General features: G+C 67.3%; 59 protein-coding genes and 4 tRNA genes (2 of these 63 only partly in view). 40 read left to right on the plus strand and 23 right to left on the minus strand.

Features of this window, described 5'->3' with window-relative positions; all coding sequences use genetic code 11:
- The 6 genes from JW805_05600 to JW805_05625 all read left to right on the plus strand — a co-directional run.
- Positions 1 to 258, plus strand: partial view of a hypothetical protein gene (locus JW805_05600; protein ID MBN2971492.1) — the final stretch only. Its footprint begins 840 nt before the window's first position; only the last 258 of its 1,098 coding nucleotides appear in the window; the start codon falls outside the window, past its left edge; it ends in the stop codon at positions 256 to 258.
- Positions 258 to 893, plus strand: coding sequence for a CoA transferase subunit B (locus tag JW805_05605; protein MBN2971493.1), 636 nt, complete (start codon positions 258 to 260; stop codon positions 891 to 893). The genes JW805_05600 and JW805_05605 overlap by 1 nt, the downstream gene beginning before the upstream one ends.
- A 68-nt stretch (positions 894 to 961) precedes the next feature.
- Complete coding sequence (locus tag JW805_05610) at positions 962 to 1,600, plus strand: glutathione S-transferase (protein ID MBN2971494.1); 639 nt, start codon at positions 962 to 964, stop codon at positions 1,598 to 1,600.
- 562 nt (positions 1,601 to 2,162) lie between these two features.
- Positions 2,163 to 3,605 carry a 3-isopropylmalate dehydratase large subunit gene (gene leuC / locus JW805_05615; protein MBN2971495.1) on the plus strand — a complete coding sequence of 481 codons (1,443 nt, stop codon included), beginning with the start codon at positions 2,163 to 2,165 and terminating at the stop codon, positions 3,603 to 3,605.
- On the plus strand, positions 3,598 to 4,212 hold the full coding sequence (leuD, locus tag JW805_05620) for a 3-isopropylmalate dehydratase small subunit (GenBank protein MBN2971496.1): 615 nt from the start codon (positions 3,598 to 3,600) through the stop codon (positions 4,210 to 4,212). Before leuC ends, leuD begins: the two co-directional genes overlap by 8 nt.
- Positions 4,193 to 5,194: an NADPH:quinone oxidoreductase family protein gene (locus tag JW805_05625; protein ID MBN2971497.1), complete on the plus strand. Its 1,002-nt coding sequence runs from the start codon at positions 4,193 to 4,195 to the stop codon at positions 5,192 to 5,194. The genes leuD and JW805_05625 overlap by 20 nt, the downstream gene beginning before the upstream one ends.
- A 233-nt stretch (positions 5,195 to 5,427) precedes the next feature.
- Here the strand turns inward: JW805_05625 and JW805_05630 are convergent, their stop codons facing one another.
- A complete protein-coding gene (locus tag JW805_05630; protein MBN2971498.1) occupies positions 5,428 to 5,805 on the minus strand; it encodes a hypothetical protein in 378 nt (125 codons plus the stop codon).
- Between the two features lie 121 nt (positions 5,806 to 5,926).
- Between JW805_05630 and JW805_05635 the strand changes: the two genes are divergently transcribed.
- The 11 genes from JW805_05635 (at position 5,927) to JW805_05685 (ending at position 14,703) form a co-directional block, all read left to right on the plus strand.
- Complete coding sequence (locus tag JW805_05635) at positions 5,927 to 6,253, plus strand: DUF1476 domain-containing protein (GenBank protein ID MBN2971499.1); 327 nt, start codon at positions 5,927 to 5,929, stop codon at positions 6,251 to 6,253.
- Between the two features lie 4 nt (positions 6,254 to 6,257).
- Positions 6,258 to 6,494: a BolA family transcriptional regulator gene (locus JW805_05640; protein MBN2971500.1), complete on the plus strand. Its 237-nt coding sequence runs from the start codon at positions 6,258 to 6,260 to the stop codon at positions 6,492 to 6,494.
- Positions 6,495 to 6,499: 5 nt separating this feature from the next.
- Entirely contained in the window at positions 6,500 to 6,832 is a 333-nt protein-coding gene (grxD, locus tag JW805_05645) for a Grx4 family monothiol glutaredoxin (protein ID MBN2971501.1), read from the plus strand.
- Positions 6,833 to 7,454: 622 nt separating this feature from the next.
- Positions 7,455 to 7,787, plus strand: a complete 333-nt coding sequence (locus tag JW805_05650) for a BlaI/MecI/CopY family transcriptional regulator (protein MBN2971502.1) — start codon at positions 7,455 to 7,457, stop codon at positions 7,785 to 7,787.
- Positions 7,784 to 9,448: a hypothetical protein gene (locus JW805_05655; GenBank protein ID MBN2971503.1), complete on the plus strand. Its 1,665-nt coding sequence runs from the start codon at positions 7,784 to 7,786 to the stop codon at positions 9,446 to 9,448. Before JW805_05650 ends, JW805_05655 begins: the two co-directional genes overlap by 4 nt.
- 385 nt (positions 9,449 to 9,833) lie before the next feature.
- Positions 9,834 to 10,685 carry an MBL fold metallo-hydrolase gene (locus tag JW805_05660; protein ID MBN2971504.1) on the plus strand — a complete coding sequence of 284 codons (852 nt, stop codon included), beginning with the start codon at positions 9,834 to 9,836 and terminating at the stop codon, positions 10,683 to 10,685.
- Positions 10,670 to 11,380 carry a DUF4230 domain-containing protein gene (locus tag JW805_05665; protein ID MBN2971505.1) on the plus strand — a complete coding sequence of 237 codons (711 nt, stop codon included), beginning with the start codon at positions 10,670 to 10,672 and terminating at the stop codon, positions 11,378 to 11,380. The genes JW805_05660 and JW805_05665 overlap by 16 nt, the downstream gene beginning before the upstream one ends.
- Positions 11,381 to 11,448: 68 nt before the next feature.
- Complete coding sequence (nadA, locus tag JW805_05670) at positions 11,449 to 12,456, plus strand: quinolinate synthase NadA (GenBank protein ID MBN2971506.1); 1,008 nt, start codon at positions 11,449 to 11,451, stop codon at positions 12,454 to 12,456.
- Positions 12,457 to 12,614: 158 nt separating this feature from the next.
- Positions 12,615 to 13,454, plus strand: coding sequence for a carboxylating nicotinate-nucleotide diphosphorylase (gene nadC, locus JW805_05675; GenBank protein MBN2971507.1), 840 nt, complete (start codon positions 12,615 to 12,617; stop codon positions 13,452 to 13,454).
- A gap of 110 nt (positions 13,455 to 13,564) precedes the next feature.
- The gene (locus JW805_05680) at positions 13,565 to 13,993 is read left to right on the plus strand and encodes a hypothetical protein (protein MBN2971508.1); all 429 of its coding nucleotides are present in this window, start codon (positions 13,565 to 13,567) and stop codon (positions 13,991 to 13,993) included.
- Positions 13,990 to 14,703 carry a hypothetical protein gene (locus JW805_05685; protein ID MBN2971509.1) on the plus strand — a complete coding sequence of 238 codons (714 nt, stop codon included), beginning with the start codon at positions 13,990 to 13,992 and terminating at the stop codon, positions 14,701 to 14,703. The genes JW805_05680 and JW805_05685 overlap by 4 nt, the downstream gene beginning before the upstream one ends.
- 40 nt (positions 14,704 to 14,743) lie before the next feature.
- Here the strand turns inward: JW805_05685 and JW805_05690 are convergent, their stop codons facing one another.
- The 9 genes from JW805_05690 to aroA all read right to left on the minus strand — a co-directional run bounded on the left by JW805_05690 (position 14,744) and on the right by aroA (position 22,059).
- Entirely contained in the window at positions 14,744 to 15,157 is a 414-nt protein-coding gene (locus tag JW805_05690) for a DUF4112 domain-containing protein (protein ID MBN2971510.1), read from the minus strand.
- Between the two features lie 5 nt (positions 15,158 to 15,162).
- The gene (locus JW805_05695) at positions 15,163 to 16,473 is read right to left on the minus strand and encodes a hypothetical protein (GenBank protein MBN2971511.1); all 1,311 of its coding nucleotides are present in this window, start codon (positions 16,471 to 16,473) and stop codon (positions 15,163 to 15,165) included.
- 140 nt (positions 16,474 to 16,613) lie between these two features.
- A tRNA-Leu gene (locus JW805_05700) sits at positions 16,614 to 16,700 on the minus strand.
- 248 nt (positions 16,701 to 16,948) lie between these two features.
- Positions 16,949 to 17,227 carry an integration host factor subunit beta gene (locus tag JW805_05705; GenBank protein MBN2971512.1) on the minus strand — a complete coding sequence of 93 codons (279 nt, stop codon included), beginning with the start codon at positions 17,225 to 17,227 and terminating at the stop codon, positions 16,949 to 16,951.
- A gap of 155 nt (positions 17,228 to 17,382) precedes the next feature.
- The gene (gene rpsA / locus JW805_05710) at positions 17,383 to 19,089 is read right to left on the minus strand and encodes a 30S ribosomal protein S1 (GenBank protein ID MBN2971513.1); all 1,707 of its coding nucleotides are present in this window, start codon (positions 19,087 to 19,089) and stop codon (positions 17,383 to 17,385) included.
- Between the two features lie 256 nt (positions 19,090 to 19,345).
- Entirely contained in the window at positions 19,346 to 19,768 is a 423-nt protein-coding gene (locus JW805_05715; protein MBN2971514.1) for a type II toxin-antitoxin system VapC family toxin, read from the minus strand.
- Positions 19,768 to 20,019 carry a type II toxin-antitoxin system Phd/YefM family antitoxin gene (locus JW805_05720; GenBank protein MBN2971515.1) on the minus strand — a complete coding sequence of 84 codons (252 nt, stop codon included), beginning with the start codon at positions 20,017 to 20,019 and terminating at the stop codon, positions 19,768 to 19,770. Before JW805_05720 ends, JW805_05715 begins: the two co-directional genes overlap by 1 nt.
- Before the next feature lie 70 nt (positions 20,020 to 20,089).
- Positions 20,090 to 20,722, minus strand: a complete 633-nt coding sequence (locus JW805_05725; protein MBN2971516.1) for a (d)CMP kinase — start codon at positions 20,720 to 20,722, stop codon at positions 20,090 to 20,092.
- Positions 20,719 to 22,059: a 3-phosphoshikimate 1-carboxyvinyltransferase gene (gene aroA, locus JW805_05730; protein ID MBN2971517.1), complete on the minus strand. Its 1,341-nt coding sequence runs from the start codon at positions 22,057 to 22,059 to the stop codon at positions 20,719 to 20,721. Before aroA ends, JW805_05725 begins: the two co-directional genes overlap by 4 nt.
- 105 nt (positions 22,060 to 22,164) lie before the next feature.
- On the opposite strand from aroA, the gene JW805_05735 reads away from it, so the two are divergent.
- The 3 genes from JW805_05735 (at position 22,165) to JW805_05745 (ending at position 25,035) form a co-directional block, all read left to right on the plus strand.
- Positions 22,165 to 22,485, plus strand: a complete 321-nt coding sequence (locus JW805_05735) for a TIGR02300 family protein (GenBank protein MBN2971518.1) — start codon at positions 22,165 to 22,167, stop codon at positions 22,483 to 22,485.
- Between the two features lie 98 nt (positions 22,486 to 22,583).
- Positions 22,584 to 22,659, plus strand: a tRNA-Ala gene (locus tag JW805_05740).
- Positions 22,660 to 22,815: 156 nt separating this feature from the next.
- Positions 22,816 to 25,035: a TonB-dependent receptor gene (locus JW805_05745; protein ID MBN2971519.1), complete on the plus strand. Its 2,220-nt coding sequence runs from the start codon at positions 22,816 to 22,818 to the stop codon at positions 25,033 to 25,035.
- 7 nt (positions 25,036 to 25,042) lie between these two features.
- Here JW805_05745 and JW805_05750 read toward each other — a convergent pair.
- The 4 genes from JW805_05750 to JW805_05765 form a co-directional block, all read right to left on the minus strand.
- Positions 25,043 to 25,118 (minus strand) — tRNA-Thr (locus tag JW805_05750).
- A gap of 19 nt (positions 25,119 to 25,137) precedes the next feature.
- Positions 25,138 to 26,034: a hypothetical protein gene (locus JW805_05755; protein MBN2971520.1), complete on the minus strand. Its 897-nt coding sequence runs from the start codon at positions 26,032 to 26,034 to the stop codon at positions 25,138 to 25,140.
- A gap of 58 nt (positions 26,035 to 26,092) precedes the next feature.
- Positions 26,093 to 26,437 carry an MmcQ/YjbR family DNA-binding protein gene (locus tag JW805_05760; protein ID MBN2971521.1) on the minus strand — a complete coding sequence of 115 codons (345 nt, stop codon included), beginning with the start codon at positions 26,435 to 26,437 and terminating at the stop codon, positions 26,093 to 26,095.
- Entirely contained in the window at positions 26,434 to 27,750 is a 1,317-nt protein-coding gene (locus JW805_05765; protein MBN2971522.1) for a replication-associated recombination protein A, read from the minus strand. The genes JW805_05760 and JW805_05765 overlap by 4 nt, the downstream gene beginning before the upstream one ends.
- Before the next feature lie 355 nt (positions 27,751 to 28,105).
- Here JW805_05765 and JW805_05770 point away from each other — a divergent pair, with 355 nt between their 5' ends.
- Together JW805_05770 and JW805_05775 are read left to right on the plus strand one after the other, a co-directional pair.
- On the plus strand, positions 28,106 to 28,558 hold the full coding sequence (locus JW805_05770) for a PadR family transcriptional regulator (protein MBN2971523.1): 453 nt from the start codon (positions 28,106 to 28,108) through the stop codon (positions 28,556 to 28,558).
- Positions 28,555 to 28,872 carry a DUF2218 domain-containing protein gene (locus JW805_05775; protein MBN2971524.1) on the plus strand — a complete coding sequence of 106 codons (318 nt, stop codon included), beginning with the start codon at positions 28,555 to 28,557 and terminating at the stop codon, positions 28,870 to 28,872. Before JW805_05770 ends, JW805_05775 begins: the two co-directional genes overlap by 4 nt.
- A gap of 56 nt (positions 28,873 to 28,928) precedes the next feature.
- Here the strand turns inward: JW805_05775 and JW805_05780 are convergent, their stop codons facing one another.
- A complete protein-coding gene (locus tag JW805_05780) occupies positions 28,929 to 30,110 on the minus strand; it encodes a glycosyltransferase family 1 protein (GenBank protein MBN2971525.1) in 1,182 nt (393 codons plus the stop codon).
- 95 nt (positions 30,111 to 30,205) lie between these two features.
- Here JW805_05780 and radA point away from each other — a divergent pair, with 95 nt between their 5' ends.
- The 5 genes from radA (at position 30,206) to JW805_05805 (ending at position 35,026) form a co-directional block, all read left to right on the plus strand.
- On the plus strand, positions 30,206 to 31,579 hold the full coding sequence (gene radA, locus JW805_05785) for a DNA repair protein RadA (protein MBN2971526.1): 1,374 nt from the start codon (positions 30,206 to 30,208) through the stop codon (positions 31,577 to 31,579).
- 35 nt (positions 31,580 to 31,614) lie between these two features.
- Positions 31,615 to 32,178 (plus strand): CvpA family protein, encoded by a 564-nt coding sequence (locus JW805_05790; protein MBN2971527.1) that lies wholly within the window; start codon positions 31,615 to 31,617, stop codon positions 32,176 to 32,178.
- Positions 32,179 to 32,430: 252 nt separating this feature from the next.
- Positions 32,431 to 32,877, plus strand: a complete 447-nt coding sequence (locus JW805_05795) for an iron-sulfur cluster assembly scaffold protein (GenBank protein MBN2971528.1) — start codon at positions 32,431 to 32,433, stop codon at positions 32,875 to 32,877.
- Entirely contained in the window at positions 32,874 to 34,700 is a 1,827-nt protein-coding gene (locus tag JW805_05800; GenBank protein MBN2971529.1) for a cation:proton antiporter, read from the plus strand. The genes JW805_05795 and JW805_05800 overlap by 4 nt, the downstream gene beginning before the upstream one ends.
- Entirely contained in the window at positions 34,697 to 35,026 is a 330-nt protein-coding gene (locus JW805_05805) for a DUF423 domain-containing protein (protein ID MBN2971530.1), read from the plus strand. Before JW805_05800 ends, JW805_05805 begins: the two co-directional genes overlap by 4 nt.
- A 39-nt stretch (positions 35,027 to 35,065) precedes the next feature.
- Here JW805_05805 and JW805_05810 read toward each other — a convergent pair whose 3' ends face one another.
- The 3 genes from JW805_05810 to JW805_05820 are packed head-to-tail and all read right to left on the minus strand — an operon-like array spanning position 35,066 to position 36,826.
- On the minus strand, positions 35,066 to 35,206 hold the full coding sequence (locus JW805_05810; GenBank protein MBN2971531.1) for a DUF2256 domain-containing protein: 141 nt from the start codon (positions 35,204 to 35,206) through the stop codon (positions 35,066 to 35,068).
- Positions 35,190 to 36,290, minus strand: coding sequence for a 3-dehydroquinate synthase (locus tag JW805_05815; protein MBN2971532.1), 1,101 nt, complete (start codon positions 36,288 to 36,290; stop codon positions 35,190 to 35,192). Before JW805_05815 ends, JW805_05810 begins: the two co-directional genes overlap by 17 nt.
- Positions 36,287 to 36,826 carry a shikimate kinase gene (locus JW805_05820; GenBank protein ID MBN2971533.1) on the minus strand — a complete coding sequence of 180 codons (540 nt, stop codon included), beginning with the start codon at positions 36,824 to 36,826 and terminating at the stop codon, positions 36,287 to 36,289. Before JW805_05820 ends, JW805_05815 begins: the two co-directional genes overlap by 4 nt.
- A 200-nt stretch (positions 36,827 to 37,026) precedes the next feature.
- Here JW805_05820 and JW805_05825 point away from each other — a divergent pair, with 200 nt between their 5' ends.
- The 3 genes from JW805_05825 to JW805_05835 all read left to right on the plus strand — a co-directional run bounded on the left by JW805_05825 (position 37,027) and on the right by JW805_05835 (position 40,803).
- Positions 37,027 to 38,805, plus strand: a complete 1,779-nt coding sequence (locus JW805_05825; GenBank protein MBN2971534.1) for a hypothetical protein — start codon at positions 37,027 to 37,029, stop codon at positions 38,803 to 38,805.
- A gap of 131 nt (positions 38,806 to 38,936) precedes the next feature.
- Positions 38,937 to 39,845 carry a tyrosine recombinase gene (locus JW805_05830; protein ID MBN2971535.1) on the plus strand — a complete coding sequence of 303 codons (909 nt, stop codon included), beginning with the start codon at positions 38,937 to 38,939 and terminating at the stop codon, positions 39,843 to 39,845.
- Positions 39,846 to 39,855: 10 nt separating this feature from the next.
- Positions 39,856 to 40,803: an acetyl-CoA carboxylase carboxyltransferase subunit alpha gene (locus JW805_05835; GenBank protein ID MBN2971536.1), complete on the plus strand. Its 948-nt coding sequence runs from the start codon at positions 39,856 to 39,858 to the stop codon at positions 40,801 to 40,803.
- 107 nt (positions 40,804 to 40,910) lie between these two features.
- On the opposite strand, the gene JW805_05840 is transcribed toward JW805_05835, so the two are convergent.
- A complete protein-coding gene (locus tag JW805_05840; protein ID MBN2971537.1) occupies positions 40,911 to 41,075 on the minus strand; it encodes a Flp family type IVb pilin in 165 nt (54 codons plus the stop codon).
- Positions 41,076 to 41,188: 113 nt separating this feature from the next.
- Positions 41,189 to 41,392, minus strand: a complete 204-nt coding sequence (locus tag JW805_05845) for a Flp family type IVb pilin (GenBank protein MBN2971538.1) — start codon at positions 41,390 to 41,392, stop codon at positions 41,189 to 41,191.
- A gap of 31 nt (positions 41,393 to 41,423) precedes the next feature.
- Here JW805_05845 and JW805_05850 point away from each other — a divergent pair, with 31 nt between their 5' ends.
- The gene (locus JW805_05850) at positions 41,424 to 41,846 is read left to right on the plus strand and encodes a (deoxy)nucleoside triphosphate pyrophosphohydrolase (GenBank protein ID MBN2971539.1); all 423 of its coding nucleotides are present in this window, start codon (positions 41,424 to 41,426) and stop codon (positions 41,844 to 41,846) included.
- On the opposite strand, the gene JW805_05855 is transcribed toward JW805_05850, so the two are convergent.
- A complete protein-coding gene (locus JW805_05855) occupies positions 41,817 to 42,653 on the minus strand; it encodes a methyltransferase domain-containing protein (protein ID MBN2971540.1) in 837 nt (278 codons plus the stop codon). The two genes, JW805_05850 and JW805_05855, sit on opposite strands and share 30 nt — an antisense overlap.
- A gap of 43 nt (positions 42,654 to 42,696) precedes the next feature.
- On the opposite strand from JW805_05855, the gene JW805_05860 reads away from it, so the two are divergent.
- Genes JW805_05860 through JW805_05875 form a run of 4 tightly spaced genes read left to right on the plus strand, consistent with a single transcriptional unit; the run spans position 42,697 to position 44,953 of the window.
- A complete protein-coding gene (locus JW805_05860; protein ID MBN2971541.1) occupies positions 42,697 to 43,410 on the plus strand; it encodes a ComF family protein in 714 nt (237 codons plus the stop codon).
- Between the two features lie 39 nt (positions 43,411 to 43,449).
- Positions 43,450 to 43,707, plus strand: a complete 258-nt coding sequence (gene grxC, locus JW805_05865) for a glutaredoxin 3 (protein ID MBN2971542.1) — start codon at positions 43,450 to 43,452, stop codon at positions 43,705 to 43,707.
- Positions 43,704 to 44,528: a carbon-nitrogen hydrolase family protein gene (locus JW805_05870; protein ID MBN2971543.1), complete on the plus strand. Its 825-nt coding sequence runs from the start codon at positions 43,704 to 43,706 to the stop codon at positions 44,526 to 44,528. The genes grxC and JW805_05870 overlap by 4 nt, the downstream gene beginning before the upstream one ends.
- Positions 44,525 to 44,953 carry a DUF1178 family protein gene (locus tag JW805_05875; protein MBN2971544.1) on the plus strand — a complete coding sequence of 143 codons (429 nt, stop codon included), beginning with the start codon at positions 44,525 to 44,527 and terminating at the stop codon, positions 44,951 to 44,953. The genes JW805_05870 and JW805_05875 overlap by 4 nt, the downstream gene beginning before the upstream one ends.
- A 221-nt stretch (positions 44,954 to 45,174) precedes the next feature.
- On the opposite strand, the gene JW805_05880 is transcribed toward JW805_05875, so the two are convergent.
- Positions 45,175 to 45,251 (minus strand) — tRNA-Arg (locus tag JW805_05880).
- 89 nt (positions 45,252 to 45,340) lie between these two features.
- Complete coding sequence (locus JW805_05885; GenBank protein MBN2971545.1) at positions 45,341 to 46,135, minus strand: SapC family protein; 795 nt, start codon at positions 46,133 to 46,135, stop codon at positions 45,341 to 45,343.
- 351 nt (positions 46,136 to 46,486) lie between these two features.
- On the opposite strand from JW805_05885, the gene JW805_05890 reads away from it, so the two are divergent.
- The 5 genes in view from JW805_05890 to JW805_05910 are tightly spaced (at most 25 nt apart) and all read left to right on the plus strand, a layout consistent with a single transcriptional unit that may run on beyond the window.
- Positions 46,487 to 48,130: a TolC family protein gene (locus JW805_05890; GenBank protein MBN2971546.1), complete on the plus strand. Its 1,644-nt coding sequence runs from the start codon at positions 46,487 to 46,489 to the stop codon at positions 48,128 to 48,130.
- A gap of 3 nt (positions 48,131 to 48,133) precedes the next feature.
- Entirely contained in the window at positions 48,134 to 49,891 is a 1,758-nt protein-coding gene (locus JW805_05895) for a type I secretion system permease/ATPase (protein ID MBN2971547.1), read from the plus strand.
- A gap of 25 nt (positions 49,892 to 49,916) precedes the next feature.
- Positions 49,917 to 51,242 carry an HlyD family type I secretion periplasmic adaptor subunit gene (locus JW805_05900; protein MBN2971548.1) on the plus strand — a complete coding sequence of 442 codons (1,326 nt, stop codon included), beginning with the start codon at positions 49,917 to 49,919 and terminating at the stop codon, positions 51,240 to 51,242.
- Between the two features lie 2 nt (positions 51,243 to 51,244).
- Positions 51,245 to 52,564 (plus strand): TolC family protein, encoded by a 1,320-nt coding sequence (locus JW805_05905; GenBank protein ID MBN2971549.1) that lies wholly within the window; start codon positions 51,245 to 51,247, stop codon positions 52,562 to 52,564.
- Positions 52,561 to 54,406, plus strand: partial view of an ATP-binding cassette domain-containing protein gene (locus JW805_05910; protein ID MBN2971550.1) — the 5' portion only. It continues 290 nt past the right edge of the window; only the first 1,846 of its 2,136 coding nucleotides appear in the window; it begins with the start codon at positions 52,561 to 52,563; the stop codon falls past the right edge of the window. The genes JW805_05905 and JW805_05910 overlap by 4 nt, the downstream gene beginning before the upstream one ends.

The raw sequence follows: 54,406 nt of genomic DNA on the forward strand, positions 1-54,406 counted from the left end.
TGGGCGATCGCCAGCGGCTATTGCGTCATCGCGATGGTCGGTGACCAATTGGGTGACTTCAGCGACCTGTTCAACGACCCGACGCTGTCGCCGTCCACCCGCCGCGCGCTTGCCGCATCGCCGGCGATCGCCGGCCTGTGGGGCAACGGCTGGTTCGTGCTGCCCAACCCCGTCTACGGCAGCGCGCTGAAAGGTGGGTTCGACGATATCTTTCCGGTAGATACGCGCTGGAGCGATCCGGCGGAGGAGAAGAAATAATGCCCTGGGACCGCAACCAGATGGCGGCACGCGCCGCGAAGGAATTGCGCGACGGTTTCTACGTCAACCTCGGCATCGGCATTCCAACGCTGGTCGCCAACAACATACCCGAAGGCATGACCGTCACGCTGCAGAGCGAGAACGGCATGCTGGGGATCGGCCCCTTTCCCTATGAGGGCGAGGAAGATCCCGACCTGATCAACGCCGGCAAGCAGACGATCAGCGAACTGCCGTCCTCGGTCTATTTCAGCTCGGCCGACAGCTTCGCGATGATCCGCGGCGGGCATATCGACCTGACCGTGCTGGGCGCGATGGAGGTTGCCGAGAACGGCGACATTGCCAACTGGATGATCCCGGGCAAGATGATCAAGGGCATGGGCGGCGCGATGGACCTTGTCGCCGGGGTCAAGAAGATCATCGTCGTGATGGAACACACGTCGAAGAACGGCGACCCGAAATTCATCCCGGCCTGCACCTTGCCGCTGACGGGCAAGAACGTCGTCGACATGATCGTGACCGATCTGGCCGTGTTCCAGCGTCCCGATCACGACAGCCCGTTCAAGCTGATCGAACTGGCGCCGGGCGTGACCGCGGACGAAGTCGCGGCGAAGACGACGGCGACGTACGAAGCGTGAGCGACGGCTACACCCTGATCACGGCCAACCGGAATTATTCCAGTTGGTCGCTCAGGCCGTGGGTGTTGATGACGGCGCTGGGCATCCCCTTCGCCGATCGGATCGAGCCGTTTCAACGGCTCGACAACTACGACGCGTTCCGGGCGTTTTCGCCGACCGGCCAGGTTCCGGTGCTGATCCACGGGGATCGCACGATCTGGGATTCGCTCGGCATCGTCATGTATCTGGCCGATCGGCATGACGGCGTATGGCCGGCCGATCCCGATGCCCGCGCCTGGGCGATGTGCGCGGTGGCGGAAATGCACGGCGGCTTCGGCGCGCTGCGGAACGAGCGGACGATGACCGTCGGGCAGCGCGTCACACCGCAGGGTGGGTCGCCGGCACTGGCGAAGGATGTGGCGCGGCTTTCGGCGCTCTGGGCGGAGGGGATCGAGCGCTTCGGCGGACCGTGGCTGGCCGGCACGGCGTTCAGCGCGGTCGATGCATTCTACGCACCGGTCGCGTTCCGCGTGCGAACCTATGGCATCGACGTCGGGCCGACCGGCGCTCGCTGGGTAGAGGCGATGCTTGCCCATCCGGCGATGCGGACGTGGGAGCAGGCCGCGCTGGCCGAGACATTCCGCGAGGAAGGGCACGAGGCCGAAGTCGCCGCTGTGGGCCTGGTGACCGAGGACCACCGTGCGGTCGCTGTCTCTCCCGAAAGCTAGGGCGCGGAGCTAAGCGCGTCGATTGCGGCCGCGCCGATAACGCCCGCGTAATTATGTCACAGAACACCAGCGCCTCCGCGAATCCAGCAGGGGGGGGCGCCCCCCTGCGGCATTGAGCGTTCGAAGGCCGGGCCGCGTCGATCGACACGGTCGAGATTTGACCTTCCAGCCCCCCGCGTGACCAAGCGGGACGTTCGTGGAGGAAGACGGGCGTCATACATCTTACGGTGTGTTGGACGACGCTGCCGCGGAAGCAGGGCAATCCGAAACGCGTATGCCCTTGATCGTCATCCCCTCCCTAGCCGGGATCGGGCTGCCTTCCGGTCGCGCCATCACGGCGCGGGATACGGTGCTTTCGAGGGTGACCTGCGGATCGGCGGGTTCGGGGACGGGGAGGAGGCGGATGCACGGACACGCAGGCTCCCCGACCGTGGAATGCCCGATCAAGCGCCGACCGAAAGTCGAGGTTTGTCGGGCACAGTAATTTCGATCAGGATCGCGCGGACACAAAGTTGCGCGCGGACTTGCATCCGCACATCTTTCGGCTAACCCCGCGACCATCATGGCCAGCCGACCGCTCACGCTCTACGAAAAAATCTGGGCCGACCACGTCGTCGAACGTCGCGACGACGGGACGTGCCTCATCTACATCGACCGTCACCTCGTCCATGAAGTGACGAGCCCGCAGGCGTTTGCCGGGCTGAAGGCCGCTGGGCGCCGGGTGCGCCGCATCGACCTGACGTTGGCCGTGCCTGATCACAATCTGCCGACCAGCCCGCGGGTCGATGCGGCGGGGAAGCCGCTGCCGATCGCCGACCCGGAAAGCGCGAACCAACTCGCCGCGCTCAGGGCGAACGTCGCCGAGTTCGGCGTGCCCTATATCGACGCGCTCGCGGCCGAACAGGGCATCGTCCATGTCGTCGGGCCGGAGCAGGGCTTCACGCTGCCGGGTACGACTCTGGTCTGCGGCGACAGCCATACCTCGGCCCATGGCGCGCTGGGGTCGCTGGCGTTCGGCATCGGCACGTCGGAGGTCGAGCATGTGCTCGCCACGCAGACGCTGTTGCTCAAGCAATCCAAGACCATGGAAATTCGTGTCGACGGCTCGCTCGGCTTCGGGGTCAGCCCGAAGGACGTGGTGCTGGCGATCATCGGCAGGATCGGGGCGGCGGGCGGCACCGGCTATGTCGTCGAATATACCGGCGAGGTCATCCGCGCGATGTCGATCGAGGGTCGCCTGACCGTCAGCAACATGTCGATCGAGGGCGGTGCGCGTGCGGGTCTGATCGCGCCCGACGATACGACCTTCGCCTATCTCAGGGGCCGCCCGATGGCGCCGAGCGGCGAGACATGGGACAAGGCCGTCGCCTATTGGCGCACGCTGCCGAGCGATCCGGCCGCGGTGTACGACGCCGTCGTCAAGCTCGACGCGACCGATATCGCGCCGTCGCTGACCTGGGGGACGAGCCCCGAGGACGTGGTGCCGATCACTGGTATCGTCCCCGATCCCGACAGCTTCGCCGACCCGTCGAAGCGCGTCGCCGCCCGCAAGTCGCTCGATTACATGGGGCTGGAGCCGGGCACGCGGATGCAGGACGTCGCCGTGCAGAACGTCTTCATCGGTAGCTGCACCAACAGCCGAATCGAGGATCTGCGCGCCGCTGCCGCGGTCGCCAGCGGACGGCATGTCGCGGACGGCGTGCGCGCGATGGTCGTGCCGGGATCGGGCCTGGTGAAGCGTCAGGCCGAGCGGGAGGGGCTCGACCGCATCTTCACCGAAGCGGGCTTTGAATGGCGCGAACCCGGCTGTTCGATGTGCCTGGCGATGAATCCCGACAAGGTGCCGCCGGGCGAGCGCTGTGCGTCGACCAGCAACCGCAACTTTGTCGGCCGCCAGGGGCCGGGGGCACGGACGCATCTGCTGAGCCCGGCGATGGCCGCTGCGGCGGCGGTGACCGGGCGCCTGGCCGACGTCCGCGACCTGATGGGGGCGTCCAATGGCTGATCCGATCACGCAGGTGTCGGGCCGCGCCTATCCTTGGGGCGCCAAGAACATCGACACCGACATCATCATCCCCGCGCACTGGCTGAAGACCACGACGCGCGAGGGCCTGGGAAAGGGGGCCTTCGAAACCGTCCGCGCCGTCGAGGGCAATATCTTCGACGACCCGCGCTATGCGGGCGCACCGGTGCTGATTGCGGGCGACAATTTCGGTTGCGGGTCGAGCCGCGAGCATGCCGCCTGGGCGCTGGCCGATCTGGGGGTCAAGGCGGTCATCGCGCCGTCCTTCTCCGACATCTTCTCGGGCAACGCGTTCAAGAACGGGATCGTCCCCGTCGTCCTGCCGCAGGCGGCGGTCGATCGGCTGGTGGAGGCGGCGCAGGACGGCGAAGTCACCGTCGATTTGGAGACGATGACGGTCACCACCAGCTACCAGGATCGCTTCGGCTTCACGCTCGATGCGTTTCGCCGCGATTGCCTGATGCAGGGGCTGGACGAGATCGGTCTGACGCTGGCACAAGATACCGCGATTTCGAAATTCGAATCCGCGGACGCAGAGCATCGCCCGTGGATCAGCGGGAGAGGCCTAGATGCGAGCGTTGCTGTCTGAAGCTGTCGGCGGACCCGAAACACTGAAACTGTCGGATCTGCCCGAACCGGCCGTCGGCGCAGGCCAGGTCGTGGTCGCGGTGAAGGCCTGCGCGATCAACTATCCCGACGTCCTGATCATCGAGGACAAGTACCAGTTCAAGCCGCAGCGGCCGTTCGCGCCGGGCGGTGAGATCGCGGGCGTCATCGAAAGCGTCGGTGAGGGCGTGACCGGCTGGGCGGCGGGCGACCGGGTGGTGGCGGTAATCGGGCACGGAGGTCTGAGCGAAAAGGTCGCGGTGCCGGCGGGCGCGCTCTATCGCCTGCCCGAGGGGCGCGACTTCGCCGAGGGCGCGGCGCTGCTGCTGACCTATGCGACGACGATCCACGCGCTGCTCGACCGTGGACGGTTGCAGGCCGGGCAGTCGCTGCTGGTGCTGGGCGCGGCCGGCGGCGTCGGGCTGGCCGCGATCGAGCTCGGTAAGGCGTATGGCGCGCGCGTCGTCGCGGCGGTGTCGTCGGAGGAAAAGGCTGAGGCGGCGCGGGCGGCGGGTGCGGACGAGACGATCGTCTATGGCCGCGCGCCGTTCGACAAGGACCAGTCGAAGGCGCTGGCCGAGCAGTTCAAGGCGGCCGGCGGGCGCGGCGGTTTCGACGTGATCTACGATCCGGTCGGCGGCGACTATGCCGAGCCGGCGCTGCGGTCGATCGCGTGGGAAGGGCGGTATCTGGTCGTCGGCTTCCCCGCCGGCATTCCGAAGCTGCCGCTCAACCTGACGCTGCTAAAGAGCTGCGATGTCTGCGGCGTGTTCTGGGGCGCGTTCGCCGCGCGCGATCCGCAGGCGAACGCCGCGCATGTCGCGACGCTGTTCGACCTGTGGGAAAGCGGCAAGATCGCCCCGCGGGTGACCGAGCGGTTCGCCTTTGCAGACGGCGGGCAGGCAATCGCTAAGATGGCGGCGCGTGGGGCGATCGGGAAGCTGGTGGTCGAGGTGGCGGGCTGACCACCGGCTGATGTGCTCCGGTGCAGGCCGGAGCGCTGGCCGGCGTCAGCCCTTCGACCGTCACGGCTCCGGCCTGCGCCGGAGCACCGTGACGGGTTACTGCGGTCTGCCTATCCGTCTCCGTTCGACCTGAAGCCTGTCGATGGGCCGTAGTTCGCTACGCTAGCCCTGCGTGGGCGGCTCGAAGGACGGTGCTTCGACAAGCTCGGCACGAACGGCGTGCGGTGCAGACCTTATTTTGTTGGAGCCGCAGGTGCCGCCGGCGCACCGCGCATCTGGCGGATTCCCTCGGCGATCTGGGTGCGCGCCTGGGCCATGCCCTGGTCGAGCTGCTGACGACCCATTGCCTGCTGGTCGGCCGGCAGCGTCTTCAACATCTCCTCGACGGCGCCGCGCAGCGCGGTTTCCTCGGTCTTGCAGGCGGTCAGCACGCTCTCGGCACCCTGTTCGGGGGTCATCGTCGCGGGCACGGTGGAAATCTTCGGGCCGATGCAGCCGGAGAACGCCTGCGCGCTTGCCTGGATGGCCGCAGCCCCGGCCGGTGCTGCAGGCGGCGTGGCGGGCGTGGTCGCCTGAGCGAGGACGAGGGCGAGAATCGATGCAACGGCCATGAGAGACTCTTTCAAGTGGAGCCGCACGTCTATCAGCGCCGACGCAGGCTGTCATTGGGGAAGACGTTGCGCTCCCCCCGCTGCCGCCCTATCTCGAACCCGACATAGCAAGGGGCCCTGCATGACCACTTTCGACGACCGTGAGCGCGCATTCGAGGCGAAATTCGCCCGTGACGAGGAAATGGCGTTCCGCGTCACCGCCCGCCGCAACCGGCTGGTCGGGCAGTGGGCGGCGGAAAAGATGGGCCTGACCCCCGAAGAAACCGACGCTTATGCCAGAGCGGTCGTTCAGGCCGATTTCGAGGAAGCGGGCGACGAGGATGTCATACGCAAGGTCGTCGGCGACCTGACCGCCGCCGGGATCGACGACGCAGACGAGGCCGCGGTCCGCAGCGCGCTCGAAGACGCGCTGGTCGAGGCACGCCGGCAACTGCTGGGGTCGATCTGATCCCATGCCGATGGCCGCAGAGGATATCGAGACACTGATCCGCGCCGGGATTCCCGACGCGACGGTCGAGATCACCGATCTGGCCGGCGACGGCGATCATTATGCCGCCCGCGTGACGGCGGAGAGTTTCCGGGGCAAGTCCCGGCTTCAGCAACAGCGCGCCGTGTATGCCGCGCTTGGCGAGCGGATGGGGGGCGTGCTCCACGCGCTCCAGCTGACCACCGCCGTTCCCCAGGAGTAAGTGTGATGACCGACCAGACCCAGGCCCGTATCGGCGATCTCGTGAACGGATCCGACGTTCTGCTGTTCATGAAGGGCAGCCCGTTGTTCCCGCAGTGTGGTTTCTCCAGCCGTGCGGTCGCGATTCTCCAGCATCTGGGCGTCGAGTTCGATTCGGTCGATGTGCTGCAGGACCAGGAGGTCCGCCAGGGCATCAAGCAGTTCAGCGACTGGCCGACAATCCCGCAGCTGTATGTGAAGGGCGAATTCGTCGGTGGCTCGGACATCATGATGGAGATGTACGAATCAGGCGAGCTGAAGGGCTTGCTGGAGGAAAAGGGCGTCGCGCACGCTTCGTGAGCCTTCGCTCGGTTGGTGATTTGGCGGGCTCGGCGTCCTTGGGGTGCCGAGCCCGTCGTCGTTTTCGACCCGGCATATCCCCCGCTCGTGCTGAGCGTGACGAAGCACCGTACCACATGCAGCGAGGGCATTTCGGGGGTATCGCAGAACAGTGCTTCGACGGGCTTAGCCCGAACAGGGGAGGGGTTGTGCCCCGGCGCCGACGTTGATTCGGTCAGACCGCTCAAGACACGCTCGATGCGGGCGCCCTCGCCAGCGCACAGTCAGAAATCGGGAAGGAGCCGGGTGCGGGCGGGTCGTCGTGGTGGAGACCGTGGGGGAAGATGACGACCCGCCCTGCTAAAGCGTCGAACGCTCGGCTGTCCCAAGCGATGCAGGCCGCATGCCAGAGCGGCGTGGTCACGCCATTCCGCGGCATGCGATGGTTTCGACGCGTTAACCAGGCTGCACATCTGTAAGCCACGCCGACACTTCGTCGGCCAGCGCGTTCGTTTCGCTACAGCAATCATTCATCCTCTGTTCAGCCCCTTGACTACAGACGTAATCGAGTTGATTACATACGTAGTCGGTTGAGGAGCGACAGGTCGTGACAGAACGTATCAGCGATGCCGAACATGCGGTGATGGAAGTGCTGTGGGACGAATCGCCCCTCAGCGCCCAGGACGTGGCCGAACGCGTCGCGCCCGATCGCGGATGGAGCGCGAACACGGTCAAGACGCTGCTCGGCCGGCTTCTCGCGAAGAACGTCGTCAGTCACGAAGAGGATGGCCGACGCTACCTCTATCGCCCCGCCGTCGAGCGTGACGTCTATGTCACCGGCGAGTCGCGCCGGCTGATGGATCGGCTGTTCGGCGGCAAGCTGACCCCGCTGGTCGCGCATCTGGCCGACCAGGACGAACTGACCGCGCAAGACATCGCGGAGATCGAAGCCCTGTTGAAGGAGCTGAAAGCATGATCGTCTGGGCTGTAGAAACGCTGGTCGCCACGACGCTCCTGATGGTGCTCGTGCTGATCATCCGCACCCCCGTCCGCCGCAGCTTCGGCCCCGGCGTCGCCTATGCGCTGTGGGCGATTCCCGTCCTGCGCATGATTCTGCCGCCGCTGCCGGAAGCCTGGCGCGGCAGCGCGCTACCGACGATGCCGATGCCCGAGGATATCACCGTCTATCTCGGCGCTCCGGTCGCCACCTTGCCTGCGGAGCCGGCAAGCGGGATCGGTTGGCCGGTCGTTCTGCTGGGCCTGTGGATCGCCGGCGCGCTGGGCTTTGCGCTGTATCATCTGATCGCCCACAGCCGTTTCTGCGCCCGCGTCCAGCGGACCGCGCGACGCAGCGAGATCGTCGCCGCGGGTAACGTCCGCGTGATCGAAACCGATGCCGCCGCCGGGCCGCTCGCGTTCGGTGTGTTGCGCAAGTTCGTCGCCTTCCCGCGCGATTTCACCGAGCGCTACGATCCGCTGGAACGCGACCTGGCACTGGCGCACGAGCTTGGCCACCATGCCCGCGGCGACCTGATCGCCAATTGGGTCGCGCTCGCGATGCTGGCGCTCCACTGGTTCAATCCGATCGCCTGGCGGGCATTTCGTGCCTTCCGTGCCGATCAGGAAATGGCCTGCGATGCCCTCGTGCTGGCCGGTCGCGCCCGCGAACTGCGCGCCGCCTATGGCCGCGCCATCGTCAAGTCGGCGCATGGCGGAGCGGTATCGGCCGCCTGCCACCTGCACACGATCAACGAACTCAAAGGGAGGTTGAAGATGTTGACCAAGCACGAAAAAATCACCGCGCGCAAGCGGTTGGCCGGGGGCAGCGCGATCGGCGCGATCCTGCTGGCAGGCATGGCGATGACCGCGTCGGGCACCCATGCAACCGAAACGGTGCGCACGAAGGTGGAGGACGCGACCGGCGTCGATCTGGCGAGCATCGAACTGCCGCCGTTGCCCGCGCTGCCGACTGCGCCCACGGCGCAGGATCTGCCCCCGGTCCCCGAGGCCCCGCCCGCACCTCCGGCACCGCCGGCCGGCGCCAACAAGAAGCGCGTCCATATCGTGACCCGGGACAAGGACGGTACCGTCCGCGAATATACCGGGGACAGCGAAGACTCGCTCGTCATGATCCAGCGCGACGGCAAGACCGGCACCTTCACGACCAAGGACGGCAAGACGCTGGCACTGAACGTGCCGCGTCCGCCACGTCCGCCGCTGACGCCCGAAATGGCCGAGCGTCTGGACCGCGTCCGCATCGACATGAAGGACATGCCGCAGATCAGCTCGCGCAAGTGCGACGACAGCGATGCGCCGGGATCGACCGTCATCAACCGCAAGGACGGTGACAAGAAGATCACGATCATCTGCACCAATCGCATCGAACGCATGGCGATGAATGCCCAGCGGGACGCGATGAAGGCGCAGCGCGAAGCGATGGTCGCGCATGGCATCGCGATGCGTGAGCATGGCAACGCGCTGTTCATCGAGCGCCGCGCCACCGCCTCCGCGCTCGACGGCCTGCGCTCGGCGCGCCGCAGCATCGACGGCAACGCGGCGATGTCGGCCGAAGCAAAGGCCAGCGCGCTGAAGGGCATCGACGAAGCGATCCGCGAGCTCGAAGCCAAGAAGGACTGACCGCGGGAGACCGCCGCCGTCGGGCCGGACCAGGCCCCTGGTCAGGACACGCAGCTTGGGAGGGCTGTTTCCCGACGGTAGCGACGCGGACAGGACGGGACCGGTGTGCCGCATGCGCCGGTCCCGTTTTTCGTGTCTGAAGAATTTGTTCAGAGAAGGCGCGAAGGCGCGAAGAGAATAAGGCGAGGTGTAGCGCTGCCGCGCGAAGGTGTCCCGCCCCGGGCGCCGCAGGCTCCTCAAGTCGCTGATTATACGGCGCCTCGCGCCAAACAGAGCCGATCCTCCGCCCCTCTGCGTGGAAAAATTCTTCCCTTCGCGCCTTCGCGCCTTCTCCGAATCACTCTTCCTTCTTGTCCGACCTCAACCGAACCGCCATCTGGCCTTTATGACCGCCGTGCCCGATGAGCTCGAACCCGGCATCCTGCGCCTGACTGCCAATAATCCGTCGGCCTTCACCAAGGATGGCACCCAGAGCTATGTCGTCGGCACGAGCGATGTCGCGGTGATCGATCCGGGCCCGGCCGGGGACGACGCGCATCTGAGCGCGCTGTTGGCCGCGATCGGTGACCGGCCGTTGCGCGCGATTCTGGTCACGCACACCCACCGCGACCACAGCCCGCTGGCCCGCGACCTGAAGGCGGCGACGGGCGCGCCGATCGTCGGCTGCGCGCCGCTTGCGCTCGCCGATGACGGACAGCCGCGCGCCGATGCCTCGTTCGATCACGATTATGCCCCCGATCGCGTGCTGACAGATGGCGAGGGCGTGTCCGGCGATGGCTGGACGCTCCAGGCGATCGCGACGCCCGGCCACACCTCGAACCACCTGTGTTTCGCGATGCCCGCGACGAAGGCGCTGTTCAGCGGCGACCATGTCATGGGTTGGTCGACGAGCATCGTCTCGCCGCCCGATGGCGATATGGGCGATTACATGGCCAGCCTCGAGAAATTGCTGACGCGCGACGACCGCGTTTACTACCCTGGCCACGGCGACCCCGTGTCCAATCCGCAGCGGCTGGTCCGCGGCATGATGGGTCATCGCAAGAGCCGCGAAGGCGCCATCCTGCGGTTATTGGGGCGCGGCGACAGCGACACGCCGGCGATGGTGCAGGCGATGTATGCGGGGATCGACAAGCGGCTGCATCCGGCCGCCGAACGATCGGTGCTGGCGCATCTGTTCGACCTGCGTCGCCGCGGGCTGGTCAGCGGCGAGGAAGGGGGCCTGTGGGCGATCGTCTGAACCCGAAACAGCTGATCGGCGCGGCGGTCGCGCTGTCTTTGCTGATCGTCGCGGCCTTCGTGGGCAAGGCGCTCTACGATCGCGTGTCGGACAGCTATGTCGTCGAGCGCCGGGACGACGGTAGCGCGGTGACCAGAGTGGTGCGGGCGACCTTCTCCCGGGCGTCGAGCCTGAAGGTGGGCTCGCTCAGCGGTAACGTGCAGGCGACGGCGTCCGACACGCGGCTGGGCGGCATGCTGACGAGTGACCGGGTGGTGAAGGCGCCGTTTGCGGTCGATTACTTCGTCGACGTCTCGCGACTGCGCGACCGCGATTACCGCTACGATCCCGATACGCGCACGCTGGTGATCGACGCGCCTGACGTGACGGTCGGCGCGGTCAATGTCGACGAGGCGCGACGGACGCTCAGCGAAACGCGTGGCGTGTTCGTGACGCGCGACGCGATGGACACGTTGTCGCAGCGCGCGTCGGCATCGGCACAGGCGTCGGCCGAGGCGGAAGCGAAGAAGCCAGAACGGATCGCTCAGGCCCGTGACAATGCCCGCCGGGCGCTGGCGGAGTTGCTGACGGGGCCGCTGGAAGCTGCCGGCGTGACCGATCCGCGGATCCTGGTGACCTTCCCGTATGAGCGGCGGAGCCGAGAGGACTGGGATCGGACGAAGACGGTCGAGCAGGTGCTGGGAAACCGCCAGTAACCTGCTGGTGCGCAAGCACGGCGCCTTAGCCCTTGATCCCCGCCCCCCGTGCGTCCATCTGCGCCGGCATGGACGCACGTAACGGCATCGGCGGCTCGCTCACGGGCCTGGACCTCCGCGCGGAGATCGATCGGCTGCGCAAGGAGCGCAACGCGGTCATCCTGGCGCATTATTACCAGAAGCCCGAAATCCAGGATATCGCGGACTTCGTCGGCGACAGCCTGGACCTCAGCCGCAAGGCAGCGGCCACCGATGCCGACGTCATCGCCTTCTGCGGCGTGAAGTTCATGGCCGACACCGCCAAGATCCTGTCGCCGGACAAGATCGTCGTGCTGCCCGACCTGGCCGCCGGGTGCAGCCTGGAGGACAGCTGTCCGCCGGACCGCTTCGCCGCCTTCCGCGCCGGACACCCCGATCATATCGCGCTGACGTACATCAACTGTTCGACCGAGGTGAAGGCGCTCTCCGACGTCATCGTCACCTCGTCGTCGGCGGAGAAGATCCTGGCCCAGATCCCGGCCGACCAGAAGATCATCTTCGGGCCCGACAAGCATCTGGGCGGGTACCTCAAGCGCAAGACCGGACGCGACATGCTGCTGTGGCCGGGGGTGTGCATCGTGCACGAGGCGTTCAGCGAGACCGAGCTGCTGAAGCTCAAGGCCCAGCACCCGGATGCGCCGGTCGCCGCGCATCCGGAATGCCCGCCGCATGTGCTCGACCATGCCGATTACGTCGGGTCGACCAGCGGTATCCTGGAGTTCGCCAAGACCTTCCCCGGGACCACGCTGATCGTCGCGACCGAACCGCATATCATCCACCAGATGGAAAAGGCGGTGCCGGAGAAGACCTTCATCGGCGCGCCGGGTGCCGACGGCAACTGCAACTGCAATATCTGCCCGTACATGGCGCTGAACACGATGGAGAAGCTCTACATCGCGCTACGCGACCTGGAGCCGCGGATCGAGATCGAGGAAGGCCTGCGGCTGCGCGCGAAGAAGAGTCTGGACGCGATGCTGGAGATGGCTGGCGCGACGGTCGGGCAGGGCGACCTGGGACCGGCAGTGAAGGGCGACTGAGCCTCACTTATCGTCATCCCCGCGGAGGGGCACCCCGCAGAGTATCACTTTGCGGGGACCCGGAAGGCGGGGATCGTTTCTGGCTGACCTCTCGATTTCAGCCGCACGTTCAGCGACTATTGATCCCCGCCTGCGCGGGGATGACGGTGGAGAGTTTGATGATCCCCGACTTCGACCTCGACGCCTTTGTCGCTGCCACGCTTGCCGAGGACCTGGGTCCCGCCGGCGACATCACCTCCGCCGCGGTGATTCCGGAGGGCGCGCGCTTCGAGGGCGTGATGGACAGCCGCGATGCGATCACCGTCGCTGGGCTGGAGATTGCGGAAGCCTTTTTCCGCACGCTCGACCCCGATGTGCAGATCGAGCGGCTGGTCGAGGACGGCGCCCGTGTCGCGGGCGGCACCGATCTGCTGCGCCTGTCGGGCAGCGCGCGCGCGATGCTGACGGCCGAGCGGTCGGCGCTCAACACGGTGCAGCATCTGTCGGGCATCGCGACGCTGACCCGGGCCTATGTCGACAGAATCGCTGGCACCGGCGCGACCCTGCTCGACACGCGCAAGACGATCCCTGGCCTGCGCGTTCTTGAGAAGTATGCGACCCGCATGGGCGGCGCGACCAATCACCGCATGGGGCTGTGGGACGCCGCGATGATCAAGGACAATCACGTCGCGGTCGCCGGATCGATCGAGGCCGCCGTCGGTCGCGCGGTCGCAGCGGGTATCGCGCAAATCATCGTGGAGGTCGACCGCGTCGACCAGATCGAACCGGCAATCGCGGCCGGCGCGACGCATCTGCTGCTCGACAATATGGACGTCCCGACGCTGCGGGGCGCGGTGACGCTGGTCCGCGGGCGCGTTCCGACCGAGGCATCAGGCGGTGTGCGGCTCGACACGATCCGCGCGATCGCCGAGACCGGCGTGACCTTCGTCAGTGTCGGCCGGCTCACCCAATCGGCGCCGGCGGCGGACATCGGTCTGGACTTCACCAGCGTCGCCTAAAATCCGTATGCGGTCGGGACGGGGATGCTGATCGTGCACAGACCCTAAAGCGGATTGCGGCGGGCAGGCGATCCGCTAGGTTGGCCGGCGTTGTGGGGAAGGGGACCAGAATGATCCGGCCGAAATCGATCGAGCTGTTCGAACGCTGTTACCTGGGCGGCTGGGCCGTCGGGTTGATCAACACCGTCATCCGGTGGTCGGATATGCAAAGCGATCCGCGGATCGTCGAGGCTACACAGGCCGTCGGCACGGGGCCTTTGCTGGCGGTCAGCGCGATCGGCCTGCTGATCCCGTTGATCTTGTGGTTCTTCATCGCCCGTAAGGGCAGCGTCATCGCCAAGTGGATCCTGGTCGTCATCACCGCGATCGGCGTCGTCAGCCTCGCGTTCTCGCTGGCGCGGGGCGCGCTGCCAACCAGCGTCGGGGGCCTTCTTGGGCTCGTCGGCATCACGCTGAACATCGTGGCGGCGACCTTGCTGTTCCGCCCCGATGCCAAATTGTGGTTCGGCGAAAGCCTGCCGCAGGATCCGGTCGCATGATGCTGCGCGCCGCTCTCGCCATCGCAGCCGTCGTCGCTCCGGCTGCGGCGTCCGCGCAGGCCTATGTCTGTCGCATTCCCGACCGCGTCGAGGCGCCGCGCCCCGACCTGCCGTCCCCGCAGCAGCCCCGACGGGTGCTGCCGATCGGCGGCTATACGCTGGCGATGACCTGGGCGCCGCAATATTGTCGCGACAACGGGGATCGTGCGTCGTCGTCCTTCCAGTGCGGTAGTGGCAACCGGTTCGGCTTCACGCTTCACGGGCTTTGGCCGGATGGGGAGGGCAAGGAGTGGCCGCAATATTGCACCACCTCTCCGATCCTCGATTCGACCGAAATCCGCCGCAACCTGTGCGCGACGCCGTCGCCGCAGCTGCTGCAACATGAATATGCCAAACATGGCACCTGTATGGGCATTCCGCCGCGCGAGTATTTTCGTCGCGCGACCGCACTCTACGGCAAGCTGCGCTATCCTGACATGACCGCGCTGTCCCGCCGTCCAGGCCTGACCGCCGGCCAGCTGGCGACCGCGATCGCGCGCGTGAACCGCGGGATGACCGCCGGAATGATGCGGATCACCGCCACGCGGCAGGGCTGGCTCGACGAGGTCTGGATCTGCCTAGACAAGCGATTCGCCTATGCGACCTGCCCGGCGCATCAGGGCGGGCTGAAGCCGTCGCAGCGGGTCAGGATCTGGCGCGGCGCGCGCTGACGTACACGTCCTCCCCTTGCCGGGGAGGATGTACCGGCGACTACCCCTGCAGCGTCGCGCCGCCGGGATGATGCTTGTCGAGATGCCTGCGGATGATCCGCAGGTTGCGCGTGTTCGATCGGAAGAAGAAATCGGCCGCGTCGCCGACGATCGGTAGCGCGCCCAGCACGGTGTCGAACCCGACATTCGCCGCCATTCGCGTCAGCTGCCATTTCGACAGGCCCAGGTTGCGCGCCTCCCACACGATCCACGCCCCCATGGCGGTCGCGACCAGGTCACCCGCGACAGGGACCAGGCCAAGGATGGCGTCGAGCCCGACCGCGCGGTTGATGCCCGGCACGACGAAGCTGCGCTCAAGGAGTCGCTCCATCGCTTCGATCCGCGCGCGGACCGACGCAATGTCGGTGCCGAACGAAAGGCGGGGCGAAGCGGTCATCGGGATCGGTCGGGCCATGCCCTTCACTTGGGATCGCTGCGCAACCGGTTCAACGGGTGGAAGGCACGCGCATTGGGCGTCCACTGCCGCAACCGTGTCGCCACGAGCGACCAGCGCAACGGCCGGGCAATCGGGATGTAGGCAACGTCGGCGGTCAGCGCTGAATCGGCCTGGGCCAGCATCTGCGCCCGCGTGGCGACGTCGGGCGCCAGGCGGATGTCGGCGATCAGGCGCGCGATCGGCAGGGCACAGGGCTGGCAGGCGGCGCGCAGATACCAGCGGGCGCTATCGTAAGGCGCGACCCTATCCAGCAGGCGCAGATGAGCGGTCTCGTCGTCGAGCGGCACGCGTTCGGTGCCGATGCCCAGCTGGGCAAGAGCGGCTGCAATCTGGCCGTAGAGCAGTGTCGCGCCCGGTCCGGTCGGCAGGGCGACACGCAGGATCAGCGGATCGGCGTTCGTCCGGCGATAGGTGACGACCCGTGCCTGCGCCATCGCCAGCCGCTCGCTGTCGGGAACGCTCGACCAGTCGGGCTGGGCCGGCGGCGAGGCCGAATCGAGCGCGTCGGGCAGGATCGTGTCGGTGGGCGCCCAGGCGTCGGAAAACGCCGCCGTCACCAGCGCGCGGTCGATCGCCAGGGCGATGGCCGAGCGATTGTCGCGAGTCGCCAGAAATCCATCGCGTCGCGCCACGAGCAGGCCGAACAAGCCGGCCGGCGCATCGAGCCGCACATTCGCAGCAGGAACATCGCTCAGCCCGACCAGCGGCCAGTCGAGAAACCCGCCGCCTTCGACCAGATCGGATCGACGCGCGGCGAAACGCAGGATGGCGACGCTGGCACGTTCGGCGCGCAGGCGGACGAGGTCCTGCGGCTTTGGCGTCTCGGGGCGGTCGTCGTCTCCGTCCGCCGGATCGGCGATCGGCCGCAACAGCACGCTCGAGGCCGACGCTTCGGCAATACGAAACGGCCCGCTTCCCTCTCCGCCGTCGGGGGCGGTGATACCGAGTTCGGGCTGGGCGAACAGTTTCAGCAGGTCGGGGCGGGGGCGCGACAGCCGCACCTCGATGACCTGTGGCGTCATCGAGACGATCTCGTCGATCGCCGTGAGGTAGGGAAGCAGCGTGTTGCGCGACCCCGAACCCAGCGCGCGTCTCAGCTGGCGTACGACATCTGCGGCGACGACGGGACGGCCATTGCTCCAGAGCGCGTCGCGCAGGCGGAAGATGATGCTGCGGCCGTCGTCGATGACGATCCAGCGTTCGGCCAGGCCCGGCTCGATTCCGCCCGCGGCGTCGAACCGGACCAATCCCTGAGCGACCGAATCGCGCAGCACTCGCGCGCCCGCCGGCATCGGCCCGCGTCGCGGGTCGGCGGTCAGCTGGGCGGGGCCGATGACGCTGACGTCGACCGGAATATCGTCGGGCCGCTTTTCGCAACCCGCCAGGGCCAGCGTGGCGGCCAGCCCTGCCGTGATGGTGCGGACGGCGGGACTCGAACCCGCACACCCAGATGGGCGAGGGATTTTAAGTCCCGTGCGTCTACCAATTTCGCCACGTCCGCGCGCTGATCGAGCAAGGAACAAGCGCAGCTTGTTCCAGACTCGATCGAGCCGGCCGGCAGGCGACAGCCTATCCGACGTCATGCGATTTACTCGCATGACGGCTCTCTGCGCTAGGGGTTTCATCGCAAGCGTCTTGGCTTAAATTTCCGCCGCGGCAAAGCCGCGTCGTGACGTCGGACGTCGCTAGTCGCGACGCCGGCCGGTGCTCGGCGAGTCGGCACGTAACTTCGTTACCTGCCGCCGCCTCTCACACATTCAGCCTTGCCCGCATTTCCTTGCCCGGCTTGAAATACGGCACGCGCTTCGCGCTCACGTCGACCGATTCGCCGGTGCGGGGGTTGCGTCCCGTTCGGGCGTCGCGGGCTCGGGTGGAGAAGGCGCCGAAGCCGCGCAATTCCACGCGGCCGTCCTCGATCAGCCGCGATACGATCTGCTCGAAGAAGACCTCGACGATCTTTTCGATGTCGCGGGTCGTAAGATCGGGATGATCCCGCGCAAGCAACTGGACAAGTTCTGACCGGATCATTCCGCCCCCCAAGAGCGTCCCCGTACGACGAAAGCCACGATCGGCTCGCCTTGCGTAAACCCTCTTACGCGCTGGTTATGATCCTCATCAATCCTCAGGTGCAAAAAAAGGGCGGTGGATTTCTCCACCGCCCCGTTTTGATCCAATGACTTGGATTACTTGGTCTCGGCGTTGCGGGCCTTCAGCGCCTCGCCGAGGATGTCGCCGAGCGACGCGCCCGAATCGGACGAGCCATACTGGGCCACTGCCTGCTTCTCTTCGGCGATCTGCATCGCCTTGACCGAGAAGGTCGGCTTCTTCGACCGGTCGAAGCCGGTGACCATCGCGTCGAACTTCTGGCCGACCTGGAAACGCTCCGGACGCTGTTCGTCGCGGTCGCGGCCGAGGTCGGTGCGCTTGATGAAGCCGGTCGCACCATCGTCGCCCGCCTGGACTTCGAGGCCCGCGTCACGGACTTCAAGGACGGTCACGGTGACGATCGCGTTCTTGTTCAGCTTGTCGCCGGCGCCGGCCGAAACCGGACCACCACGCTCGAGCTGCTTCATGCCGAGCGAGATACGCTCCTTGTCCGGCTCGATCGCGAGGACGACGGCCTGAACCGTCTCGCCCTTGCGGTGCAGGTTGAGCGCGTCCTCACCCGAGATGCCCCAGGCGATGTCCGACATGTGGACCATGCCGTCGACGTCGTTGTCCAGACCGATGAACAGGCCGAATTCGGTGGCGTTCTTGACTTCGCCCTCGACGGTCGAACCGACCGGGTGCGCTGCCTCGAAGGCTTCCCACGGGTTGTTCTGCGCCTGCTTCAGGCCGAGCGAGATGCGACGCTTCTCGGCATCGACTTCCAGGACGACGACTTCGACTTCCTGGCTGGTCGACACGATCTTGCCCGGGTGGACGTTCTTCTTGGTCCAGGACATTTCCGAAACGTGGACTAGGCCTTCGATGCCCGGCTCCAGCTCGACGAACGCACCGTATTCGGTGATGTTCGTGACGCGGCCCGACAGCTTTGCGCCGACCGGATACTTCTGGCTCGCACCATCCCACGGATCGCTCTCGAGCTGCTTCATGCCGAGCGAGATACGCTGCGTGTCCTTGTTGATGCGGATGATCTGCACCTTCACGGTGTCGCCGATGTTCAGCACCTCGTTCGGGTGGCCGACACGCTTGTACGACAGGTCGGTGACGTGCAGCAGGCCGTCGATGCCGCCCAGGTCGACGAACGCGCCGTAATCGGTGATGTTCTTGACGACGCCGTCGATGATCTGGCCTTCATGCAGCGACTGGATCAGGCCCGAACGCTGCTCGGCGCGGGTTTCTTCCAGCACCGCGCGACGCGACACGACGATGTTGCCGCGCTTGCGGTCCATCTTCAGGATCTGGAACGGCTGCGGGATGTCCATCAGCGGGGTGACGTCGCGGACCGGGCGGATGTCGACCTGCGAACCGGGGAGGAACGCCACGGCGCCGGCGAGGTCGACGGTGAAGCCACCCTTCACGCGGCCGAAGATCACGCCTTCGACGCGGTTCCCTTGAGCGAATTCGCCTTCCAGCTTGTCCCAGGCGGCTTCGCGGCGCGCGCGGTCGCGCGACAGCATCGCTTCGCCGTTCGCGTTCTCGACGCGGTCGACATAGACATGGACTTCGTCACCGACCTTGAGCTCGGCCTTCTGGCCCGGGGCTGCGAACTCGCGCAGCGGCACGCGGCCTTCGCTCTTCAGGCCGACGTCGATGACGGCCAGGTCGTTTTCGATCGCGGTGACGGTACCGACGACGACACGGCCTTCGAAGCTGTCGGCGGCGCCGAACGTCTCGTCGAGCAGCGCGGCGAAATCGTCGCGGGTGGGATTGGCGGCAGTTGCCATATAGGGGTTAGTCCTCAGTCGTTTTTCCGGCCGGCCGGTTGTCTCCGGCGGTCTTCTAGCCGATCCGCCGCGGCGACCGTGTGTCGGACGCGGCATCCAGGCGGGCGGCAGGGAAGCGCGGGGGACAGCTCAACGCGAGGATGCGAAAAGGGCGCATCGGCCGAAACCGGCGCCGTCCTCCGCGAGCCATGACGCTCGACGGACCGCGCGCCCTTAGCGGGAGAGGGGGGATTTGGCAAGGTGCGAGTCCGGCGGGTCAGGCGGTATCCCAGGGATTGAGAAGGGCGACCCCGGTCGCCTCGAAATCCTGTACGTTGCGGGTCACGACCGTCAGATTATGGACGAGGCCCGTCGCGGCGATCCAACCGTCGCGTTCGCTCACCGGGTCGGGGACGTGCAGCGAAGCGCAGGCCGTCGCGGTCACGTCATCCAGCGGCAGGATGCGGCCGGCAAAGCCCGGTCGGACAACGGTGTCGAGCCATCTGCGCAGGACAGCGCCTTGCCGGGCATCACGTCGCTCGGCCCTCACGACGCCACGTTCGAGTTCGAACACCGACATCGCCGATAGGAACGTCGTGGCGGGATCGGCCGCCTTCAGCCATGCGACCACACCCGGTGCTGCGCGACCGGAGCCGATCTTTCGACTTTCGGAAATGACGTTGGTATCGATCAGGAACATCAGTCGAGATCGACCGTCCGACCTGTCACCTGCGACTTCGGCGGATCGAATTCGAAATCATGATCGCCATCGGTGGCCAGGACATCGAACAGCGATTTGCCCCGGCCGGCGAGACGTTCGTAATCCTTGATCGCGAGCACGACGAGCGAAGGCTTGTTCCGGTCGGTTATGAACACAGGTCCCGCCTGCGCCGCGCGCTTTATGCTAGCAGGATCGCGGTTGAAATCCCTGCTGGAAAACACGATCGACATGACGGTTCCGCCTGCATGTAGTTACATACAGACATTTAGGGCGCGGTGACCGCCTGTCAATGCAGCGACGTCACAACCGATGCCGCGCCACCGCGGCGTCGACGATCGCCACCGCGCGCTGGATCGATGCTTCGATCGACAGGAAGCTGGTGTCGAGCACCACCGCATCCTCCGCCGCCTTCAGTGGGGCCTGGCTGCGCGAGCTGTCGCGTTCGTCGCGGGCGCGGATGTCAGCGAGCACGCGGTCGAGGCTCGCGTTCGACCCACGGCTGCGCAGCTCGGCGTGGCGGCGCTGGGCGCGGATCATCGGGGTCGCCTTCACGAACAGCTTGGCGATGGCGTTGGGCGCAATGACCGTGCCGATGTCGCGGCCGTCGAGGACGGCGCCGCCGGGCTGTGCGGCGAAGCGCTTCTGGCGTTGCAGAAGTGCGGCGCGGACGAGCGGATGGGCGGAGACGACGGAAGCGGTCTTGCCGATCAGATCGTCCTTCAGCCGGTCGTCGGCGAGGAGCGCGTCGTCAAAGTCGCAGCTGGCGACGGCGTCAGCCTCGACTTCGGGGTCGAGCGCGTTGTCGAGCACGGTCGCTGCCACCGCACGGTAGAGCAGCCCGGTGTCGAGATGCGGCAGCTTGTAATGCCGCGCCAGCGCCTTGGAGATCGTGCCCTTGCCCGATGCGGCGGGGCCATCGACCGCGATGATCATGCCGCCTGCTCGATCGGCGCCAGCGCGTCGAGCGTGGCGAAGAAGGTCGGGTAGCTCGTCGCGACGGGGCTCGCGTCGTCGAGCGTGATGGCCGCGCGCGCATTCAGAGAGGCGATTGCCATGCTCATCGCGATACGGTGGTCGAGGTGGGTTTCGACCCGTCCGCCGCCCGGGATCGGATCGCCGCCGGTGCCCGTGACGGCCAAGCCGTCCTCATATTCGCTGCACGTCACGCCGCAGGCGGACAGTGCCGTCGCCATCGCCATGATGCGGTCCGATTCCTTCACGCGTAGCTCGTCCGCCCCGCGCGCGATCGTCGTGCCCTGCGCAAAGGCGGCGGCGACGAACAGTGCGGGATATTCGTCGATCATGCTCGGTGCGAGTTCGGCCGGAACCTCGATCGCCGACAGCGCTGCATGGCGAACGCGAAGGTCGGCGACCGGTTCGCCACCGACCGTGCGGGCGTCGTGTTCGGTGATGTCGGCGCCCATCAGGCGAAGCGCGGTGACCAGTCCGGCGCGGGTCGGGTTGAGCCCGACATTCTCGATCAGCACATCGGATCCCGGCACGATCGACGCCGCGACCATCCAGAAGGCGGCGGACGAGGGATCGCCGGGGACGGTGATCGCCTGCGGCTTCAGCTCCGCCTCGCCGTGGAGCGATATGATGCGGCCCGCCGCCGATTCCTCGACGCTCAGCTTTGCCCCGAAGCCCGCGAGCATGCGTTCGCTATGATCGCGGGTCGGGATGGGCTCGATCACGCGGGTGATGCCCGGCGTATTGAGGCCGGCGAGAAGGATCGCCGACTTCACCTGCGCCGAGGCGACCGGCAACGTGTAGGTGATCGGCACCGCCGGCACGATCCCGCGCAGCATCAGCGGCAGGCGTCCGCCGGGGCTCGCGCTAATGTCCGCGCCCATCGTCGACAGCGGGTCGATGACGCGCCCCATCGGCCGCTTGCTGAGCGAGGCGTCGCCGATGAAGGTCGCGGTGATTGCGTGACTCGTCACCAGGCCCATCAACAGCCGCGTGGAGGTGCCCGAATTGCCCATGTCGAGCGCGGCCGCCGGCTGAAGCAGTCCGCCGACGCCGACGCCGTGGATCCGCCACACGCCGTCCGTGCCGCGTTCGATCTCGGCCCCCATCGCCCGCATCGCGGCGGCGGTGGCCAGCACGTCCTCCCCCTCCAGCAGTCCCTCGACCCGGCTTTCGCCCACCGCCAGCGCCGACAGCATCAGCGACCGGTGGCTGATCGACTTGTCGCCCGGCACGCGGACGCGACCCGTCAGCGCGCCGCGCGGTGCCAGCGTGAGAGGGGAGGGAGTGGCATGGCTCATTGCCGCGGGTCTTTGACAGTGCGCTTGCGCTATGGCAAGGCGCCCCCCACTTTGCGGCTCCCGGTCGTCAAAGACCCCTTTCCTTTCCAGGATGCGAGAGCAGCCATGATCAAGCCCGAATGGGGCACGAAGCGTACGTGCCCGAAGTGCGGTACGCGTTTCTATGACCTCGGCAACGAAGAACCCGTCACCTGCATCGCGTGCGGTGTGAATTGGGAGCCGGAGCCGATTCTGAAGTCGAAGCAGCCGCTGCCGTTCGAGCAGGTGAAGACCGAGAAGAAGGAAGACGCCGACAGCGATCTGGGCGGCGACGATCTGGAACTGGATGTCGACGAGGAGGAAGAACCCTCGGCCGATGACGACGTCGATCTGGGCGGCGACGACGATCTGGGCGTCAATACCGCGGACGAAGACGACGAGAATTGATGTCTTTCGCGACCGGGTTCTGGCTTTCGACAAAAATCGCCAAGAACCCGGTTGCAATCGGCGCGCCGCCCCTTTAGAGGCGCGCTTCCCAACGGAATGGGGCCGTAGCTCAGCTGGGAGAGCGCTGCAATGGCATTGCAGAGGTCAGGGGTTCGATCCCCCTCGGCTCCACCATTTTGAAAAGCCCGCGGCGACGCGGGCTTTTTCATTTTCTGATGTGCGCGCGATGACGCGCTTTCTGCCATCGCCTTGACCGGTCCGACCGCCGCCTCTAGCGCGCGCCGGCTTTGCCGCGACATCGGCAGGCCGAGGTAGTTTGAGGCAGTAGACATGCGGGGTTGGGGTATCGCGGGCGCCGCGGCGATGGCGCCGCTGGTGGCGCACGCGCAGGACGTAGCGACCGTCGAGGACGTCGTCGTAACCGCCCAGCGTCGCGAAGAACGCGCACAGACCGTGCCGGTCGCTATCACCGCCCTGTCTGCCGAGCGAATCGCCGATGACTCGATCGCCAATCTCGACCGCATCGGCGCCGACGTCCCCAACCTCTACCTCGCGCGCAATTTCGGGACGAGTTCGGGCGCGCTCATATTCCTGCGCGGGGTGGGCGAGGGCGATTCGATCTTCACCAACGACCCGCCGGTCGGCATCTACATCGACGATGTCATCCTGCCGCGCTCGACCGGCGCACTCCTGGACCTGATCGATATCGAGCGGATCGAGGTGCTGCGCGGACCGCAGGGGACGCTGTACGGCCGCAATACCAGCGGCGGCGCGATCAAGCTCGTGACGCAGCGGCCGACGGTCGACCGCGTCAGCGGCACGGCCGATGTGGCGGTCGGGAGCTATCGTCGGATCGACGCGCGCGGCACGCTGAACCTGCCGCTGTCGTCGACACTTGCGCTCAGGGTGTCGGGCCTCTCGCGCAACCAGCGCGGGTGGGGACGCAACCTGACCGATGGCGCCTACGTCAACGGGCAGGACGTGCAGGCCGGGCGAATGGCGCTGCTTTGGGAGCCGGATGCGCGATTGCGCGTGTTCGCGACCGCCGACCTGACGCTCGATCGTTCGGGCCCCCGCTTTCCGCAGCGGTTTCAGGCCGATTCCGATCGCCCCGGGCGCTTTCTCAATCGCTTCGTGGCGCCGCGGGGCAGCATCGATCGATTCGAATCGGCCGATACCGCCCCGCTCGGGAGGACCGACACGGGCGGCGCGGCGCTGCGGATCGACTATCGGCTGGGCAACGCGACGCTATCGTCGATCACCGGATACCGCGAACTACATTCGCAAATCGGGTTCGATCAGACCGCGAATGCGCCGGGGGTGGGCGCGAACATCATCCTGTTGCAGGACCAGCAGCAGCGCAGCGTCAGTCAGGAGGTGCAGCTGGCCGGCACGGCGCTGAACGGCCGGGTCGAATGGCTGACGGGTGGCTATGCCTTCTTCGAGCATAACGACCAGCTGACCGCGGTCAGCTTCGCGACACCGACGGGCAGCAGTGCGGCGCGGTTCCGCACGGAGGATTTCTTCGGTGCCCCCTCGCGCGCAGCGACCGTTGGCGGCAATTGGTCACCCTACGAACCGGCGCTCGATACGACGAGCTATTCGGCGTTCGGATCGGCGACGGCTGCGTTGGGGTCAAGGGCACGGCTGACGGCCGGGTTGCGCTACACCGACGAGCGCAAGGCGTACGATGTCCGCTTCCTGACCGCACCCGCCACCGTGCTGGTCCTGCCGGACGGCCGCATCGCGCAGCGCCGAATTCGCGACCGATGGACCGACGTTTCGCCGCGCGTCGCGCTCGATTATCGGGTGAGCGACGACGTCATGCTCTATGCGTCGCACGCCAAGGGCTTTCGCAGCGGCAGCTTCGACGGGCGCGCGCGTAACATCGGCTTCGTGCTCGATCGCCAGGGCGCGATCGCGCCGGAGACGGTGTGGAGCAGCGAAGTCGGCGTAAAATCCGACTGGTTCGGCCGCCGCCTGCGCGTGAACGTCGATTATTTCATCAACCGCTACACCGATATCGCTTTTTCCGCCGCGCGGGCCAATTCGACCCCGCCGGAGATCTTTCGTCAGAATGTCGGCGACGCGCGAATCCAGGGGCTGGAGGTCGAATGGACCGCCAGGCCACTGGCGGGCGTCGAGGTTGGCGGCTGGCTGTCGACGCTGGCGGATCGCTTCACGCGGCTGGCGTCGAGTCCGGGCTGCACGATCGTGCCGGAAAACCAGCTCGACCTGCGCTTTACACCCGCGCTGCGCTATCAGCTGCGCGGCAGCTATACGCGGACGGTCGGCGGCGGCCGGCTGCGCGTCGGCGGCGATTATAGCGCCGCGTCGGCGTACAACATCGCGCTGTGCAACGAACCGCAGCACCGCGTGACCGACAATGCCGCAATCAACCTGCAACTGGGGTGGGAGCGGGATGCCTGGGGCGTGACGCTGGCCGCGACCAACGTCGCCGACCGGCGGTACAACAGCGGCAGCGTGGGGACGATCGGCTATCCGGTGGCGCCACGCGACGTGACGCTGCGGCTGCGGCGATCGTTCTGACGAGGGATGGTGCCGGTTGCAGGAATCGAACCCGCGACCTTCGGTTTACAAAACCGCTGCTCTACCAGCTGAGCTAAACCGGCATCCGCTGCACCCCATGCGTCAGACGACGCCGAAGGTCCAGCCTTCGGTGCGGGCAATTTCGTCTGTCAGCGCGTTCGGGTGCCAGAAATCTTCGCGATCGGCGGCCGAGCGCATCCAGGCGGCGGTCAGGATGGCGTCGCTGGCGTGGTCGGTAATCGCGCCCGCTCCGCCGCCGGGACGGCTGCCGAGCGCGACCAGTGCCGCATCGAGGTCGGCGTGGGTACGCATCTTGCTGCGCGATCGGGTGCGGCCTGCGGCGATCGCAGCCAGGGTCGTGTAGAGCTCGATCACCACCGGTCCCGTCGGTGGCAGCTGGTCGAACGGCCAGATCGCGACGCGACCCTTCAGTCGGTGGAGCAGGCGCATGCCGGTCAGGCTCGACTTGCCGACCTGTGCCGCGCCGACGAGGTTGAGGTTGCTGTAGGGGCTCAGGCCCATGCGCTGCTGCGCGCGCTCGGTTTCGCGTAGCCGCCCGCGGCCGGGCTCGAACAGGTCGCCGGCGCGGCCGCCATGACGCCGGAAATGGCGCGCCGCTTCCGGATGATCGACGAAGCTGGAGGCCGCGAAATGCGGGTCGCCGGCACAGATGCGCTCGACCAGCGCCCACAGGCCGCGCGCGTCATCGGGACTTTCGCCCCAACCGGGGAAGAAGGCGCCGCGATCGACGAAAGGCAGCGACGGGCCGAGGTCGAGGCCAATCAGCGTGTCCCGTTCGGCCGCGAGGATCAGGTCGAGCACATCGGCGCGTGACCAAATGTGGCCGGGGCGAATGAGCGTCGGGGCGGAATCGCCGGTCGCGCATGTCGCCACCGCGATCCCCTTCTGCCGCGGACCGACGGCACCCGACCAGTCGATAGCGATGAAGGTCGCAAAGCGCCCCCCGGTGCTCCCGCGTAGGCGGGAGCCTAGAGCCACGAGCACAGTCCTCCGCGGCCCTGGACTCCCGCCTGCGCGGGAGCACGGGGGGAAAGGGTCACGGGCGATCTCCGTAAGGCGTCCGCTGTGCCTTCGAAGCCCGGTCCCACCAGGCGCGCTCGATCAGCATCGCGATCCGTTCGGTCGCAGCCGTGCCGTACCGGACCAGGACCACCGGCCACCCCTCGTAATGCGGCGTCTGCCAGAAGGTGTCGGGATCGGTTTCCAGCAGCACCGCCTTCTCGTCCGAGGTCGTGTGCAGCACGAAGCTGTCCGGATCGGGCGCCGTGGTGCCCGCAATCGTCTTGCCGCGGACCTTGATCGCGGGCTTGCCATAGGCAGTGCCGACCTCCGCGCCCGGCAAGGTCAGCGCATGGGTTACGACGGCGGGCCAATCCTTCACTCGCGTCCTTTCCGCCGCTCGTCCCACCACGCCAGCCGCTCGGCGAGTCGTTTCTCGAACCCGCGATCGGTCGGCTGGTAGAAGGCCTGCGGCTCCATCTCGTCGGGCCAATAATTGGCGCCCGAAAAACCATCCTCCGCATCGTGATCATAGGCATAGTTCGCGCCATAGCCGATCTGTTTCATCAGCTTGGTCGGCGCGTTCAGGATGTTGGCGGGCGGCATCAGGCTGCCCGTCTCCTTCGCCGACCGCCACGCCGCCTTCTGCGCCTTGTACGCCGCGTTCGATTTGGGTGCGGTCGCGAGGTAGAGGCACGCCTGGACGATAGCCAGTTCGCCTTCCGGCGAACCGAGGAAGTCGTAGGTATCCTTCGCCGCGACGCACTGGACCACCGCGTTCGGATCGGCGAGGCCGACGTCTTCCACCGCTGCGCGGATCAGGCGGCGGAGCACGAACAGCGGGTCTTCGCCCGCGGTCAGCATCCGTGCGAGGTAATAGAGCGCCGCCTGCGGGTCGCTGCCGCGGATCGACTTATGCAGCGCGCTGATCAGGTTGTAATGCCCCTCGCGGTCCTTGTCGTAGACCGCGACGCGGCGCTGAAGAAAGGCGCTGAGCCCGGCGGGGTCGAGGGGGTCGGGCAGGTCGACCGAGAACAATGTCTCCGCCTGGTTGAGCAGGAAGCGCCCGTCGCCATCGGCCTGCGCGATCATCGCCGCGCGCGCGTCGGGGGTGAGGGGCAGGGGGCGGTCCTCCAGCGTCTCGGCACGGTCCAACAGCTTGCCGAGCGCCTCCGGCCCTAAGCGGTGGAGGATCAGCACCTGCGCGCGGCTGAGCACCGCGGCGTTGAGTTCGAACGACGGGTTCTCGGTCGTCGCGCCGACCAGCGTGACGGTGCCGTCCTCGACGTACGGAAGGAATCCATCCTGCTGTGCGCGGTTGAAGCGGTGGATCTCGTCCACGAACAGCAAGGTGCGCTGGCCCATCCGCGCATATTCACGCGCTTCGGCGAATGCCTTCTTGAGGTCGGCGACGCCTGAGAAGACGGCAGAGATTGCGAGGAAGCGCAGGCCGACCGCATCCGCGAGCAGGCGCGCGATCGTCGTCTTGCCGGTGCCTGGCGGACCCCACAGGATCATCGACGACAGGCGCCCGGCTGCGACCATTCGGCCGATCGCGCCATCTGGGCCGGTCAGATGTTCCTGTCCGACGACGTCTGCCAGCGTCTGCGGGCGCAGGCGATCGGCGAGCGGCGCGTCGGGTGTCGGCGCGGTAGGGGAGTGATCCGGTTCAAGGCCGGTAAGCAGATCTGCCATGCCAGTCAGATAAGGTGCGCAGGGTGGGGCGTCACCCCCGTCGTACCCGACTCGTACAAGCACGAAATAATTTTCAAGATATATCTTGCGCGATTTTCATGAAGATATATCTTGAGCCCATCATGACAATTGAGGATCGATGATGTTTGGACATGAGCATCCCCGGCGTCGCGGCGCCGAGCCGCGCGGCGGATGGGAAGAATGGGGCAAGCGCTTCGAACAGCGCATGGCCGAAAAGTTCGGCAGCGGGCGCGGCTGCGCGCCGCGCGGTGGCTGGGATCGTTGGAACGAGCGTATGCAGCGCAACTTTGCCGAGACGTTCGGCGAGGGGCGTGGCGGCGGTGGCCGGCGACGGATGTTCGATGGCAGCGAACTGCGGCTGGTGCTGCTCAAGCTGATTCAGGATGAGCCGCGCCACGGCTATGAGTTGATCAAGGCGGTCGAGGAACTGACCGGGGGGGCTTACGCGCCGTCGCCGGGGATGGTCTATCCCGCGCTGACGATGCTCGCCGAAATGGAGCTGATCGCCGAGCAGGCGTCGGAGACGACCCGCAAGCGTTTTGCGATCACGGCGGCAGGCACCGCGCATTTGGCCGAAAAGGCCGAGCTGGTTGCCGAGCTGATGGCGCGGTTGGCCCATGTCGGCGAACATCGCGCTCGCGCCGACCGTGCCCCCATCCGCCGGGCGATGCGTAACCTGCGCACCGCGTTGCAGACCCGACTGGAGGCGGGTGACCTGTCGGACGAAGATGCGCACAAGGTCGCCGCCATCCTCGACGAAGCCGTCCAGCGGATCGAACGGCTGTGAGCGCCGCTACCGCGACGGCGCGCACGCCGACGAGCCACGCCAGCAAATACCTCCAGCAGCTGTGCAAGCATTGGCAGCATAATCTGGCGGTCGAATACGACGCGCAGCAGGGGCGTGTGACCTTTCCCAAAGATGCGCGCGGGGCCGACTGGCCGGGGGATGCGGTGGTGACCTTCACCGCCGAGCCCGACGCGCTGGTCACGACGATCGAGGCGAGTGTGGAAGGGCAGTTGGAGGGGCTGAAGGGCGCGGTCGCCCGGCACCTCGACCGCTTCGCGTTTCGTGAGGCGCCGCTGACGTTCGAGTGGCGCTGACAGTCGTGCTCCCGTGAAGGCGGGAGCCCAGGGCCCGGGTGATGTCGCGTGTGGCTCTAGGCTCCCGCCTGCGAAGGAGCGCGGTCCGCTAAAAGCTGAAGATATGTATCCAGCACCGCCTGGTTCGCCGTTTCCCAGCGATAGCCGAGCGCGCGCTGATGCCCTGCGTCGCCCATCGACCGCCGCAACGCCGGATCGGTGACGATCCGCGCGATGGCGTCGGCATACGCCCCCACGTCGCGCGGAGGCACCAGGAAACCGGTACGCCCTTCCTCGACCAGATCGACCGCGCCGGTTGCGCGGGCCGCCACGACCGGGACCGCGCTCGCCATCGCTTCGGTCGTCACGTTGCCGAAGGTTTCGGTGACGCTGGGGTTGAAGAACACGTCCATCGACGCGACCGCACGGCCTAGCGCGTCGCCCGACTGGAAGCCGGTGAAGATCGCCCCCGGCACGCGTTCGGCGAACCAGTCGCGCGCCGGACCGTCGCCGACCACCAGAATCTTGTGCGGCACCCCGCGCCGGGTCAGCTCGCGCGCGACGTCGGCGAAGATGTCGAGGCCCTTTTCCTTCACCAGCCGTCCGAGAAAGCCGATCGCCATGTCGCCGTCGGCGATCCCCAGATCGCGCCGCCACGCCAGGTCGCGGCGATCGGGGCGGAAGCGATCATGGTCGATCCCGCGCGACCAGATGCCGATCGGCGTCTCGACACCCCAGTCCTTCAGGATGTCGGCGATACTCGGGCTGGGTACCACGACACGGTCGGCGCGGTCGTAAAAGCGCTTCAGCATCCACACCAGCGCGGGTTCGATGAAACCCAGGCCATAATAGCGCGGATAGGTCTCGAACCGGGTGTGGAGCGAGGCGACGGTTCGGATGTCCCGCTTGCGCGCCCAGCTGAGCGCGGCATGGCCGAGCAGGTCGGGTGCGGAAACGTGAACGATATTGGGCGCGAAGGCCTCCAGGTCGGCACGGGGCGCCGCTGGCAGACTGCGTGCGATCTTATACTCGCTGCGTCCACCGAAGGGCACGGGAATGGCCGGCACGCTGACCAGGTCGCCGGTCGGAGCGAAGGCCGGCTTCGCTACGGTCGGCGAATACACCCGCACTGCGACGCCGGCGCCGAGCAGATGGCCGACCAGTCGGTTGAGCGCCTGATTCGCACCGTCGCGGACGTAGTTATAGTTGCCGCTGAACAGGGCGACGCGGAGGTCGCGCGGAGATGGGGGCGGCTGCATGGGGGTGTGGCCTTAGCGGGATCGTTCGCTTTTGCCTATTCTCTCCAAAACGGCCTGTTGTTCCGCCTTCGTTCTCATGATACGCGGTCGTGACTATGGCCAAACCCCAGAAACGCTACGTCTGCCAATCCTGCGGGTCGGTGTCGCACCGCTGGGCGGGGCAGTGCGGCGATTGCCAGGAATGGAACACGCTGGTCGAGGATGCTGGCGGCAACGTCACGCCCTTTTCAGCCAAGCATAATCTGCAGTCGGGCGGCCGGGCGATCCTGATGTCCGGGCTCGATACCGACATCGCGCTGCCCGACCGGATGGCGACCGGCATCGCCGAGCTCGACCGCGCTCTGGGCGGCGGCTTCGTCGAGGGGTCGGCGACGCTGATCGGCGGCGATCCGGGGATTGGCAAGTCGACCCTGCTGCTGCAGGCCGCGGCGAAGCTGGCGCTGGCGGGCAAGTCGGTCGCCTATGTCTCGGGCGAAGAGGCGGCGGATCAGGTGCGGTTGCGCGCGCGTCGGCTGGGTCTGGGCAATGCGCCGGTGCAGCTGGCGGCGGCGACCAGCGTGCGCGATATTCTGACGACGGTCGGGCAGGGCAGCGTGCCCGACCTGCTGATCATCGATTCGATCCAGACGATGCACTCCGACCTGATCGAAGGCGCGCCGGGTACGGTCAGCCAGGTCCGTGCGGCCTCGGGCGAGCTGATCCGCTTCGCCAAGGAACGCGGCACCGCCGTGGTGCTGGTCGGCCACGTCACCAAGGACGGCGCGATCGCCGGTCCGCGCGTGCTAGAGCACATGGTCGACACGGTGCTGGCGTTCGAGGGCGAGCGCAGCCACCTCTATCGCATCCTGCGCGCGACCAAGAACCGCTTCGGTGGGACCGACGAGATCGGCGTGTTCGCGATGGACACGGCGGGCCTGAGCGAAGTCAGCAACCCGTCGTCGCTGTTCCTGACCAGCCGCGACGAGAATGTCACCGGCACGGTCGTCTTCCCTGCGTTGGAGGGCACGCGGCCGGTGCTGGTCGAGGTGCAGGCGCTGACCGTACGGCTGGCATCGGGCGCGACGCCGCGGCGAGCGGTGGTCGGCTGGGACAGTGGGCGTCTGGCGATGATCCTGGCGGTGCTGGAGGCGCGCTGCGGACTGAGCTTCTCGTCGGCCGAAGTCTATCTCAACATCGCCGGCGGCTACCGCGTACAGGACCCGGCGGCCGATCTGGCTGTAGCCGCAGCGCTGGTGTCGGCGCTCAGCGAACGGCCGGTGCCGGCGGATGCGGTCGCCTTCGGGGAAATCGCGCTGTCGGGCGAAGTTCGGCCCGTCGCCCACGGCCCGCTGCGTTTGAAGGAAGCGGCCAAGCTGGGGTTCGGGCGGGCGCTGGTGCCGGCCAAGCAGGGGGGCGAGGGCAGTACGATGACGCTGTCGAGCTTCGCCAACCTTACGCGGTTCGTTGACCATATGCTGGGGCGGGGTTAGCGCTCGGCAGTTAAACTGCGGGGTGTGGGTTGAACATGGGCCTGACGGCGCTCGATATCCTGGTACTGATCACGGTCGGCGGCGCGGCGATCCTCGGGCTGATGCGCGGCTTCGTGACCGAAGTGCTGAGCCTGATGGCGTGGATCTTCGTCGTCTTCGCGCTGAAATTGTTCCACACGCCGCTGACGGCGATGCTGACCGACACGGTGGGAACGGCGGCGGGCGCCGCGACACTGGCGTTCGCGGTCATCGGCGGGATCACCTGGTTCGGCGGGCGGCTGGTTGCGAACGCGATCGGCGCGCGGACGCGGACGTCGATCCTCGGGCCGGTCGATCGCGGGCTCGGCTTTGGGTTCGGGGCGCTGAAGGGACTGATTCTCGCCAGCCTGGCCTTCCTGATGATCGTGCTGGTGATCGACACGCTGGGTGGCGGACCGGGGCAGCGGCCGATGTGGATCAAGTCGTCGCGCACCTATCCGTTGCTCAATGCGACATCTGCGTCGATCGCGGACTTCGTCGATCGGCGGCGAAAGGGGCAACCGGTGTTCGAGCCGGACAACGCGTCTGCGGTGCCGCCTCGGGTCGAAGCGGAGAAGTGATTATTATGCGGAGGCGCTGAGGCAGAAAGAAGTGTGATTCAGAGAAGGCGCAAAGGCGCTAAGAAGCAGCGTTGGTCGCGCGAGCGGCTGGAAATCAGAAGGTCTCGGTGGCGCGAGACGGCCGCCAAGCACACACCCCTCTTCGCGCCTTTGCGCCTTCTCTGAAATCGACGTCTCTCTTTTCTTCCTTCGCGCCTCAGCGCCCCCGCGTGGCAACAAATCCGGGATGCACCCGCCGAGCATCTGCCCTACATGGGGCTCGTGACAGCGCCTCTCTACAACGCCGCCATCCTGCGCCTCGCCGCGTCGATCCCGCATCACGAACGGCTCGCCGAGCCAATGGCGACAGTCGAGAAGCGCTCGCCGATCTGCGGCAGTCGGGTAACGGTCGACGTCACCGTCGATGGCGATGGACGGATCGAGACGCTGGGGATGCTCGTCCGCGCCTGTGCGCTCGGCCAGGCGTCGGCGTCGTTGTTTGGCGCCGAAGCGATCGGCAAGTCGCCGGCAGACCTCGCCGCCACGCGCGATGCGCTGACGGCCTGGCTGGCGGGCGAGCGCGACGGGCCGCCCGAATGGCCGGGTCTCGATATCTTCACGCCTGCGCTGCCGCACAGCGCGCGACATCCCTCGATCCGCCTCGCGTTCGAAGCGGCGGCGGAGGCGGCTGACCAGGCGGCGAAGGCGTCGGCGCGATGACCGAGACCGCCCAAGCCTCCGGCAGCCTGTTGCACGACGCCGTTCCGCTGCTCGGCTTCGCGCTCGTCTTCGTTCTCTTGTTTCGCCGCCTCGGGCTGGGTGCGACGCTCGGCTATCTCGTTGCCGGCGCTGTCGTCGGGCCGCAGCTGCTCGGTCTGGTCGGCGGCGCCGAATCGAAGATGCACATCGCCGAACTCGGTATCGTGCTGCTGCTGTTCCTCGTCGGGCTCGAGCTCAACCCGTCGCGGCTGTGGCGGATGCGGCAGGATATCTTTGCGGTCGGGGGGCTGCAGGTCGTGCTGTGCGGCCTCGCGATCGGCGCGATCCTGCTGTTCGTCGCGCGGTTCAGTCCAGAGGCGGCGCTCGCGCTCGGCCTGCCGCTCGCGCTGTCTTCGACGGCGCAGGTCCTGCCGATGCTGCAGTCCGCGGGGCGCCTGCGCACCCCGTTTGGCGAGCGGGCCTTCGCCATCCTGCTTTTCCAGGACCTGTCGATCGTACCGATGATCACGATCGTCGCCGCGATGAGCCGCAATCCGGTCGACGCGGCGGGGCCGCCGGGCTGGCTGCTCGGGCTCTACACGATCGGCGCGATCGTCGGCCTGATCGCCGCGGGGCGCTACCTGCTGCGCCCGCTGTTCCGCCTGATCGGCAATCTGGGCGAGCGCGAGATGTTTGTCTTCGCCGGGCTCTTCACCGTGATTGCGAGCGCCGCGGTGATGGAGGCGCTGGGGCTGTCGGCCGCGCTCGGTGCCTTCATCGCCGGTATGATGCTGGCCGATTCGCCCTACCGCCACGAACTGGAGGCCGACGTCGAGCCGTTCCGATCGATCCTGCTCGGCCTGTTCTTCCTCGCGGTCGGCATGATGCTCGACCTGAGTGCGATTCTTCAGCGACCGGTATTCGTGCTCGCCATGGCGGTGACGCTGGTCGTGGTGAAGGCGGCGCTGATCACCGGCTTGGGCCTCATCTTCAAGATGAAGTGGCGTCAGGCGCTGGCGCTCGGGCTGCTGCTGAGCCAGGGCGGCGAATTCGGCTTCGTGCTCTTCGCGCAGGCACAGAACGCGCTGCTGATCGCGCCCGAGGCAGCCAGCCTGTTCGGCGCGATCGTCACGATCAGCATGGCGACGACGCCGTTCCTGATGATGGCGACGCGCAATTTTCGCTCCGAGCCGATAGTCGAGGGCGAGCGCGATGGGCCCAAAGCCGATGGCTCCAACGCGATCATCGTCGGCTATGGCCGGTTCGGCCAGACGGTCGGCCAAATGCTGAATGCGCAAGGGATCGCGGTGACGCTGATCGACACCGATATCGAGATGATCGACATCGCCGGGCAGTTCGGCGCGAAAGTCTATTATGGCGACGGTCTCAGGCTCGACATGCTGCGTCAGGCGGGTGCGGCGGATGCCGAGTTGATCCTGTTCTGCAACGACGGCGACGGGATCGAGGCCGAATTTATCGAATCGGTGCACAAGGCGTTTCCGTCCGCGGCGATCTTCGTCCGCGCTTACGACCGTCGCGCGCTCGTGAAGCTCAAAGATGCGCCGATTGCGGGGGTGGTGCGCGAAGTCCTCGACTCGGCCGTCAACATGGCCCGCCAGGCGATGGCGGCCGTCGGCGTCGATGCGGCCGAGGTCGATCGCACCGAAGACTTCTACCGGGGGCGTGACCGCGAGCGGCTGAAGATTCAGCTCGAGGCCGGCGACCTGCGCGCCGCGCGGGAGGCGGTTATCGCCGATGGCGGTTGGAAGCCCGAACGCCGCCTTGACCGCGAGCGACCCGAGCCGCTGCCGGGGCCGCAGACGCCGACGGGAGAATGCGGATGAACGCTGTGGCGATCCTGGCGGCGCTGTCCGGTGCGCTGGCCGTTGCGGCGGGGGCGTTCGGGGCGCATGGCGCGGCGGATGCGAAAGCGGCCGAGTGGCTGCGAACGGGCGGACAATACCAGCTGATCCATGCCGTCGCCGCGCTGGTTGCGCTCAGATTGGACGCGAAGGGGCCGGCAGCATTGTTCGTTGCGGGCGGGGCGATCTTTGCTGTGACGCTCTATGCAATGGCATTGGGCGCGCCGCGATGGCTGGGGGCGGTTACGCCGATCGGGGGTGCGTTGCTGATCGCCGGATGGCTGTGGCTGGCCTGGCAGGTGCGATGACGCGCTTCGATGCGCCCGCCCGCCCACAGGTACGGATGACTACCGCTTCTTCCGGCACGCGTCCGAGCAATAGACCACATTCTCCCATTCCCGCGCCCATTTCTTGCGCCAGGTAAACGGCCGGTCGCACGCCGGGCAGACTTTCGTCGGCAAGTCGCCTTTCTTAACCCCGTTGGGCATCGAGGAATGCGCGGACGGTGGCGAGGTCGACGGTCTTGTCGAGATAGGTCTGCCCGATCCCGCGGGCGAGCAAAAAGGGCAGGGTGCCGGCGTCCATTTTCTTGTCGTGTAGCATGTGGCCGACCAACGTCTCGCCGTCCGCAGTGATCCCGGCGCTGGCAAGATCGTACGGCAAGCCAACAGCCTTCAGGTGCGCGACAACCCGCTCGGCGTCCGCCGTCCGGGCAATGCCTTGCGCAGCGGAATAGCCATACGCCAACGCCATGCCGGCGGCGACGCCTTCGCCGTGAAGCAATGCGTCGGAAAAGCCCGCTTCCGCCTCCAGCGCATGGCCGAAAGTATGGCCGAGGTTGAGCAGCGCGCGGCGGCCGGTCGTCTCGCGCTCGTCCTCGCCGACGATCCGCGCCTTGGCAGCCACCGAGGTAGCAATGGCGTGCTCGCGCGCCGCAGGGTCGCCGGCGAGCAGCGTGTCGGCATTTGCTTCGCACCAGGCGAAGAAGTCGGGATCGTCGATCAGGCCGTATTTCACGACTTCGGCATAGCCGGCGCGCAGGTCGCGTGAGGGCAGCGTGTCGAGGACTTGCGGATCGATCAGCACCAGCGCGGGCTGGTGGAACGCGCCGACCAGATTCTTGCCCGCCGGCGTATTGATCGCGGTCTTGCCGCCGACCGACGAATCGACCTGCGCGAGCAAGGTCGTCGGGATCTGGACGAAGCCGCATCCGCGCTTCACGATCGAACAGGCGAAGCCGACGAGATCGCCGATCACGCCGCCGCCCAGCGCAATGACATGGTCGCCACGCTCGACACCCAGCTCGATCAGTCGGTCGGTCAGCGATGCCAGTTGCGCCCAGCTCTTGGTGCCTTCGCCCGACGGCAGGACGATCGCTTCGCTCGTGACGCCTTCGCTCGACAGCGCGGCCTGCAGCGTTGAGAGGTGGGGCGCGACATTTTCGTCCGCGACGATCACCATCGTCCGCCCGCGCGACAGCGGCTCCAGTATCGCGCCGGCGCGGCCCAGCAGGCCATGCTCGATCACCACGTCATAGCTGCGGTCGCCGAGCGCGACGCGGACGGTCGTCATTTCCGTAATTCCTTCAGGATCGCCGACACGGTGACGTCGTGGGGCGCATTGGCGCTGGGCACGCGAATATGCGCGAGCGCGTAGAGCGGGTTGCGGACGGCGGCGAGATCACGCAGCACCGGCAGTGGATCGCGCCCGCTCAAAAGCGGGCGGGTGTCGCGGCGCTTCACGCGTTCGGCCAGGACGCGCGGATCGGCGTCGAGCCAGATCGCGGTCGCCTGGGTCAGGATCAGCGCGCGCGTTTCATCATTGACGAAGGCGCCGCCGCCGGTTGCGATGACCTTGGGCCGTCCGTCGATCAACCGTGCGATGACGCGGCGTTCGCCGTCCCGAAAATAGGGTTCGCCGAATTTCGCGAAAATTTCGGACACGGTCATGCCCGCCGCCGCTTCGATTTCCGAATCGGCATCGACGAAGGGCAGCGACAGCCGTCCGGCCAGCCGGCGCCCGACAGTCGACTTGCCCGCGCCCATCAACCCGACAAGCACGATCGGACGTCGCGATCCGGGGGCAAGGGGGGGATTGGCGGCGGGCATGGCGCGGGGGCTATACATGGCACCATGCCCTCGGGCAAAAGGGCTACGATTCAAGACTTCTTCGGTGTTTGAAAGGCGCGTGATGTCCCGTCCGCTCGTGATTCTGGTCGTTCTTCTGGTTATCGTGGTCGGGGGGCTGTTCTTCCTGTCGGGACGTGACACCGCAAAGGCCCCGACCCGCGTCGAAAAGGCGGTTGCCCTTGAAAATCTTTCGTGACGGCGTCGCGGTCGGTGCCCTGGCGCTGCTGATCGCAGCTGCCGCGACCGCGCAGGACCGGCCCGAATCGATCCTTCCCCCCGGTTTCGGCGACCCCGCGCCGACGCCCGTGCCCAGCCCCGTGCCGTCGGCATCCCCGCGCCCGACGGCGCCCGGCGCGCCGGCGACGGTACAGCCTTTGCCGCCGGGCTATGCCAGCCCGACGCCGACACCCAGCCCGACGCCGAGCGCGACGCCGACGCCGATCGATCTGACGGCCTATGAGCTGCCCGATTTCGCGCGGCGCTCGCTGGCGCAGATCGGCACGGTCGGCCCTGATACCGGCGGACTGAGCGCGCGCGCTTTTGCCCGCAGCGACGGGCTGATGGTTGAAAGGCTGATGCGCCGGCTCGACGCGCCGCTGCCGTCGCGTTGGCTGTCCATCGCGTTGCGCCGCGCGCTCGTCTCTAGGGTCGATACGCCGGCGCGAGTGAACGGCGCCGACTTTGCCGCGGAACGGGCGTGGCTGCTGCTGCGCATGGGCGAAGCCGATGCGGCACGCGCCGTCGTCCAGGCGGTCGACGTCGCCGATTACACACCGAAGCTGTTCCAGGTCGCGATGCAGGCGATGCTGGCGACGGGCGATCCGGCGGGGCTGTGTCCGCTGGTCGAACCGGCGCTGACCGTCGCCAACGACACTGGCTGGCTGTTCGCGCGCGCAATGTGCGCGGCGTTTGCCGGCAAGGGGCCGCAGGCGAATGCCTTGCTGAAGACCGCCAGCCGCCGAACGGGGCGCAGCATCGACGCGTTGCTCGCCGAGAAGGTCGTCGGCGCCGCGGCGCAGGGACGGGCGGTGACGATCGAGTGGGACGCGGTCGATCGGCTGTCGGCGTGGCGGCTCGGCCTTGCGATCGCAACCGGGGTCACGGTGCCCGACGAACTTCTGGCACAGGGCAAGCCGCAGGTCGCGTTGTGGCGGGCGACCGCGCCCATGATCGCGCCCGACGTCCGCGCAACCGTCGCCGATCGCGCCGCGGCGCAGGGCGTGTTGTCCAATCTGGCGCTGGTCGATCTCTATTCGGAGGTCGAGGCGGCCGATACCGGCAATGGTCCGGTATCCAACGCGGCGCGCGACCTGCGCGGTGCCTTCACCGAACGCACCGTCGATGGGCGGCTGAAGCTGTTGCGTCAGCTATGGGGCGGCGATGCCGATCGCTGGACGCGCTATGGCCGGCTGGTGCTCACCGCACGCGCGGCGGCGCAGGTGCCGGCGTCGGCCGATCATGCCGACGACGCGCCACTGCTGATCGCGTCGATGCTGACGGCAGGCCTCGACCGGCCGGCGATCCGCTGGGAAACGGTTGCGAAGACCGGCGATGGCTGGGCGATGCTGGCGCTGGCCGATCCACGCGGGCGCGACGTCGCGACCGATGCGGTCGAAAGCTATCGCGGCAGCGATTCCAGTCGGGATCAGATAAAGGCGCGGATGCTGCTTGCCGGGTTGACCGGACTCGGGCGGCTGTCGGCGGACGGCGCGCAGAGCCTGGCCAAGCCGTTCGACGTAAAATTCGGCGCCGAAAATGCCTGGACCCGCGCGATCGACGCGGCGGCTGAGCGAGGCGACGCCGGCACCGTCATCCTGCTCTACGCGGTCGGCATGCAGACCGCCGACTGGCGCGGTGTGCCGCCCGAAGTGCTGTATCACGGCACCGCGGCGCTGCGCCGGGTCGGCCTGGGCGGTGAGGCGCGGATGATCGCGGCCGAGGCGATCGCCCGGCTGTGAGCGCATCGCCGCACCGATGCCGAGACCGCCAGAATAATCCGGCACTCCCGCGAAGGCCGGGGCCGTGGCGAACCTCGTTCCTGAACTCACCGACGTTCCGGCTTTCGCCGGGGCGCTGGTAAGCCTCGTCGATGGGCACCACCCTGGAAGACGCGATTCTGATCGATCGCTTCCTCGAGATGATGATGGCGGAGGCGGGGGCGGCGAAGAATACCATCGCTGCGTATCGCACCGACCTGACCCTGGCATCGGACGCGGTGGGTGGGCGCTTGTCGGTGGCGCGTGCCGACGATCTGACCGCGCTTACAGGCGGCTGGATGGACCTCGCGCGGACGACGGTCGCGCGCAAGGCGGCGGCGCTTCGGCGTTTCTACGGCTTTCTGATCGACGAAGGGTTTCGTGCCGACGACCCGTCGGCCGCGCTGCCGCGACCGGGGCGGGGACGGCCGCTCCCCAAAACACTGTCGGTGGGGGAGGTCGACGCGATCTTCGCGGTCATCGCCGAGCGGCAGGCGCGCGTACCGGCCGATCCGCTCGACCTACGGCTCTCGGCGTTGATCGAATTGCTCTACGGCTCGGGCCTGCGCGCAAGCGAACTGGTGTCGCTGCCGCGTGCGGCGGTATCGACCGACCGGCCCTATCTGATCCTGAAGGGCAAGGGCGGGCGCGAACGGCTGGTGCCGATTTCCGATCGCGCGCGAGCGGCGGTCAGCGCGTGGCGGATGCATGTGCCGACGGATGCGGTCTGGCTGTTCCCGTCGGGCAAGTCGCATCTGTCGCGGATCCGTCTGTATCAACTGGTGAAGGCGCTGGCGGGAATGGCGGGACTCGCACCCGAACGGGTCAGCCCGCACGTGCTGCGCCATGCCTTCGCGACCCACCTGCTGGCCGGGGGCGCCGACCTGCGCGCGCTCCAGTCGATGTTGGGGCATGCCGACATCGCGACGACCGAAATCTACACGCATGTCGACGCCAGCCGACTGGTCGAGTTGGTCAACACGCGCCACCCACTCGTTGACGTGGGCAAAGCGCGCGCTTAGCGGACACGCCATGGCAAGCTTCCTCGACTTCGAGAAACCGATCGCCGAGCTGCAGGGGCGGATCGACGAACTGCGCGAGACCGCGTCCTCGCCCGAACTGGACATCGATGCGGAGGTTGCGCGGCTGCAGGCCAAGTCCGACAAGATGCTGCGCGACACCTATGCGCGGCTGACCCCGTGGCAGAAAACACAGGTAGCGCGGCATCCGGAACGCCCGCACCTGAAGGACTATATCGCGGCTCTCATCGAGGATTTCATGCCGCTGGGCGGCGACCGCGCCTTCGCCGACGATCAGGCGATCATCGGCGGGCTCGGCACGTTTCGCGGGCGCAAGGTCATGGTCATCGGCCATGAGAAGGGCGACGATACCGCCAGCCGCCTCCGCCACAATTTCGGCATGGGCAAGCCCGAGGGCTATCGCAAGGCGATCCGCCTGATGAAGCTTGCCGACCGGTTCGGCCTGCCGGTCCTCACCCTGGTTGACACGTCGGGCGCCTTTCCCGGCGTGCAGGCCGAGGAGCGCGGTCAGGCGGAGGCCATCGCACGGTCGACCGAAACGTGCCTGGAGATCGGCGTGCCCCTGATCGCCGCGATCGTCGGCGAAGGCGGGTCGGGCGGCGCCGTTGCGCTTGCCACTGGGAACGTCGTGCTGATGTTCGAGCACGCGGTCTATTCGGTGATCTCGCCCGAGGGCTGCGCGTCGATCCTGTGGCGAACCGCCGACAAGGCGCCCGAGGCGGCCGAAGCGATGAAGGTCACCGCGCAGCATCTGAAGGACCTGGGAGTGATCGACGGGATCGTCCCCGAACCGCTGGGCGGCGCGCACCGCGATCCGGCAGCGGCGATCGCATCGCTGGGGACCGCGCTGGAAACCGCGCTCCAGGACTTCGACGGCCGCGAGCCAAGCGCGGTGCGGGCGGCGCGCCGCCAGAAATTTCTGGCGATCGGGCGGGTCTAGCCCTCGCCGCCCCGGCGCGGGCGATAGGGCGCGACAGCCCCCCGGACGAAAAAAGGGCGGCGAACCCGGATGGTTCGCCGCCCTTCTTCTTTTTCGATCTGAAGCGATTACGACTTCATGTTCGACGAGACGTTCTCGAACGTCTTCTTCAGGTTGTTGCCCAGGCCCTGCATCGCGGCGATCGCGGCAACGGCGATCAGAGCGGCGATCAGGCCGTACTCGATGGCGGTCGCGCCCTTCGAGTTCTTCAGGAAAGTGCGAATCTTCTGCATGTCTGTCTCCACTGTTCGAAACTTCAGTCACCCGGCTGGCCGGGTCTTCCTCCCGAACAGCAAGAGGCGTTGTACGGGCCCGGGGGTTGACAAAGGTTTAAGGTGCAGCGGGCTCAATACCCCGTTGCGGCGGAAATTCGGTTGTACAGGCCGTTCCAGGTCAACGTGGTCTGCGAACCGAGGCTGCCAACGCCCGCGATCAGCACGATGACGATGAGGGCGATGATGAGGCCATATTCGACCGCGGTCGCGGCCTTGCAGTCACGCGCAAGTCCGGCAAGGACCTGTCGAACGGTGCGGGTCGAAACGGGCATCATGACGTACCCATAGGCGGAGGCGGTTAATCAAATGCTAGTTTCGGCGGAATCTTCGCCTGTGCTGCTCCATGTCGTCGCGGTCGCGATGGTCGATGCGGACGGCCGCGTGCTGGTGCAGCAGCGTCCGGCCGGCAAGCCGATGGCAGGTTTGTGGGAATTTCCCGGCGGCAAGATCGATCCCGGCGAGACCCCCGAAGCGGCGCTGATCCGCGAACTGCACGAGGAATTGGGGGTCGAGGTCGCCCAAGCCTGCCTCGCGCCGGCAGCCTTTGCCAGCGAACCACTCGGCGACCGTCACCTGCTGCTGTTGCTCTACGCCTGTCGCAAGTGGAACGGCATCCCCGAGGCGCGGCACGCAACCGCGCTGCGCTGGGTCTATCCGGCGCAGCTTCACGCGCTCGACATGCCGCCGGCCGACCGGCCGCTAATCGGGTTGCTCGAGGCCCTTTTGTAGCGCGGCGGTCAGGCTGGCGGTGGCGCTGCCGCGCTTGGCCGGCTGCGGTTGGCCGGGGGCGGGGGCCCAGCCGGTCAGGAAGACGATGTCGAACCGCTCCGCTACCCGCCCATCGGAATCGGCGCGGGCCGTGAAGGCATCGGCGATGCGCGCCAGCGTATCGCGGCGCAAGGGCCGCCGGTCGACGAGCAGGTTGCTTGCCGCCATTCCCCGCAGATCGGCGATCAGGCCGAAGAGGCTGCCGTATCGCACGGTCACTGTCTCGACATCGGCGACCGGCAGCGCGAAGCCGGCGCGGACCAGCAGGTCGCCGGCCGAGCGAACGTCGATCATCGGATGCGCCCGCGCGGTTCCCGGATCGGCGTCGCGCAGGGCCGCGCGCAGCGTTGTCAGGCTGTTGCCGCCCAGAAACGCGCCGAGGAACACACCGTCGGGGCGGAGCGCCCGACGCGCAAGCGCAAGCGCGCCCGGCACGTCGTTGACGGTGTCGAGTACGCCGGCGGAGACGACCAGGTCGAAACTGGCCGGCGGAACGTCGAACCGATCCTCGTCGGCCTGCAGGTCAGCTCCGGCAAAGCGCGCGCCGGCATCGATCCGGGTGATGGCGGCGGCGGGCACGGTGAAGGACCCATCGGCCGAACCCAGGTCGAGCACGTCGCGAAAGTCCCGCTTCACCGCGCCCAGCCGGTCGGTGATGCCATCCAGCATCATCTCTCGCAGGAAAGCATGATCTGCCCAGCCGGCGGCGGCGCGGTCCCGCCGCAGGCGACGAGCGGTACGGTCGAAGATTTCGGACGTCGTGTTCACGGGCGCGGCTTGTGCGCTCGCCACGGCGTCGCGACAAGGGGGTGTGCGCACCGCCCTGTCCACCCTCGTCTCGCTCGCGCTGCCGCCGCGCTGTCCGGGCTGCGCGGCCGTGGTGGCGGCGGATCACCGCTTCTGCGCGGCATGCTGGTCGGACCTGACCTTTCTCGGGCCGCCCTGGTGCGCGGGCTGCGCGCGTCCGTTCGAACATGATCGCGGGCCCGCCGCCCTGTGCGGCACGTGCCTGGCCGATCCGCCGAAGCATGATGGCGCGCGTGCCGCCGTCGCCTACGGCCCGGTGGCCAGGGCGCTGGCGCTGCGGCTGAAATACGGACGCCGCACGGGTTTTGCGCAAACGGCGGCACGACTGATGCTGCGCGTGATGCCCGACGAGGTCGACCTGCTCGTGTCCGTGCCGCTGCACCCCTGGCGACTATGGGGGCGGGGGTACAATCAGGCTGCACTGATTGCCGACGCTTTGGCACGAATGTCGGGCGTCCCGGCCCGGCATGACCTGTTGCGCCGGACGAAGGCCACGCCATCACTCCGCGGCCTTGGCCGGCGGGCGCGGGCAAAGGCCGTCCGCGGCGCCATTGCGGTCGATGGCCCGCTGGCGGGCGCCAGCGTTGTCCTCGTCGATGACATCTTCACGAGCGGCGCGACCGCCAGTGCCTGCGCGGCGGCACTGAAGCGGGCCGGGGCCGCGCGGGTGGTCATCCTGTGCTGGGCGCGCGTGATCGAGGATGCCGACGACGCGTAACGATTGACATTCCGCCATGGCAACCACACTTCGCAAGGCATGGCACGGGTTGAAATCTACACGAAGGCTTTCTGCCCCTATTGCTCCCGCGCGATGCGCCTGCTCGACAGCAAGGGCGTCGCGCCGGAAGAATATGACATCACCATGGGCGGACCGAAGCGTGCCGAGATAATCGAGCGCGCGAACGGCCGCACGACGGTGCCGCAGGTCTTCATCGACGGCCGTCACATCGGCGGATCGGACGATCTGGCGGCGCTGGACCACGAAGGCAAGCTCGACCCGCTGCTGGAGGCATGAGGGCCGCCCTCCTCCAGATGACGAGCGGGATCGACCCGCGCGACAATGCCGCGACGCTGACCGACGCGATCGCCCACGCCCGGGGCGAGGGCGCTGTGATGCTGTTCACGCCGGAGATGTCGAATATTCTCGATCGCGACCGGGCACGCGCGGCGCAGTCGATCGTGACCGAAGACGATGATCCGGTTCTGGCCGACGTCCGCGATGCCGCGGCCAAGGCGGGGCTGTGGGTGCATCTAGGCTCGCTGGCGGTGCGGGGCGACGACGGGCGCTATGCCAATCGCGGCTTCGTCATCGATGCGAGCGGCGCGATCCGCGCGCGCTATGACAAGCTTCACCTGTTCGACGTCGACCTGCCAACCGGGGAGAGTTGGCGCGAATCGGCCAGCTATGCGCCGGGCGAGCGCGCCGTCGTCGTCGACACCCCCCTTGGCCGGTTGGGCCTCGCGATCTGCTACGACCTGCGTTTCCCCGACCTGTTTCGCGCGCTGAGCGATGCCGGCGCGACGATCTTCGCGATTCCTGCCGCCTTCACCGTGCCGACCGGCGCTGCGCATTGGCACGTGCTGATGCGCGCGCGGGCGATCGAGGCCGGCGCCTATGTGATCGCTGCAGCCCAGGCGGGGACGCATTCGGACGGTCGCGCGACCTATGGTCATTCGCTGGGCGTCGATCCCTGGGGCGAGGTGCTGTGCGATCTCGGTCCCGAACCGGCGTTGGGCTTTGTCGAGATCGATCCGGCGCGCGTTGCCGACGTTCGGGCGCGCATACCGGTCCTGACCCACCGGCGGGCGATCCCGCGGGTCGAGGTGATCGCGTGATCCTGTTCGACCTGAAATGCGGCGGCGGCCATGTGTTCGAAGCCTGGTTCAAATCGAGCGCCAGCTACGACGAGCAACGTAGCGGCGGTCTGATCGCGTGCCCGGTGTGCGGCGACGGCATGGTCGGCAAGGCTGTGATGGCGCCGAACGTCGCAGCCAAGGGCAATCGGCGCGAGACGTCCGCCCCTGACGCGCTCAAGGCCGCGCTTGCCGCCATCGCCAGCGCGCAAGCCGAGGCGATCAAGGATTCGACCTGGGTCGGCACCGCCTTCGCCGACACCGCGCGGGCGATGTATACGGGGGAAAAGCCGGTGACCGCCATTCACGGCCATGCGACGCGCGAAGAAGCGAAGGCGCTGGTCGAAGACGGTGTGCCCGTCGCGCCCCTGCTGGTGCCGGTGGTCCCGCCCGAGGTGCTGAACTGACGCTCAGGCGCTGGCTTTTCCTGGCTCAAATGCCTGACGCGATGAAAATCCGGTCGTGCTGAGCTTGTCGAAGCACCGTTCTTCGACACGCACGGCCTGATTGGGGTAGGGGTTAGGAGGCGCAGTGCCGCGGGCGAAGCCTGCGTCGTCGGTCGGCGCTTGGGCGCGGCCGGCCGTCCCGCCGCTCTTCGCAGGCGGCATTGCCGCCGCGGCGGCGGGGGTGGTGCCCTCGGCGGGATTCGAACCCACGACCTGCGGTTTAGGAAACCGTCGCTCTATCCTGCTGAGCTACGAAGGCGCGGGCTGACTGTTACGCAGCGGGGCTGCAAATGAAAAGAGGCGCCGGCACCCGCGTGACGACGCCCCTCATCAAAATCGACGCTGCAATCAGCCGTTGGCCGGCATTTCGATCGCGCTCGGCTGCTGCGGGGCGCGGCCCGAGGCCATCTGCTTGCCGAAGACGTCGCGCATCAGGCTGAGCGAGAAGAGGTGCGCATAGACCAGCGGCAGCATCCCCGACTGCGCCATCTTGCGCAGCTGGTCGCCGCGAAGTTCGCTCAGCTTCTTCTCGTCAACCATCTGGAAGCCGCGATAAACGAACGGCTGTGCTGCGCCTTCCGGCTGGATCGAGACTTCGCCGTCGATCAGCAGGTCATATTCCTTCAGCTCGCGAACGAACTGAGCGGTCTTCTGACCGGCCTGCTCGAACTGCTCGGCGAACGCGAGGATCGCCTTGGTCAGTTCGGTCGGCTGGCCGTTCTCGAACAGCTTTTCGCCGTCTTCGAACGCGCCGATCGTCTCCGACGACGGATCGAAGCACAGGCTCAGTTCATTGGCGTCCGGGGTCAGGCGGGCGAGCAGGTACGGATAGCGGCGGATATAGGCCGGGACGTACACGTCGTCGTTGGTCAGCTTGCCGTCGGCGTCGATGAAGACGTTGACGCCTTCGTTCAGGCCCATCAGCGCGAGCGGCACGGGATCGTCACCAACCGCGAACACGACCGGCATGTGGCGCGCCACCAGCGGAAATTCCTCGACCGTGACCGGCACGGCATGCTGGTTGGCGAGGAAGGGAGCGGCCTGCGCAGGCTTCACGCGCCAGTCGGCGTGCGTCTCGCTCGAAAGCGGGACCAGGTCGTTGTAGAAGAGCGGGAGCGCTGCGGCTTCAGGCGCAGAGGCCATGATCAATCTCCGAGAATCAACAAGCGTAAGGGATCGGATTCGGCTGCCGGGCGTACGCGCGCGTCCGGCGATGGGCGGGGTCTGTAGGCGAGGGCGCGGATCGGTGCAACCGCGGACGCGGGCGCGAGGAGGGCGGCGTCGAGAGCGACCGGCGCCGCGGCACACCGCTACTTTACAGTGCATCGGGGCTCGACTAATGGCGGACGGCCGTACGAAAGGGCGGGGAGTGGCTCCCGATACGGCTGAGCGCGCAGAAACGGTCGGCCCTGGTCGTCGGTTCCCATCCGGGACTGCGAAACCAGCCGCGGACCGGGGGGATCTGCGAGGGACAAGTACAGGAGCGCCGCCGTCTTGAATTTGCGGTTCCGGTGCCTTTCGGGCGCCTCCATTTCCACGTGCCTTGCCGTCCTCCTGCCCGCCATCGCGGCGGCGCAGACGACCGCACCGTCGAATTCGCTGATCGTCGATCCGCAGCAGGGGGCGACGCCACGTCCGATTGCGCCCATTCCGGTGCCGTCAGCCCCGCCAACGACGCTGACCCCGGTCATCCCATCGACGTCGTCGCCGACGACTGCCCCTGTGCAGGGGCCGCCGGCGCTGCAGCTGCAGCCGGTCCGCGGTACCCCGCCGGAGACGGCGAGCGACGGCCAGCCGGTTCTGCGCGGGCGCGACGGCGGGCTTCCGGCGCCGTCGGCCAATCCGCTCGCGCTCGACCCCAAGACCGATCCGATCCTGCGCCTGGCGATCGCGTCAGCCGATCCCAACGCCTTCCGCGACGCGATTCGCGGTGTCGTTGCGCGCAATCCCAGTGCCAAGGAAGCCGAAGCTCGCACCGACGAGGCGGAGGCCGTCCGCAACGAAGCGCGCGCAAGCCAATATCCCGTCATCGACATGTCGCTGTCGCACTTCCGCGTGCTCGACCGCGCCTTTTCGAACGATCCGCAGAACGTGCTCGAACGGTCGCGTCCCGCCTATCGGACCGACGCCATTGCGCGTGCGCAGCAGTCGGTCATCGATTTCGGCACCGCGCGCAACCGCATCGCCGCCGGCAACAGCCGGATCGAGGCGTCGGTCGCCGCGGCCGACGATGCATCGACGCAGATCGCGTTGCGCGGGATCGCATCGTGGTATCAGGTCTTCGGCTACCGCGCGCTGGTGTCGCTCAGCACCGCCTTCGTCGAAAGCCAGACGCAATTGCGCGGCGCGATCGAACAGCGGGTGAAGCAGGGCTATGCCGCGCCCGGCGATGTCGCACAGGTCGAAAGCTACATTGCCGCCGCCGAGGCGCAGCTTGCGAATTACCGCCGGAATTTGGCGAGTGCGGAGGCATCGTACCAGGCGCTGACCGGTGCCCCCGCCCCGGTCGGTTTCGGGCGTGCCCCGACCGCCGATGTTGCGGCCGTTACCAAGGAGCGGGCGCAGCTCGATGCCGAGACGATCCCGGTTGTCCGCTACGCCAAGCTGACGGCCGAGGCCGCGCGCTATGACGTCAAGACGGCGAAGTCGAACGCGCTGCCCGGCGTCACGGTAGGGATCGACGCCGGCCGCTACGGCGTGCTCGAAACCGACAAGGACTTCGACATTCGTGGTACCGTGACCTTTGCCCAGCGCCTGGGCGGCGGCGCGGTACAGCGGATCAGCGCCAGCGAAGCGCGCGCGCGGGGCGCACAGGCCGCCTACGACCGCATCCGCCAGGACGCAGTGCGCGACGCCGCCATCGCCTGGGCCGACGTTCAGGCGCTCGAGCAGAGCGAAGCGGCCATTCGCGACAATTATCTTGCCACGCGCCAGTCCCGCGACGTCCTTGCCGAACGCTTCCGCGTCTCGCGCGGCACGTTGTTCGACCTGCTGGGGGCCGAGGCCAATTATTTCAATGTCGCCGCTCGTTACGTCGAGACGGTGACCGAACTGGATATCGCGCGCTACTCGCTGCTGGCGCGTCGGGGGAAATTGCTCGATGCTTTCGGTATCGAGCCTGCGCGATTGGATCGTTGAGCGATGGCTAACAACTTGAAACCGCATGGCGGCGAACACGCGCTCGCCGAAATCCGCCCGCCGCGCTTCGCCGCGTGGCTGGCCGAACCGATGCTGCGCAACAAGAGCGTCTACATCAAGGTCGCGCTGGCGGCGGCGATGATCAACCTGTTCGGGCTGGTCGTGTCGTTGTTCACCATGACCGTGTACGACCGCGTCGTGCCGAACATGGCGCTGGATTCGCTGACCGCGCTGACGATCGGCATCGCCATCGTCCTCGTCTTCGACTTCGCGCTGCGCATCCTGCGCGCCTATTTCGTCGACATCGCGGGCGCGGACATCGACCGCGAAGTCGGTGGCAACGTGTTCGACCGACTGATGCGCATTCGCCTGGATATGAAGCGTGGATCGACCGGCGCGCTGGCGGGCATGATGCGCGAGCTGGAAACGCTGCGCGATTTCTTCGCTTCCGCCTCAATGACGGCGTTGGTCGACGTGCCGTTCATCATCGTCACGCTGGTCTTCATCGCGATCATCGGCGGCTGGCTGGTCCTGGTGCCGCTGCTGGTCGTGCCGCTGATCGTCGGGGCGGGGTACTTTACCCGGCCGGCGCTCGACCGTCTGTCGGCGCGATCGATGAACGAAGGGCTGTTGAAGCAGTCGGTCCTGGTCGAATCGATCGGCAGCCTGGAAATGGTCAAGACGTCGAACGCCGCGCCGCTGTTGCGCCGTCGCTGGCTGAAGGCGATCGACGAACATGCCGACAGCTCGCTTCGCGCGCGGCTCGTGTCCAACGTTGCGATCACGATCGCGTCGTCGGGCAATTCGATCGCCTATATCGGCGTGGTCGTCGCGGGCGTGTTCATGATCGCCGATCGCGACCTGACGACGGGTGGACTGGTCGCCTGCTCGATTCTGTCGGGCCGCGCGGTGCAGCCGCTTGCGACGATCGCGCAACTTCTGTCGCGCCTGTCGGCGACGCGGACCGCCTATGCGCAGCTGAACGGAATGATGCAGGCGCCGTCGGAAGGGCCGATCGGCAGCGCCGGCCTGCAGCCCGCGCGCCTGTCGGGCAAGATCGAGTTTCGCAACGTCGCCTTCAAATATCCGGGGGCGCCGGAGCGCACGCTCGACGGGATCAGCTTCACGGTCGAGCCGGGTCAGAAGGTCGCACTGCTCGGCCGAGTCGGTTCGGGCAAGTCGACTCTGCTGCGCTTGCTCGTCGGCCTCTACGAGCCCGAAGAGGGCGTCATCCTGCTCGACGGCACCGACACGCGCCAGTTCGATCCGATCGCGCTGCGCAACCAGATCGGCATGGCCATTCAGGAACCGGTGTTGCTGTCAGGGTCGGTGCGCGAGAACATCCTGCTCGATCGGCCGGGCTTCGGCGACGAGGAGATGCTGCGGGTTTCCAAGCTGTCGGGAAGCCATAGCTTCATGGGCCAGATCACCAACGGCTACGACCTGAAGCTGGCCGATCGCGGCGAGGGGCTGTCGGGTGGCCAGCGCCAGTCGATCACGATCGCTCGCGCGCTGGTCGGCAACCCGCCGATCTTGCTGTTCGACGAACCGACGAGTTCGATGGACGCGCAAACCGAAAACGGCCTGATCGATCGGCTGGCGGAGGAGATGAAGGGACGGACGATGATTCTCGTCTCGCACCGCAATGCGTTGCTGCGCCTGGTCGACCGCATCATCATCGTCGAGGCCGGCAAGATCGCGCACGATGGCCCGCGCGACCAAGTGCTCGCTGCCCTGCAGCGCCCACGCGCCGCCGCCTGACCCAATTCGTCCGAGTATCGCTTTCATGAGCACCGACATCATCGCCGCGCCCGAGCATCACATCGAGGACATGGCGACGCGCATCAAGCCGCGCACCGCGTCCAACATGCTGTTGTGGGGCATTGTCGCCTTCTTCGTCATCGCCGTCCTGTGGGCGACGCTGTTCACCGTCGATCGCACCGTCCACGCCGCGGGCCGGGTCGTGCCGGGATCGCGGATGCAGGTGGTCGCCAATCTGGAAGGCGGCATCGTCAGCCAGATCCTGGTGAAGACCGGCGACATGGTGAAAAAGGGCCAGCCGCTGATCCGGCTCGATCGCACGTTGATCGGGTCTGAGCTCGGCGCCGGCGAGTCGCAGGCAAACGCGCTGGCGGCCAAGATCGCGCGGCTCGAAGGGCAGATCCAAGGACATTCCCCGCGCTATCCGTCGCCGGCGGGCAACCCCAATCTGGCGCAGCAGATCGAAGTTGAGAAGGCGCTGTACGCATCGTCCATGGCCGATCTGGCAAGCGCGAGCAGCGCCGCTAATGCGCGGATCGTGCAGAGCCAACGGGCTGTAGCCGAGGCGCAATCGAGCCTGGAGGCCCGTCGTTCGGCGCGCGATGCGTATCAGCAGCAGCTGACCCTGATCCGTCCGCTGGTCGATCGCGGGATCGAGCCCAGGATGACGCTGGTCCAGCTGGAAAACAATCTGAACATATCATCGGCCGACGTCGCAACCGCGCAGGCTGCGGTCGCACGTGCGCAGGCCGGCGTAGCCGAGGCGCAGTCGGCGCTGTCGCAGATCCGGCAGGATTGGCGGACCAAGGCGGCAACCGAGCTGACCGCCGCGCAGGCCGAATTTGCCGCACGCCGCACCGCGCTGCCGGGTCTCGCCGATCGCGCACGCCGTACGACGATCGTGGCGCCGATGGACGGCCGGATCAACCGCGTGGCCGTATCGACCGTGGGCGGCGTCATCGCGCCCGGCGCCCCGGTGGTCGAGCTCGTGCCGAGCAACGATACGCTGGTGGTCGAAGCGATGGTGAACCCGAAGGACATCGCCAGCATCCGCATCGGCCAGCCGGCCCGCCTGAATATCTCGGCGTATGAGTCCGCCGTCTATGGCGCAATGGACGGTTCGGTCATTACCATCTCGCCCGACGCGACGCTGGACGAGCGGACCGGCGAGAGCCACTATACGGTCAAGGTCGAGGCTAAGGCCGGCTCGCTCAAGGACAAGGATGGCCGGGCGTTGCCGATCGGCCCGGGGATGACGGTCGACGTCAACCTGCTGGGCGACAAGCGGTCGATCATGAGCTACCTGTTCACGCCGATCACCCGCCTGTCCGAGCGGGCGCTGCGGGAGTGACGATGGCTCGAGTGACCGGTGCGTTGGCACTGGCGGTGCTGCTGGGGAGCGCCGCCGGAGCCCAGACGGGCGTACAGGGCCCGCCGGACGTCACGCGCGCCCGCGAGCCGGAGGCTGTCCGGCCGCCGGCGATCCCGCCCGCCCTGTTCCAGGCGGTCGAGGATGCGACCGAAAACTATCCCTCGATCCGGGCGACGCGCAGCCTGGTGACCGCCGCGCGCAACGACGTGCGGGCGGCCAAGAACCTGCGGTTGCCCAGCGTCGGCGTCCAGGGCGTCACCGTCGGCACTGGTGGTGGGCTCGGTAGCCAGCTGGTCGTCGATCAGCCAATCTACACCTTCGGTCGGCTCGGCGCGCAGATCGACCGTGCCAAGGCGCAGGAAATGGTCCGCGCGGCGCAGGTCGACGAAACCGTGATGAACGTCGCGCTCGACACCGTGACCGCGTATTTCGACATCGCGCGGATGGCAAAGCGGGAGGCGATCCTGACAGCGAGCCTGGAGGAGCACCGGATGCTCCTGGACTCGATCGGCCGGCGGGTCGAGCAGGAGGTCAGCGCCCGTTCCGACCTGGAACTCGCCCGGTCCCGCGTCGCTCAACTCGAACAGGATCTGGCGCTGACGGTGGCGCAGCGTCAGGCGACGACCGCACGGCTGTATCAGCTGGTCGGTGACGCCGCATATAATGCCGGGAACGTACCGACCTACGACCCGGCGATCCATCATCCCGACCCGACCGGCGCGGCGGACCAGGCGGTCGCCTGTTCGCCGGCTCGCGACCGACTGAGCGCGCAGACGCTCGTCGCCAAGGCCGAGACCAAGCAGGCGCGGCGGTCCTTCTGGCCGCAGCTGTCGGCGCAATACAGCTATAACAACATCATCGGCTCGCGCGCCGGGCTGGCGGTGACCGCCCAGACGACCGGCGGCCTGTCGAACCTGGCGGCCGCCGATGCCGCCAAGGCGCGGGAGACGTCGACCGAGCTCGACGTGCAGACCGCCGAGCGGGAGCTGCGCGAACGCGTTGCCAACGATCTGGTCGAGAATGCCGCGGCCCGCGGTCGGATCGCGTCGAGCACCAGCGCGGCCGGATCGGCCGAAAACGTGACCGAAAGCTTCAAACGACAGTTCATTGCCGGTCGCCGGACGTGGCTCGATGTGATGAACGCGACGCGCGAGGCGACCAGTGCCGAGCTGGGATCGTCGGACGCCGAATTTTCCGCGATGGCCTCTGCCGCGCGGATCCTGCTGCGGACCTGCCGGTGGCAGCCGCAGCCGCGATTGGGCCGCGCGCCCGCAGATGTGCAGGCGGGGACCGCGCAATGAGTGAACGACTGACCGACATCGTTGCGGATCTCGCACGGGCCACCGCGACCGACCTCGCTCCGCATTGGCGCGACCGGGTAAGCGACACCGCCGACGATCGCGACGCCTTGGCGCGGCTGTGCGCCGATCTCGGCTGGCAGGCGCCGCAGCAATTGCCGCGGCGTCCGCGCGCCCATCAATTGCCCGCGCTCGTCTACAGCGATGAAACGGGCTGGGCGATCGCGGAGGAGTGGGAAGGGCCGGACCTGCTGCGCGTGCGTGTCGGTCACGCATCGGAGCTTCGCCCGCATGATGGCGCGATGCGGTTCTTCCGCGTGCTGTTTCCCGACGCTGCGCGCGCCGGCGAACGCTTGTCCGCGTCAAAGATCTTTCGCGATGCGCTGATCCGTCGTCGAGGCGCGATCGCGACGGCCTTGGTCGCGACGATCGTCGTCAACATCATCGCGCTGGTGACGTCGCTCTATTCGATGCAGGTCTATGACCGGGTCATCCCGCGCGCCGGCTTTTCCACCCTCTGGGTACTGACCGTCGGCGTACTGATTGCGCTGGCGCTCGATTTTCTGCTGCGGACCGTGCGCACCCTGCTGATGGATCGCGAAGCGGCGGACATCGACCTTGAGGTCTCCGAATATTTCTTCGCTCGTGCGCAAGCCGTTCGGCTGGATGCGCGCCCAGGCGGGGTCGGGACGATGGCGGCGCAGCTGCGCAGCATGGACCAGGTGCGCTCGCTCTACTCGTCGGCGTCGCTGTTTCTGCTGGCGGATTTTCCCTTCGCGATCTTCTTCCTGTTCGTCATCTGGGCGCTCGGGGGGATCATCGTCCTGGTGCCGCTCATCGCCTTTCCGCTGTCACTCGGGCTCGCAGCGCTGCTGGCGCGGCTGATCCGCGACGCGACCGACCGCGCACAGGTAACCGGCAACCGTAAGAACGGCCTGCTCGTCGAGATGCTCGACAGTGCGGAGACGGTTAAGGCCAACCGTGGCGGCTGGTTCATGCTCAGCCGCTGGAACGCGCTGATCGAAGCCGTGATCGGCGACGAGGAGCCGGTCCGCAAATGGTCGTCGATCGCAGGATCGGTGTTCAGTACCGTCCAGCAAGTCGCCTATATCGCGCTCGTCGCCTTCGGGGCGATCGAAGTCGCGCGCGGACGCATGACGATGGGTGCGCTGATCGCGGCAACGATCGTCGCCGGCCGCGTCAATGGGCCGCTGATGGCGCAGCTGCCGTCGATGATCGTCCAGTGGGGCTATGCCCGCGCTTCGCTGCGCGCGCTCGATACCATCCTCGCGATGCCGGCCGACGGCCAGCTTGGGGCAACGGCGCTGCGGCCCGATGCGCTGAAGGGGGCGCTGCGACTCGAACGCGTCGAGTTCGCCTATCCGGGGACGAAGGACGGGTTGCAGATTCCTGTGCTCGATATCCGCCCCGGCGAACGCGTCGGGCTGATCGGCGGGATCGGCTCGGGCAAGACGACTCTGCTCCGGATCATGGCCGGTCTCTACGCACCGATGCGCGGCATCGTGACGCTCGACGGGCTCGACATGGGGCGCATCGCGGAGAGCGTGCTGCGTCGCGATGTCGGTTATCTGCCGCAAGAATTCCGGCTGGTGAACGGCACTTTGCGGGAGAATCTGCTGATGGGGCTGAGCGATCCCGGCGATCAGGTCGTGCTGCAGGCCGCCGTGACGACGGGGCTGATCCACCTGATTGCCGCGCATCCGCTCGGACTCGATCTGCCGATTTCGGAAGGGGGCCGGGGCCTGTCGGGCGGCCAGCGCACGTTGACCGGGCTCACGCGCCTTCTTCTCGCCAATCCCAAGCTGTGGCTCCTCGACGAGCCGA

This window comes from Roseomonas aeriglobus, assembly GCA_016937575.1.
Lineage (GTDB): Bacteria > Pseudomonadota > Alphaproteobacteria > Sphingomonadales > Sphingomonadaceae > Sphingomonas > Sphingomonas aerigloba.

What these genes read in the sequence shown, in the direction of transcription:
- JW805_05605 (MBN2971493.1), top strand. Translation starts at nt 258, where the DNA reads ATGCCCTGGGACCGCAACCAGATGGCGGCACGCGCCGCGAAGGAATTG.
- JW805_05610 (MBN2971494.1), top strand. Translation starts at nt 962, where the DNA reads ATGACGGCGCTGGGCATCCCCTTCGCCGATCGGATCGAGCCGTTTCAA.
- leuC (MBN2971495.1), top strand. Translation starts at nt 2,163, where the DNA reads ATGGCCAGCCGACCGCTCACGCTCTACGAAAAAATCTGGGCCGACCAC.
- leuD (MBN2971496.1), top strand. Translation starts at nt 3,598, where the DNA reads ATGGCTGATCCGATCACGCAGGTGTCGGGCCGCGCCTATCCTTGGGGC.
- JW805_05625 (MBN2971497.1), top strand. Translation starts at nt 4,193, where the DNA reads ATGCGAGCGTTGCTGTCTGAAGCTGTCGGCGGACCCGAAACACTGAAA.
- JW805_05630 (MBN2971498.1), bottom strand. Translation starts at nt 5,805, where the DNA reads ATGGCCGTTGCATCGATTCTCGCCCTCGTCCTCGCTCAGGCGACCACG.
- JW805_05635 (MBN2971499.1), top strand. Translation starts at nt 5,927, where the DNA reads ATGACCACTTTCGACGACCGTGAGCGCGCATTCGAGGCGAAATTCGCC.
- JW805_05640 (MBN2971500.1), top strand. Translation starts at nt 6,258, where the DNA reads ATGCCGATGGCCGCAGAGGATATCGAGACACTGATCCGCGCCGGGATT.
- grxD (MBN2971501.1), top strand. Translation starts at nt 6,500, where the DNA reads ATGACCGACCAGACCCAGGCCCGTATCGGCGATCTCGTGAACGGATCC.
- JW805_05650 (MBN2971502.1), top strand. Translation starts at nt 7,455, where the DNA reads ATGGAAGTGCTGTGGGACGAATCGCCCCTCAGCGCCCAGGACGTGGCC.
- JW805_05655 (MBN2971503.1), top strand. Translation starts at nt 7,784, where the DNA reads ATGATCGTCTGGGCTGTAGAAACGCTGGTCGCCACGACGCTCCTGATG.
- JW805_05660 (MBN2971504.1), top strand. Translation starts at nt 9,834, where the DNA reads ATGACCGCCGTGCCCGATGAGCTCGAACCCGGCATCCTGCGCCTGACT.
- nadA (MBN2971506.1), top strand. Translation starts at nt 11,449, where the DNA reads ATGGACGCACGTAACGGCATCGGCGGCTCGCTCACGGGCCTGGACCTC.
- nadC (MBN2971507.1), top strand. Translation starts at nt 12,615, where the DNA reads ATGATCCCCGACTTCGACCTCGACGCCTTTGTCGCTGCCACGCTTGCC.
- JW805_05680 (MBN2971508.1), top strand. Translation starts at nt 13,565, where the DNA reads ATGATCCGGCCGAAATCGATCGAGCTGTTCGAACGCTGTTACCTGGGC.
- JW805_05685 (MBN2971509.1), top strand. Translation starts at nt 13,990, where the DNA reads ATGATGCTGCGCGCCGCTCTCGCCATCGCAGCCGTCGTCGCTCCGGCT.
- JW805_05690 (MBN2971510.1), bottom strand. Translation starts at nt 15,157, where the DNA reads ATGGCCCGACCGATCCCGATGACCGCTTCGCCCCGCCTTTCGTTCGGC.
- JW805_05705 (MBN2971512.1), bottom strand. Translation starts at nt 17,227, where the DNA reads ATGATCCGGTCAGAACTTGTCCAGTTGCTTGCGCGGGATCATCCCGAT.
- rpsA (MBN2971513.1), bottom strand. Translation starts at nt 19,089, where the DNA reads ATGGCAACTGCCGCCAATCCCACCCGCGACGATTTCGCCGCGCTGCTC.
- JW805_05715 (MBN2971514.1), bottom strand. Translation starts at nt 19,768, where the DNA reads ATGTTCCTGATCGATACCAACGTCATTTCCGAAAGTCGAAAGATCGGC.
- JW805_05720 (MBN2971515.1), bottom strand. Translation starts at nt 20,019, where the DNA reads ATGTCGATCGTGTTTTCCAGCAGGGATTTCAACCGCGATCCTGCTAGC.
- JW805_05725 (MBN2971516.1), bottom strand. Translation starts at nt 20,722, where the DNA reads ATGATCATCGCGGTCGATGGCCCCGCCGCATCGGGCAAGGGCACGATC.
- aroA (MBN2971517.1), bottom strand. Translation starts at nt 22,059, where the DNA reads ATGAGCCATGCCACTCCCTCCCCTCTCACGCTGGCACCGCGCGGCGCG.
- JW805_05735 (MBN2971518.1), top strand. Translation starts at nt 22,165, where the DNA reads ATGATCAAGCCCGAATGGGGCACGAAGCGTACGTGCCCGAAGTGCGGT.
- JW805_05745 (MBN2971519.1), top strand. Translation starts at nt 22,816, where the DNA reads ATGCGGGGTTGGGGTATCGCGGGCGCCGCGGCGATGGCGCCGCTGGTG.
- JW805_05765 (MBN2971522.1), bottom strand. Translation starts at nt 27,750, where the DNA reads ATGGCAGATCTGCTTACCGGCCTTGAACCGGATCACTCCCCTACCGCG.
- JW805_05770 (MBN2971523.1), top strand. Translation starts at nt 28,106, where the DNA reads ATGTTCGATGGCAGCGAACTGCGGCTGGTGCTGCTCAAGCTGATTCAG.
- JW805_05780 (MBN2971525.1), bottom strand. Translation starts at nt 30,110, where the DNA reads ATGCAGCCGCCCCCATCTCCGCGCGACCTCCGCGTCGCCCTGTTCAGC.
- radA (MBN2971526.1), top strand. Translation starts at nt 30,206, where the DNA reads ATGGCCAAACCCCAGAAACGCTACGTCTGCCAATCCTGCGGGTCGGTG.
- JW805_05790 (MBN2971527.1), top strand. Translation starts at nt 31,615, where the DNA reads ATGGGCCTGACGGCGCTCGATATCCTGGTACTGATCACGGTCGGCGGC.
- JW805_05795 (MBN2971528.1), top strand. Translation starts at nt 32,431, where the DNA reads ATGGGGCTCGTGACAGCGCCTCTCTACAACGCCGCCATCCTGCGCCTC.
- JW805_05800 (MBN2971529.1), top strand. Translation starts at nt 32,874, where the DNA reads ATGACCGAGACCGCCCAAGCCTCCGGCAGCCTGTTGCACGACGCCGTT.
- JW805_05805 (MBN2971530.1), top strand. Translation starts at nt 34,697, where the DNA reads ATGAACGCTGTGGCGATCCTGGCGGCGCTGTCCGGTGCGCTGGCCGTT.
- JW805_05810 (MBN2971531.1), bottom strand. Translation starts at nt 35,206, where the DNA reads ATGCCCAACGGGGTTAAGAAAGGCGACTTGCCGACGAAAGTCTGCCCG.
- JW805_05815 (MBN2971532.1), bottom strand. Translation starts at nt 36,290, where the DNA reads ATGACGACCGTCCGCGTCGCGCTCGGCGACCGCAGCTATGACGTGGTG.
- JW805_05820 (MBN2971533.1), bottom strand. Translation starts at nt 36,826, where the DNA reads ATGCCCGCCGCCAATCCCCCCCTTGCCCCCGGATCGCGACGTCCGATC.
- JW805_05830 (MBN2971535.1), top strand. Translation starts at nt 38,937, where the DNA reads ATGGGCACCACCCTGGAAGACGCGATTCTGATCGATCGCTTCCTCGAG.
- JW805_05835 (MBN2971536.1), top strand. Translation starts at nt 39,856, where the DNA reads ATGGCAAGCTTCCTCGACTTCGAGAAACCGATCGCCGAGCTGCAGGGG.
- JW805_05840 (MBN2971537.1), bottom strand. Translation starts at nt 41,075, where the DNA reads ATGCAGAAGATTCGCACTTTCCTGAAGAACTCGAAGGGCGCGACCGCC.
- JW805_05845 (MBN2971538.1), bottom strand. Translation starts at nt 41,392, where the DNA reads ATGATGCCCGTTTCGACCCGCACCGTTCGACAGGTCCTTGCCGGACTT.
- JW805_05850 (MBN2971539.1), top strand. Translation starts at nt 41,424, where the DNA reads ATGCTAGTTTCGGCGGAATCTTCGCCTGTGCTGCTCCATGTCGTCGCG.
- grxC (MBN2971542.1), top strand. Translation starts at nt 43,450, where the DNA reads ATGGCACGGGTTGAAATCTACACGAAGGCTTTCTGCCCCTATTGCTCC.
- JW805_05870 (MBN2971543.1), top strand. Translation starts at nt 43,704, where the DNA reads ATGAGGGCCGCCCTCCTCCAGATGACGAGCGGGATCGACCCGCGCGAC.
- JW805_05885 (MBN2971545.1), bottom strand. Translation starts at nt 46,135, where the DNA reads ATGGCCTCTGCGCCTGAAGCCGCAGCGCTCCCGCTCTTCTACAACGAC.
- JW805_05895 (MBN2971547.1), top strand. Translation starts at nt 48,134, where the DNA reads ATGGCTAACAACTTGAAACCGCATGGCGGCGAACACGCGCTCGCCGAA.
- JW805_05900 (MBN2971548.1), top strand. Translation starts at nt 49,917, where the DNA reads ATGAGCACCGACATCATCGCCGCGCCCGAGCATCACATCGAGGACATG.
- JW805_05905 (MBN2971549.1), top strand. Translation starts at nt 51,245, where the DNA reads ATGGCTCGAGTGACCGGTGCGTTGGCACTGGCGGTGCTGCTGGGGAGC.